Here is a 57,671-nt window from a genome sequence, read left to right on the forward strand (position 1 = left end):
CCCAGTGTGACGGTTCAGTCTCTCAACCCCGTTAAACATCATAGCCTTGGTAGGCCATTACCCTACCAACCAGCTAATGTTACGCACCCCAATCCTTTAGTGAAGCTTTAAGGCTCCTTTTATATATAGAACATGCGTTCGATATAAGTATCCGGTATTAGCGATAATTTCTCATCGTTATCCCAATCTAAAGGGCATGTTAAGTACGTGTTACTCACCCATTCGCCGCTAAGTTCAAAGAACTTCGCTCGACATGCATGTATTAGGCACACAGCCAGCGTTCATCCTGAGCCAGGATCAAACTCTCGAAAAAAATTGACTTGTCATGTCTTGTATATATCTAGTTTTCAAAGAACTTCTTTGCTATCAAAAGCAAGAATATTATAACACTATTTTTTTTATTCAAAGTTTTTTTAAAAATTTTTTTCGAATTTTTTATTTGAACTTTTGATTAAAAAAATACTATCCAAATCATAGTTTAATGGACAGTATTAAAGTTTTTGTTATTTGTATATTTTTGAAATATCAGCAAACATTGAAGTTTCTTCATTGTATTTTCTTCTATTATTAGTGTCTAATAATTTATTATATGTTTTCTCTGTTATTAATTTATCATCATATAAAACTTTTAAATAGTATGCAATAACTTCGTCTGAAAAGAAATATTCATAATCATTATATAAAGAAATGATGTCTTTAATTTCATCATAAATAGTCTTTCTTAATGATTCGGGATATTTCATCTCTTTTGAATGTTCAGCGAATTCTTCTCTATCAACAATTTGCAATTCTTTATCTGGATAACATTTTATGTCTAAATCATAATCAATAAATTTAAGCGTGTCATCTTCAAAAATTGGACGTGATGCAAGGTTTATATAATAATAAGAACCACTTTCCTTTAAAAGAACAATTGCATTGTACATTGAATCTTTCGGAATAAATCAAATTGCATTTTCTTTATATCTTCACCCATTTACATCTCTTTCATATTCAGCCACTTTAGTGTTTTTTAAAAATAAAACAATATGTCTCTTATTATGAAAAATTACTTTTACAGAATTTCATTGTCTATAAAGATGACCATTATGTTTATAAGCTTGAACATTAATCATTTGTCCAACTTTTAATTTAGAAAAATCTCATAGCATAAATCCCTTTCTGTTTGCTTGTAAATATCTTAACTATCTAAATAATTTATGAAAATCTAATTTAACTTTATTATCTGTAGTTTTTATTATATTGTAAACATTTTCGTTTTTTGTTGATCTTGCCGTTGTTACTCATCTATTTTCAGGAAGTGTTATTTCTTTTTCTAATAAAATTTCATTTTCTTCAGCAATATTATTGTTATTCAAATCTTTTCATAAATAAATAACTGAATTATTACTTGGTTTTGTAATGAAATCTTCCGAAATATATGGAATAAATAAAGCGTTTGTATATTCATTTAATGAATTTGGATAAATTCTATTATTTAATTGCTCTTCTCTTTGCTGAGCTTGTTCTGATGTTAATGAATTTGATAACAATGCACCTTTATCAAAAGTTTTGTGACCAAAAAAATTGAATGTATCTAAGTATTTAATTTTTGATGTTGCAGTAACTTGATTATTATCTGGATTAACGAAGACAAACCCTGTGTACTCATTTGAATCTAAGTAACCACTTAATTTGATTTTATGTTGATTTGCTTCATTATTTTCAATTTGTGAATGCTCTGAATCAATTCATTTTCATCCACTATTATCATAATATAGTTGTGAAATAGTTTTTCCATAACCCATTGTATCTAAAAATAATTTGTAAAAATCAACTGATTTATCTTGTTTTATTTTCTGAAGATTTAAATATTCAGTTTTGGTTCTATATCCTACTTGAGGTTGATATTCAGATAAAGCAAAAGGTGTTGTTGGCAGAAGAATTGAAGATTGATTTTTATAAGTTCTTGTTCTGTTTGAATTTTCTTGAATTGTTAAATCACCTTGTATGTATCATCCTTGTCTATATTGTGAATCAAAATTATTCAAGAAAACTTTACTCATATCATCTGCTAAAGATGTTGGTGAAATTGTGTAAGTTGTGGCTGAAGATGTTTTATCAATATGAGCATAGCTAAAATAACTCATTGTAAAGATATCTTGACCTTTATTTCTTGAATCTTCTATAGCAGGACCAATTGGATTTGGTAAATTTATATTAAAGTAAGGTTCAAAACCATATTTTAAATATTCTCTAGGAACTAATTCAGTCAATGAATAATAGTAGCGAATATTATTTGATGAAAGACCGAACTTTGTATCAGGTGAATAATACAATTTTGAATGTTCTTTTAATTTTCTATTAAGTTCAATTACATCAGGATTGCTTGGTTTTCCGTTTGAAAGATCTCAAATATCTTTTGGACTAAAAACATTATGAATAAAACTGTTTTTTTTGTTATTATCTGCTCTTAATATTTCTCAAGTTTCATCAGAGATTTTTGATTTTGAAGTTACATCATAGTTTGATAAATATTGAAATGAATCAACAAACGATTTATTTCAATATTGAATGTAAAGATGATTATGCTGATCTTTAATTGTTGCTCCAGGTGAATAATAAATAATTGATGGGTTAACTAAATGTGAATCATCATTTTCAAAACTATAATATTTTGCAAGTACATCTTTTTTAAATGCAATTTCTGCATATGAGTTTGCTCAATGGTGCATATATTCGTGGAATGTTGTTTGCATCATATAAGCAATAATTTCATAAAGGCTCATTCCTGATTCACAAAAAAAGAAACCATTAATAAAAATATTTTTAATATTTGGAATATATAAACCGTTTGCAGTATTATCTATTACACTAAAATTATTTATATTTATAGCTTCAAGATCAAAAACTTCAGTACTGAATGGAATTTTTCTTTTAAATTCATGAGCATATAAAACTAAACCTTCAGGACCTAATAAATATCTACGTTCACTTTTGTCTTCACTAACATAATATGCATAGTCTCTAAAGGTCACATTTGTGTATGGATCTATGTATTCAAAATAGCAGGATCCATTAGTTTCTTCATATTCATGCACATTATTTTTTTCAGTTTCAAATCTATTTAATAATTGACTAACTTCATCATTACTTTTTGATGAAGTTTTCATAAATTCTTTATCGTTAATTGAGACTACATTAGAAGCTGCAATTGTAGGATGTGTGTAATTTGTAAATCTTAATTTAACTTTATTAACTTGTTTTTTATCACCATTTCCGGAAGATTTAAAAATATCTAGAAAACTGCATGAATTAGTCACAAGTGTTCCTAGACCTAAAATTGAACCAGTTAAAAACAATAAAGATTTACGTAATTTAGTCATGTTTAAATCATACACTTTTTATCTTCAAATATGATAAGAAGTGTTGTAATTATTTTTTTCATAAATGTGAAAAATTTACTAGAAAATATTAAATTTTTGATAACTAGACCTCAAAAAGTTATAGAATAAAAGTGTAAGAAATCGGAGGTGCTTATGTACAAATACAAAGCAAAATTAGTAGCTAGTGGTGAAGTTATTGCACAAGCTAACACAATTGACGAATTAGAAGGTCAAATTAAAGGATTTCGCCGTGGTCAAAAACACGGATTACACACCAAGGGAAATGAAAAAATTGAAATATTCCATATAGAAAGAAACAATTTGGAAGGTAAATCACATTCTAAAGAAGTTTCAGTTAAAGTTGTTTAATTTATTAAATAGAATTTATATATTAGTTTTATAGATATGTGCCACCAATTTTTGGTGGTTTTTGTTTAAAAAACTCTAATTGCTATATAATAAAAAGAAAATTATAAGGAGTTAAAATGTCAAAACCTAGATTAGAAGATAATTTTTATGAATACGTTAATTATGAATGATTAAATACTGCTACAATTCCATCAGATAGATCATCAATGTCAGCATTTGGTGAATTAGATATCAAATTAGAAAAATTGCTTAAAGACTTAACAGTTCAGTGAGCTAATGGTCAAAAAGAATTACCTAATGATCCTATGATGAAGCAGTATGTTGAATTTTACAAAATGATTATTGATAAAGATAAGAGAAAAGAAATCGGAATAAAACCGGCTAAAGATTTTCTTAAAAATATTGAAGAATTAAAATCATTTGAACAACTTGCTTCAAATTTTGATTACTTTAATAATAGATATGTATCTTTACCTTTATCTTTTGGTGTTGGGGAAGATTTTAAAAATAATAAATTACAAGTTTTATGACTTGATGAATTTAGCTTAATTTTGCCATCAAAAGAAACATATGAAAATGAACAAGAAGCAAATAGATTAATGACTGTATGAATTAATATGGTTTTTGATTTATTACAAAAATACGGATTTGATGAAAGAAAATCAAATGATTTAATTAATAAAGCTATTGCTTTTGATTTAAAAATTAAAGATTATGTTCTTTCAGATGTTCAAAAGGCTGATTATGTTTCATTATACAACCCTAAAAAAATTTCATGATATACCGATAAAAGTTCAATTTTTAATATACCAAACATTGCAGAGCAATTAGTAGGCCAAAAAGTTGAAATGATGCCTTGTTCAAACGTTAAATTTATTGAAAACTTAAACAATATTTTCAATAGCGAAACATTCGAAGAATATAAAGCCTTATTCTTTATTAAAAACTTAATTTTTGCTGCCTCATATTTAGATGAAGAAACAAGAATTAAAGCAACAGAATTTAAAAACGCAATTTACTCAATCCAAAAACCAAGAGATTTAGAAATGTTCGCTTATGATTTAGCTACTAAATATTTCAAAGAACCATTAGGTATGTACTATGCAAAACATTTCTTTGGAGAGAAAGCTAAAAAAGATGTAGAACATATGGTTGCTAATATGATTGAAGTCTATAAGAAAAACTTGGAAGAAAACACATGATTATCAAAAGAAACAATTAAGAAAGCAATTACTAAATTGAACAAATTAGGTGTCATGGTTGGATACCCAGAAATCATCAGACCATTTTACAAAGATTTTGTTGTTAAGACATATGAGCAAGGTTCAAATATTTTAGAAAATGTTTTATTCTTTGAATCAATTAAGACTCAATATAACTTATCGCAATACAATCAATTAAAGAATGATAAGTATTGATCAATGTCTCCAGCAGAAATTAATGCTTACTTTAATCCATTTGCAAATCACATTGTTTTCCCTGCTGCAATTTTACAAGCTCCTTATTATGATATTAATCAATCTTCATCTGCAAATTATGGAGGAATTGGAGCAGTTATTGCTCACGAAATCTCACATGCATTTGACAACAACGGTTCACAATTTGATGAAAATGGAAGCTTAAACAACTGATGAACTGATGAAGATAGAGTGAAATTTGACGAAAAAATTGCCGCTGTTATTAAGTTATATGATGGTAAGGAAACTAAATATGGAAAAGTTAATGGAAAACTAACAGTTTCTGAAAATATTGCTGATATCGGTGGAGTTTCATGTGCCTTTGAAGCTGCTAAACTTGAAAATGACTTTAATCCAAAAAACTTCTTCGAAAACTGAGCTAGAGTTTGAAGAATGATTATCACAGAAGGAAGCGCAAAAAGAAGATTGGAATCTGATGTTCACTCACCTTCAGAAATACGTGGAAATGTTGTTTTATTAAACAATCCGGATTTCACAAAAACTTATAACTTAAATGAAAACGATCAAATGTTTTTACCTGAAGAAGAACAAATCAAAATTTGATAGATAACTAAATTGAAAAATATAAACCTCAATATAACGAACACATTTTTTAGTGATAGTTATATTGAGGTTTTTCATAATTATTTTAATAATTTTAGTTTGATATTTACTCTCCTAAAATTGTATATGCATTATTAGCACGATATATTTCATAGTCTCCTCCATTAAATGGCTCAAGACTCTCGGGATTATCTATAGAAAATGAATAACTTTATCAACTATTTTAATTTTTTTAACTATTCTTATAACTAATTACCTAATAGTTCAAATTTGAGAAAAATTACTAAATTAATGAGGTGATTATGAAAAAAATTTTAGTCTGCTTAATAATTTTTATGAAGTTAATGTTTTGTTGCAGTTTTTTTACTGCTTCATGCAAGAATGATAACCATCAATTAAAAAAAGAAATCAATAATAAAAACCATAATACAAATTCTTGTAAATTAACAAATAGTTTATTGAATCAGAAATATTTAAGTAATTTTTCCCCATTATTAATTAATAATAAAATTTTGCTTCGTTCAGGAAAAATGAATTGAGAAAGTATCAAACTTGATAAAAATAATCAAATTAATCTTAATATTCAGCATGAAGATATGATGGATAATGTATTTAAAGTTTCATTTCATAACTATAACCCTCATAACAGGATAAACTCACAATCTAAATATATGATTCATTCAGGTACTATCAGTTTATTTGATTATCATCTTGATGATAATGGTGAAATTGAAAAATTGTATTTCGTAACAAATGCTCATGTTCTAAATAACTTTGTAAAGAATAATTCTGATGGTTCAATATTTTCAAATATTATCAATGATAACCAATTATTAAATGATGAAAGTAACCTTATAACTTCTCAAGTTCAAATTTCAAAGTTGGGATTTGATACGAATAAAAACCAAGAAATTAAACAAATTTTCAGCTTTAATCCTAGTGATTTTAAAATTGTATATTTAGCATTAGATTTTTTAAAGTCAAGTCCTAAAAATTACATCCATAATATGGATAATGTTGAAGAAATGATTGACTTTGGTATACTGGAATTAGATTTGAAAAATATTCATAATAAAAGTAATTCAATTTTTGAATACTCTAAAAATGAAAATTTAGTCAGTTGTCAAAATATGACGTTTAATGAATGATTAGGTAAATTTATTAATATCAATAAAATTAACACCATATCATCAGATAATATTTTGGAAAATCATGAATTTTACTCAATAGGTTACCACGATAAGGAAAATGAGTTTACTTTTAATAATTCAAATAATTTAAATCACTCAGAGCAATTTCATTTTTTAGAAAACTATCCTGGTTTTGTTGATATTTTGCTTAACTTTAGATACATAAGTCATTTAAATAATTTTAAGTATGTAAATAAATCTGTTTCCAAAGCAAATAAATTTGTTAATTATGGTTTAGGATTCGTAATAAATGATTATCAACCATATTATGGTTCATCAGGATCTCCGGTTGTTAATCAAAATAATCAATTACTTGGTTTAATGTTTGCTACATATGATGTTGATTTTAAAAATAAAGCATCAATATCTTGTTTATTAAGATCTCCTGAATTAGATTATTCAGAGAACTTCGGTTTGTACAACATAGAACCATATGATTTAATTTATGGAGGATATCAAAATCAAAAATCATCATATAAAGATGCAATTAGAAATTTATATGGAGATAACTATAAAACTTGATTAATAAAATAACCAGGCATTAACCTGGCTAAATAAATTATTTGTCAATATTTGTTTTTAAAACTGATAAGAAAGCCTCTTGTGGAACTTCAATAGAACCAAGTTTTTTCATACGTTTCTTACCTTCTTTTTGCTTCTTGAGTAATTTTTGTCTTCTTGTTACATCCCCACCATAAAGTTTTGCAGTAACATCTTTTCTATAAGCTTTAATTGTTTCTCTTGCAATAATTTTTCCACCAATTGTGGCCTGCACAGGTACTTCGAAGTTTTGTCTAGGTATTGCATCCTTGAGTTTTACACATAACTCTCTTGCTGCTTCATATGCTTTTTCTCTATGTGTAATTATTGAGAATGCATCAACTTTATCTCCATTTAATAAGATATCTACTTTCACTAAATCTGAAGGTCTATATCCAATTCACTCATATTCAAATGATGCATAACCTTTTGTGGTAGATTTTAATCTATCAAAGAAATCAAAAACAGTTTCAGCTAATGGTAATTCATAAATTATTCTAGTTCTTCTAGAGTCAACTGTCTCTAAAGTTTTATAAATACCTCTTTTATTTTGACAAAGTTCCATAACATTACCAATATATTCATTTGGTACAAAAATACTTGCTTCAACATATGGTTCTTCGATTTGTTCTATAAATGTTCTATCAGGAAACAATGTAGGGTTAGAAATGTATTCAATTTCTCCTTTTGTAGTAGTTACTTTATACTCAACACTTGGACTTGTTGCAATAATTCCAACCTTATATTCTCTATCAAGTCTCTCTTGAAGAATTTCCATATGCAACATTCCTAAGAAACCAACTCTAAATCCAAATCCTAATGCTTTTGATGTTTCTTGTTCTCATGTGATTGATGAGTCTGATAATGAAATTTTTTCTAAACTTTCCTTAAGATCCATGTAATCTTTTGTGTCGATTGGGTAAAAACCGGTAAACACAACAGGTTTCATTTTTTTGTAACCTGGAAGAGCTTGTTTTGTTGGATTAGAAATTAAAGTGATTGTATCCCCGACGTTAACTTCTTTTGCATCTCTAATTGCTGCTGAAACTCATCCAACTTCTCCTGCAACTAATTCATCTTTTTTGGTTTCATTTGGATTTTTAATACCTAAGTCAATAACATGATACTCGTTTCCTGCATCGTGTCTTGACATAAATTTAAACTTATCTCCTGTTTTAAGCTTACCTTCGAATACTCTGATAAACATAACAACTCCACGATATGGATCAAAGTAACTATCGAAAATCAATGCTTTTAAAGGTTTATTATCATCTGCATTTTTAGGTGCTGGGATATATTCAACAATCGCATCAAGCAATTGATGAACACCTTGACCTGTTTTTGCAGACACCAAAATAGCATTATCAGTCGGTATACCGATAACTTCTTCTATTTCTTTTTTAACACCTTCAACATCAGCACTTGGTAGATCGATTTTATTTATAACAGGTAAGATTTCTAAATTATTTTCAATTGCTAAATAAACATTAGCTAAAGTTTGAGCTTCAATACCTTGTGTTGCATCCACAAGCAATAAAGCTCCCTCAGAAGCTGCAAGTGATCTAGAAACTTCATAATTAAAATCAACGTGTCCCGGTGTATCAATTAAATGAAAAATATAGTCTTTATACTTGATTTGAACTGCATTTAGTTTAATTGTAATACCACGTTCCTTTTCAAGATCCATTGAATCTAAAAATTGAGCAGTTAACTCTCTTGTGTCTACTGTATTTGTGTATTCTAAAATACGATCAGCTAAAGTACTCTTACCGTGATCTATGTGAGCTATTATTGAGAAATTACGAATTTTACTTTTTTCCATAGTTCTTTAAATTATAGATGAAAATTTTTTTCATTTTTTGAATTTTTATCTTATAATAATACTAGTGCTTTATCCTTGAACATGATTCGGATAAAGAATGTGATGTCCATGAAACATCCTTCTTGTGTTAAATTATTAAACACCTGTCACTAAATAATTTTATGTAAAACACATAATCATTATTATGTCTTACATAACTTCGCCACAGCATTCTTGCTGTGGTTTTTATTTCAGAATTCACTGAATAAAGAGTGTAACCAGAGAAAAAATCCTTAATTTTTCACAAAATGTGAAAAAAATAAGAAAAAATTACATATTTATTACATAATATTTGAAAAATGTGCTTAAATTTAAGTAGATAAATTAATTTTCAGGAGATGATTATTATGAAAAAATTAAAAACTTTACTTATGAGTATTGCTGGATTATCAGCTATTGTGGCGCCAGCCGTGGCAGTGTCATGTAAAGATACTAAAAAACCAGAACAACCTGGTAGCCCTAACACAGGTTCACCTGTACATGCTGACGCAGAAATTGCTGAATTAGATAAAATTGGTGAAAGATTAGTGGCTAAAGGAGCTGAATTATTCACATTCTTACCAGAAAAAAGACAAGATATTATTAAAAAATTAACAACAGGTGAAGAAAGAAAAAGACAATTATTCTTCTCTAACTATGATGGTCAATTAGCAACAGGTGTTGGTAGAGATTACAATGTTACACAACCTTCAACAGAAATTAAGGCTATTAATGCTGAAAAAGGAATTCAATACATTAAAAGTGGTTACATGATTGCTAATGATGTAAAACCTGAATACGTAAACAAACAAGGTGTTCAAGGGGCAAGCGGATGACTTAACACAGTTTACAATGAATCACAAGGCACAGTTACAATTAAATTCAAAGTTGTTAAATTTGTTAATGATGCAACACCGGTTAAGACTTCTTCAAAAGCATTCGAAGTTACATTAAATCTTCCAGCTCAATAATTTTTACATATATTTTATACAACACTAAATCAATTATATTAGTGTTGTTTTTTATGCTTTTGCAAAAAGAAAAACACTCATTTCCTGTTCTTAATAGAACTAAAAACAAGTGTTTACTTAATTGTGATAAAAAGGAAAATCTATTCACTAAGTAATTTTTCTTCATCACTAATAATTGATAATGCTTCTTGCAATATTTGTTTTTCATCTTTATCATTTGTGTCTATGACATAGTACTTAAGGTTATATTTTGAAGCTATCTCTTTAAAGATTTTTAAATAGTTAGAATGTAAATTTTTAAAATATTCGTAATTAGAATCAAAATTCTTCACTTCTGATTCTCTATTTCTTGCAAACAATCTTTTCTTAAATGTTTCAAAATCTACATCCAAGAAAATTGCAAAATGTGGCATTTCATCTTCAGTTACTAACTTTTCAAACATAGCATCATAAGCCTGTAAATATTTTTCACTTTTTGCCGATAATATCAACTTAGCAAAAATATAATGTTCTAATGCAAATCTATCAACAAAAATGTGATCTCTTTTAATATTTGAATTTGATTGATTGTATTCATCTAATAATTTTGCAAACTTATCTGAATGATTTTCGGCTATATAAGATTGAAAACTAATTGTTAAATTTGATTTATTTTCATACAATCAATTTAAGAAAGTGTTGAAAACATCATCAGATTCTTCAAACTCTCTTAATATTTTTGAAGTAGGAAACTCTTTTTGTAAGTTTTTAACTAACGAACTTTTTCCTGCAGCAATCATTCCACTTATACCTATAACCATAAATACCTCACTTTAATAAATTTGGATAAAAAATCAACTCGATTAATTTAATGAGTTGAATTTACTTAAAATTATTATTACTATTTAACTAAATCTACATCATATAATGTATTAACTAATTTACACATTTTGTTAAGGGTTTTAAACTCTTGTTTAAACTCTTCTAACTGCATAAACTTTTCATAATCTAATCTTGTAGATCATCTTTCTAAAACAATTACTACTCCCTCAGGATCGACAGAATATTCGAATGATAAGTTTTCTTCTTTCATTCTTGTTTTTTTAGTTAATATAAATAAATAATCAATAAATCCTTTTAACTTTTCTGGATTTATTACATATCTTGATGCTTTGGCAAAAATCAAAATCGCCTCCTTAATAAGATCAAGTTATTTTTTTAAACGAGCAAAGAGCATATACTCATTCCCTTGATTAATATTATCAAATTTTTGATAATCTTCTATTAAATCAATAGAAAAACTATCAAAACCTAATGCGGTTGCTACTTCTTTTGTTTTATCTTTTAATACAACTGATAAATAAGTTGAAACTGCATAAATACCATTTAGAAGTCTTGCTAAAATTTGTTCTAATCTTGGTAAATCTTCTTTTAATTTTCAAGGTTCTGTTAAATCAACATATTTATTTAGGTCGCTTGATAAATTAATAGCAACTTTTAATGCTTTGTCAATTTCTAAATTGTCAAAGTGTTTTTTGTACTCGAAGATAGAATTTCTAATTTTTAAGTCTATGTCCAAGTCATTTTCATCTTTTGATGACTTGTATTTTAAAGGACCTGAAAAACTATTTGATTTCATTTTTAAAGTTCTTGAAACTAAGTTTCCATAATTATTAATTAATTCAGAGTTAATCACATCAATAAATCTATCTTCATCTCAAACACCATCTTCTCCTAATGTGATTTGTGATGTTAAATAGTATTTAATCATTTCTTTATCGTATTTAGCTAATAAATCATATGGATCAACTACATTATTTTTTGATTTTGACATTTTTCCTGTCGGTGTAACTAATCAACCGTGCGCTTGAATTCTTGTAGGTTGTTTTAAGTTAAGTGCTTTAAGGAAAATAGGTCAATAAATCATATGGAATCTTGCTATTTCCTTACCAATTAAGTGAACAACTTCTGAGTCTTTGCTTGCTCAAAATTTCATAAACTCATCTGGTTGTTGCTTGTTTTTTACATCATACCCTAAAGCAGTTATATAGTTGCATAATGCATCTAATCAAACATAAAGTGTATGTGTTTGGTCTTCATCGATTTTGATACCTCATTCAATGTTAGTTCTTGTAACTGATAAATCTTCTAGCCCTTTAAGTAAGAAATTATTTTTCATCTCATTGATGATTTTGTTAGGTGCTAAAAATTCTTGATTACCATCAATATACTCAACTAATCATTTTGCAAACTCATTCATTTTGAAGAAATATGAATCTTCTGAAACTAAAATTAGCTTGTGACCACTTGTCGGATGATAATATCCATCTTCTTTTTTAACTGCTTGTGTTTCTGTTAAAAACTCTTCATCTGAAACTGAGTATAAACCATTGTATTGCCCTTTATAAATAAAACCTTTTTCTAAGAAATAAGAGAAAATGTGTTTTACTGAATCTTTATGGAATTGTGATGATGTCCTTGAAAAGAAATCATATTCTATTCCAAAATCAACTCACATTTGTTTATATTTACCAACTAAATTATCAACAAATTCTTGTGGATTTACATTTTGCTCAGCAGCTTTTTGTTGAATTTTTAAACCGTGTTCATCACTACCTGTAAGCATTTTAACTTCATAACCAAGTAGTTTTTTATAGTTAGCTAAAACTCAAGCAACTGTAGTTGTATATAAGTGTCCGATGTGTAAATTTCCACTTGCATAATAAATAGGTGTTGTTATATAACTTGTTTTTTTATTCATCTTCTCCTCCACTTTTATAGGTCTATAAAGTTTTTTAATTTCAGGTAAATAATCGTGATTATTTTTATCGCTATTATCATGAAGATATAAGTTAGGTAAGAAATGAACACCTCAACCTGTCTGATATCTTGCTTCAAGTAAAATAAATTTGGGTTTATCGTCTATTCTAGGATAAATAAGTTGAACTCTTTTTGGCTCAAATTTATATTTTCTTAATAATTCAAAAGCATCAACCATTCTTTCAACGGGTAATACTAGTGATAAAAATCCTTTTTGTTCTATTATTTTAGAACAACCTAAAATTAATTGTTCTAAATTTAAATGAATTTCGTGTGTTGCAATTAGTTTTTCTTGCGAAATGTTATTTTTAACTTTTGTTTTATCATAAGGATAAAAAGGTGGATTACAGAAAATAATTTGATATTTCTTTTGTGCATTCTTTGTGTGCTGTTTGTAAAAATCATTAAAGTCTTGGTTAATAATATGAATTTGATTTTCCATATTATTAAGCTTCACATTTTCTTTTGCTAACTCTGCTGCTTTTTTTTGAATTTCAATCGCATCAATTTTTAATTTGTCATATCTAGAAGCAACAAAAATTGATAAAGCACCATTATTAGCACCGATTTCAAGTGCTCTAGTGGTTTTTTTATTTAAATAAATAAAATTACCAAGCATAATGGTATCAACTGAATAATTAAACATATCTTTATCTTGTTTAACTACTAATCCAGCATCAAAACCTAATGAATTTTCCTCTAAATTTCTATTTTTATTTTTCATTTTTATCCTTTAATAAATATTTTTAATTATATTAAATAAGTTATATAAAAGATAACTTTTCATTATAAAAGCGCATAGCTCTTTATTAGCTTTGCGCTATTGTTTTATTTTTGAAAATTTTTTCTTAATTTTGAAAAATTTTGCTTATTTTTAGAAGCTCTTTCAGCTTCTTCTTTTTGCTTTTTAGCTAATCAAGCTTCGTATAAATCAGCTAATACACAAGTAACTTTACCTTCGACTAAATCAACTTCTGTAACAATTACATCTACAAAATCACCAATTGTAAATTTTCTATCTTTAGAAATCAATTTAGTTAAGTTTTCATTAGCTTCATATTCTCCATCAATCAATGTTGACTTATGAACTAGACCACTAGCTTTAAAATCAAATTCAACAAAGAAACCAAAGTTAAGCACACTTAAAATTTGAGCTCTAAATGGTGAACCGATTTTATTTTTTAAGAATTCAGCAAACTTAAGATCATTAACATTTCTTTCAATTTGAACTGCTTTTTGTTCTGATTTAGTATTTAAAACACCAAATACAGGTAAGTTTAATCTGAACTCTTCAAGTTTTTCAGTTTGTTTATTAATAATAAAATCTCTAATTATTCTATGAATGATTAAATCTGGGTATCTTCTAATCGGACTTGTAAAATGGCAATAATATTCACTTGCTAATCCAAAGTGTCCAATGTTTACATCTGAATAAATTGCTTTTTGCATTGAACGCAAGAACATTAATTTAATAAAATCATCATCTCTTTCAGCTTTAACTTTATTAACAAAATCTGCAAATATTTTAGGGGTAATTGAGTTTGCTTTAAGTTTTGATGCGTCTATTGAAACTGCTGCTAAAGAGTTTTGTAGTAATTGAATTTTATCTTCATCCGGCGCTTCATGAACACGATATAAAACCGGTAACTTAGCGTCAAAAAGATATTTAGCAACTGTTTCATTTGCTCTAACCATAAAGTCTTCAATTAAAACTTCGCTAAATCCACGTTTATTAATCACGATTTGTTCAACTCTACCATATTGATCAAGTTTAATTTTAGGTTCATCAATATCAAAATCAACATATCCTTCTTTAATCTTGTAATCGTGAATAATTAAACTTAATTCTTTAGCTACATTAAGCATTTGTTTTAATTTAACTACATTTTCTTGGTTTGGATGATCCTCATTAATTTCGCCTGTATTGTAGTATTTGTCAACTTGTTTGTATGTTAATCTAAATTTACTTTCAATAATACCTTGTGAAATATCTGCTCTAACTGTATTTCCATTTTTATCAATTTCCATTTCGCAAGCTAAAACAAATCTTTTTACATTTGGATTAAGCGAACAAATTCCATTTGATAATTCAACAGGTAACATCGGAATAACTCTGTCAACTAAATAAATACTCGTCCCTCTGCTTAAGGCTTCTTGGTTAATGAATGAACCTTCTTTGACATAGTGAGAAACATCAGCTATATAAACTCCAAGGAAATAATTTCCATTATCTAACTTTTTAACTGTGATTGCATCATCGAAATCTTTTGTATCATCACCGTCGATTGTTACAATCATTTCGTTTGTAAAATCACGTCTATTTGTTTGGTCTTCATTATCAATTGTTTCAGGAATTAATTTAATTTCATCTTCAGTATTTTCAGGGAAAGCTGATGGAACTTTAATTTGTTCTAAGTATGATTTAACAAAAACCATTGGGTCAGCTTCGTTTGTAATAACTCTTTCAACACTTATTGTTATGAATTTATCTTCGTAAGCTAAAACTTTAGCTAAAACTAAGTCATTTAATTTGTTTGGAACACTTGAAGGAATTAATTTAAATTTAACACTTTTAAATCTAGCATCAATAGGCGCAAATGATTTAACACCATTTTTTTCTTTTATAAATCCAACAAAACTTTCATTGTTTCTTTGAATAATCTGTGTAACTACACCATCTTTTAATTCTTCATCACCTTTTTGAAGTTTATAAACATTAACCTTAACTTCATCACCACTAATAGCTCCATTAAAATTAAAAGTTTTTACATAAACACTTTTTTTAGTTCCTTCTTCTTCGTTGATGTCATAATCAACAAATCCAAAGTTACCTTTTGTAGCAACTTTTAAAATTCCTGCAACTGTTTCTTCCAGTTCTGGTGAATAATATTCATCATTATTATTTCTAAAAACTAAATATTCAGATTGCAAATCTGAAATAGCTTTAGTCAAGTCTTTGTTATTTCTCAATGAAACTTTAAAATGTTTTGCAATGTCTAAAAATGACCTTGACTTATATTTTCTAATGTAATTTAATATTTCTTGTTTTTGCATACTTTTATTTTTTCAGTACTATTCTTAAAACAACTGAAGCAATAATTAAAATTGCTCCTAAAACTATCATTGAGTATTTTAAGAATTTCTTAACTCCTCTTTCTTTTGAATTTTTAAATAACTCCAAGTCTCCTGAACCAACTAATGCTCCTGAAAAACCATTTGAATCAGGTGACATTAATAATGAAACGAAGACAATTAGAATTCCAACCATTACCAATATAACTGTTAAAAATGTTGACATTATTACTCCTAATATTTACTTATTTAATATAAGTTAGATTAATATTTTAAATAATACCACAATATCTGTTTTTTGTGCTTTACTGATATAACTATATGCTAGATAAAAATGATTTTTTAATAATAAAAATAATAAAGTTTAATAAAATTAAAATAATTATGAAAAAACTAGTTAAAAAATTCTTATTAACAATGCCGGTTGGAATATCTGCTGCATTACCAATTGTTGCGCTTTCTTGCAACAATCAACAAAAAGAGGATCAAAATTTAAAATCGTTTAAAGGTGACTACTTAAAAACAGCTAATGTTTTATTTAACAATATTGTTAATACAGCTCAAAAATGATTAAATATCATTGAAAATGATTCTGCAGCTAATGAAAGATTAAATAATTTCTTTAGTCAAAATGAAAATGCTAAAAATACGGTTATTTATGTTTTAAAATCAGATCCAGAATCATTTAAAAACAACATTGTCAACTCAAACTTAAAACAAATTGAACAAATTATTAATGGTGAAATTCAAAATACTTATAAATATTTTAATGAAGTTTCAAGAATCACATGAGCTATAAATCCACAGTTTCTTAACGGTATTCTTTCTACATTTATTAGATTCATGCCTGAAAGTGAAGAAATTCAACAATCAATGAAATCTGACTTTAGTAAGTTAGTTGGATACTTATTTTATTCAAATGGTAAAGCTGAAATCATTAAAAATTACATTCTAATGAACGAGAGTGAAAATAGAGCTAATAAAATTAAATCATTGACAAAAGATGCTACACTTAAAAATTCAGTTGATCAATATTTATTATCAAATCAAAATGTTATTGCTGAGTATAAAAAATTAAACGATGCACAAAACTATGCATATGATTCAATCACTTCATTATCTGAAGAGAAAATCAGAGAAATGTCTGATGAATATTTAAAATTCCAAAAACAATTTATGAGTTTTAGAGAGCAATTTAATGTTCCATATCTTGAATTAACACAACCAGAAAGTTCGCTAAATAAACAATTTCACTCATTAATTGTTCCTAACTTTGCAAAAATGCCAAATATGAACGAAATTGGTAAACCTATTCTTGATGAAAATGGTAAGGAGACTTACAAAAACCAAGCAACAACATATGATAGTTTATTAGAGAAATACAAAAAAAACGAAGAAATTAAAGCTCTTATTGAAAAAATCAAAGCTAAAAACTTAAAAGAAAAAGTAACAATTGAAAATCCAAGTGTATTAAATGATCTTACAAATGGAAAAATGTTACCTTTATCAATTTCATTCACAACTAACTGAAATCAATCTTTCAAATTTGGTTCTGTAATTTACTCAAAAAACAAGCAAACAAATTCATTTGATAAATTAAATCTTGAAGAAAAAATTACACAAGGTTCAAAATTAGTTTCATCAATGATTAATGACTGAAATGCAGATCATATTTTAAAATTATCACTACCTATTGAAATTATTAATTATTGAGGAGTTTTCAACCCTAATGAAGCTAACACAAAGATAAATAAACAATCAAGCGATGAAAATATTAGTGAATTAACAAAACTAACTGACTATATTTCATTGGGATTTAACTCAGTTCAACCAATTGAATATAAGATTAAAGAAGAAACTAAAGACAACAACAAATACAATTTATTGCAAATTGGAGTTGTTAGAAATTCATTATTAGGTGGAAGACATTACAAAGATTTATGAGACACATTCTTCTTAACTCCATCATATGAATACTTAATTGATAAAAATGCTGTTAAACTTTCTGAGCAAGGAGTTAATCTTAATGCTTCATTTGACTTATATATAACATTGAGTGATGAAATTTACGAAAACCAAATTAAACCATTAATTATTGACCAAATGTCTGATGAAGAACTTGCGAAAGTATCTGAATTAAAAGCTAAAATCTCAGCACTTGAAGATAAAGAAATCACAATAACAGATGATGATAAGGAAATGATTTCTAAATTTGGTTATATGTATAGATTTAAAGATGTAACTGATGAAACATATCCAACTCAAGCTATTCCTGTTGATCAAATTCCATCTACACTACCTCAAAAATACTTAATTGATGCAATTGATAATTACATTAATGTATCAACAAAAGGTTCAGAATACATTTCTTCTTTAGAAAGTGAAATCTCAAATTACACATCTAGAATTGATACATACAAAAAAGAAGTAATTGCGCCTGCTGAAGAAAAACTTGCTGCGTCTCAAGATGAAGAAGAAAAGCAAAAGTTAAGAGAACAAATCGAGCTTTTCAAAGCTGAAGTAGATAAATTAGAAGGACAAAAAGAAGAAGCGACAGCAAGATTAGATGCTGCTAAAGCAGAAAAAGAAAAATGAAATATTTTTGAAAACAATAAAGTTGAATACTTCAAAAACAAATTAACTGAATTAAATGATCCGAAAATTGCTAACCCTAATAAAAATGCTGAGAGTGATCCTGAACAAATTTCAGATCCTGAAAAATCAATTAAATATAATAAAGAAGAGCTTGAAAAAGTTTATACAGCTTATGAAACAAGAAGAGCTCAAGAATTCAATAAATTAGTTATTGGATTCACATTTAAAGTAATTGATTAATTATGAAAACAAATTACATTTATAAAACTCTTTTAGAAAGAAATGCAAATTTGAATCTATTATCAAATGACGAATTTGAAAAACGTGTTCAAATAATTCTTTCTAGCCCACAATTAATTAACACATTTGACTGAATGGAACAAACTAATGGTGAACCAACATTAGTTTCAATGTTTGATAACATTTATCTTGTAGATTTATCAACTCAGTCACCTAATAGAAGATCACTGTGCTATGATAGAACTGCGCTAATTAACAGAAAGAAGTTTGTGCCTGAAAATGATGCTTTAAGTCTTGCACATAGTTATTTTAGTGAACTGCTGACTGAGCAAGACTATAGATTTTTAAATACAATCAAACCACTAGATACTAAGACATCTTCGTGAATTCACACACCTAAAGAAATTCGAGATAAAGGTGGTGCGATATTTTGCGACAATAGATATGGTGCAGTATTTGTCTACCATAATAGTGCTGATTCATATTATTCTTTTAGAGGTTTTAGAGTTAAAGTTAAAATCATTTAACCTATGCACATAGATACAAAAGTAAGATATTTAATTTGATATCTTGCTTTTTCTTTTAAATTAGTTACTAAAAAAGATAAAGAAAAAGCTACCTAAAAGGTAGCTAGTTAATGATTTATTAGAATTTATCTTGTGGTAAGTAAATTGAACCATCAATACTTTTAATATCTGAAATAGAGATAAATGCATCTTTGTCAACTTTACGAACATCTTTAATAATACGTAACACATGTCTGAATAATGCAACTGATGTAATAACATCAATATCTTTTCCTTCGTATCCACCTGTAGCTCTGAAAATTGTCATACCTGTAACAATTTTCTTGTCACTTGTGATAATTTCTTTAACTTTAGCAGCATTCTTTGTAAAGATTTGAACTCTAACAAGTTTAAATTTAGGGAATAATTTATCTAATACACCGATATAAACAACATTTACTAAGAATGTAGCGATGAAGTTAGGTGAGAAGTAAAGTTCAGCGTGTCATACTTTTGCTTTCAATGCTTCTGCTTGTCTTGTGAATTCAATTACTTGTGAATCTGATAATCCCATTTTAGTTTTATTATCAGCAACTAATGAAGGATCAACTTTTGATAAAAGAATTGAACCTGGTAATCAAGACCCAACTAAAACAGCGACAATCATAATTGCTATGTTCATATATCCACTAATTGAACCGAATGATTTTTGTTTTGCGTTTGCGTATCATTCTCCGATAACACCTGTAACACCAGCTGTTCCTCCAATAATTTGGATAATAGCAAATACGTAAGCTAATAATACTCCATAAACAATTGCATAAAGCATTAATGCTAACACGCTACCTGATGAGTATGAGTCTCATAATAATGGAACTAATCCTGAAAGTGATTGGTAAGCTTTAGGTAAAGCGGCTTTAACAGCTTTGTTTGAGAAGTCCCCGATAATATATGTTGAACCAGCACCTGGGATCATTCCGATTCCGAATGAAACCAATGATGAAACAACTAAGAATAAAATTGTTAAGTTTGTAAATAATTTTCCGACTTTCTTATAACCGAAAATGAAAATAGGAATACTTAAAATAACATAAGCAACTCAGAAGACGAACTGGTCAATTAAGTTAAGCACTGTTCCATCAACTTGTCCAGCTATAGAAACTACTAAAATCTTTGCTCCAGCTTGTCCAAAAGCAGCTAAACCAAAGTTGTAAATACCAACATTTTTAACAAAGAATACACCAATGATACCGAAGATAACTGCTGTAATGTTTGTTATTAAAATAATTTTTCAAAGTGGCATTTGTTGGTAGAAGTAATTTAATTTAAGACCAAAGTTAGACATTCTTGTTCTTTTGTATAAAGTGTTCTCTTTTTTAATGTGCACTTTTTCTAAGTTTTCAACTGTGTCTTGTCATTTAGAAGAATTTTGGTCTTTATGACTATTTGACTTTTTAAAAAGCATTTTGCTCCTTTCTTTAAAATTAAAAAATATGTTACCTATCAACAAGATAACTAAATTACTATTCTTATTCTATCACTTTTGCAAATAAAGCAAAATTTTAAAAATAGTAAATAAAAAACCACATATTTTTAATATGTGGAGATTGGTCGCTTAAACGAAATGGTAGACCGTACAGGGTTCGAACCTGCGACCCACTGGTTAAGAGCCAGTTGCTCTACCGGCTGAGCTAACGATCCACTAATATTATAAAACTTTTTCAGAGTGATTTGATAGTCTCTAATTTAAATAATCTAATAAATTAAAATTAACTTTTACAGTAGTGCTCTAGGTTTAAAAGTTGAATTCAATTTCTCTAAATTAAAAATAAATAAAAAATTCCATACATTAATTTGTGTATGGAATAAATTTATATTAAGCGTTAGCTTGTTCTTCTCTTCATCTAGCTACTTCAGCAGCACAATCATCAATAACTTGTTCAACTAAATCAAGTGAGTCAATAATAGCACCTGAGGCTCTTTCGTGTCCTCCACCACCTCATTTAACGGCAACATTTCTAACAATTGGTCCATTTGATCTAAATTCAACTCTAACTTTTCCGTTTTCTTCTTCTGTGAATTGAACTCACATTGGGAATCCATCGATGTTAGCAATTGAATTTACTCTAATTGATTGTTGTGGTGTTTTACCAAATTCATTTGTTGTTTTTAAATCATTTTGAATGTAAGCTACACCATCTCTTGTTTTTAATGTTGTCATTAATCAAGCGCTGTATTTTAAGTCATCTAATGTAACTTTAGCTAAATTTGAGTGGATAAAGTCTTGTTGTAATCCTGCTTCATATAATTTAGCAGCTAAATTTAATGTTCTAGCTGTAGTGTTATTGAATAAGAATCTTCCTGAGTCAGTGTTGATTCCTAAATATAAGAAGTTAGCAGCTTTTTGTGTGATTTTTCAGTTGTTTACAACCGCGATTTCTGTAATCATTTCATCAGCTGCAATATATGATGAATCAACTCATCTAATGCAATTTTCGCCTAAATCATCATCATTTGGGTGGTGGTCAATTCTAATAACTTGAGCAAATAAGTCTTTGTCTAAAACTTCTCTATATTCAATTCTGTCTTTGAAGTTTGCATCTACAACAACTCCTAAAGCAGTTTTTAAAAATTCATCTGATGGAATTTCATCCATTTTGATATCTAAGAATGAGAAAGAACCTTTTGAATCACCTATTGCATAAACTTTTTTATTTGGAAAGTTTGTTTCAAGTAATTCTTTTAATCCAAATTGTGAACCTAAACAGTCTCCATCTGGACGAATGTGGTGAAAAATAACAATGTTATCGTATTTTTCTAATTGTTCAGTAACTAATTTTAAATTACCAATAACCATAATTATTTAGCCTCTCAATCAACGATAGCTTGGTTTAAGTCGGCTAAAACGTCTTTAACTTGGTCTCAAGATTGAAGAGTAATTCCGGCAGCGTTATCGTGCCCTCCTCCACCATATTTGTTAGCAACTAAGTTAACTAATGGTCCATTTGAACGTAATCTTCCTCTAACTGTTCCATCTTCAAGTTGAATGAATAATGCTCAACAAGAGTTGTCTTCAATATTAGCTAATTCATTTACGTATTGAGCAGCTTCGAATGAATCCATATCATATTTCTTTAATGTTTCTGCATCAATTTCGTAGTAAAGAACTCTTCCTTCTTTTTTGAATCCATTTAAAATGTGTCCAACAAATTTAAGTTGTTTGAATGTTCTTTTTGAAAGTTCTTTTAAGATGAATGATGGATGGAATCCTGTTTCCATTAAGAATGCTACTAATTTGTGTGTTCTAGCTGATGTGTCAGGGTATAAAAATCTTCCTGAGTCTGTGTTGATTCCTAGGTAAATGTGTGATGCAGCTTTTTGTGTAACTGTTCATCCTGCATCAAATGCGATTTGAGCAATCATTTCAGCAGCTGCAACATAGTGTTCATCGATTCAGTTGTAATCATAATCAATGTCAGCTGAGTTAGGGTGGTGATCAATTCTTAATTTAGCTGTTGTCTTGTTTTCATATAATAAGTTTGCACATTCAATTCTGTTTCCACTTGAAGCATCAACTACAATTCCTAATGAGTTTGTAAAGTCGATTTTTTCAATGTCATCAAAGTGGTAACCCATAAAGTCAAATAAGTGTAAGTTATCCCCTACTGTGTAAACATTTTTGTTAGGGTAGTTTGTTCTAATTAATTCTGCAAGTCCAGCTTGTGAACCTAAACAGTCTCCATCTGGACGAACGTGGTGAAAAATAACAATATTGTCATATTTTTCAATAGCATCAATTGCTACTTTTGAATTTCCTATAACCATAATAATTTTCCTTTCTTAATAGTGATTTTTTAATTTAAATTAAATATTTCTAAATTATATAGCATTTAATTTTTATTAACATAACTTTCAAGATACTCTCATAGGTCTTAAAATCTTTATTTTCATTATTTAAATTGTTAGATTAAAAAAATAGATGCAATTTGATGTTGCATCCGAAATCTTAAGATGTTTTTTCACTTAATTCACTAATTAATTTAAGTTTAATAACTGCTGTTTGTGGATTTTTTGATGAAAGTTGTTTTGTAATCATTGATTCAATTATCACTCCTATATATGGATAGTCCACAAAAATCTTATCAACATAAACACCTAAACTATCGTAAATTGATTGGTAACCAATGTCACTAATTCTAAAGTGTTTTGAAGCATACGTGTTAATTGAAATAAACGAATCGTGAGTCGAACAAATAATATTTGAAACATTATTTGTATTTGCAAAAGCAATAATTTCTTTAACTTCTTCTTTATTTTTCTTAGCACTGATTGGATATCTCATATAAGTCATACTATATTCTGAACAAGCTTCCTTGAATCCTGAAATTCTTTGGAATTTTTGATAATCAGATAACTTTTGGTCTTCTAAGAAAATAATTTTGTTTGAGTTTCTCGATCTTGGGACTCTTCTAATAAATGATTTTGTAAGTTTATAAAATGCTTCTCTATCATCTGGAACAACTCAAGAAACACCATCAACTTTGTGTCCATAAACTAAGACAGCAACGTCCTTAATGGTTTTAAGGAAATCAAATAATTCTAGATTTTCTTCACTAAGAAATACAACGATTGATTTTGGTTTTCATAATAAAAGATATTTTAAAGTTTCAATATATTCATCAGCTGTTGGTACAGTGTAAAATGTAACAACTCTTCTATTATTTTTTGATGCACCAGCAATAATTCCTGAAATAATGTTTTGGATATAACTTTGACCATAAAGAGGGCAGATAACAAAAATCGAGCTTACTTGAACTTTATTAATTCTACTTCTTGGATTAGGAACATAATCATATTCCTTTATAATTTCTTCAATTTTTCTTCTGTTATCTTTAGAAACGTAACCATCATTATAGAAACGACTAATTGTAGCAACTGAAACACCTGTAAGTTTTGAAATCTTTTGATATGTTATCGGTTTTCTCGAAACTCTTTTGCCAAGTCTACCAGGCATTTTCACTTCGATTGAGTCATCTAATATTTCTAACGCTTGCTCGTGGTGGTTTTCTAAAATTCCAGAATCTAATTCTTCCTTAAACTGCCTTTTGCTCTTTTTATATTTATCATTAATCATATAATTTAAATTTGATTTCATATTTAAATTATATGAAATTCTAAAATTAATTATTTTATATAAAAACACAAAAAATTCAAAGACTTTTTTGTGATTTTTCAAACTTTTACGCCTAGAGCACTATGGTAAGAGTTTGAAAATAGCATTTTTTATTAAGTTTTTCATTGAAAGAATATTGTTTTATAATTTTATAACTTTAATATTCAGCTACAAAAGGAGTTATTTTACTATGAGTAAAAAAATCAGAACACGTTATGCGCCAAGTCCAACAGGATACTTACACATCGGTGGAGCTAGAACAGCTTTATTTTGTTATTTATTTTCTAAACATTTTGATGGTGATTTTGTTTTCAGACTTGAGGACACAGATGTTAAACGTAATGTTCCAGGTGGTGAAGAATCACAATTAAATAACTTGGCTTGATTAGGAATTATTCCAGATGAATCTCCATTAAATCCAAATCCAAAATGTGGTAAATACAGACAAAGTCAAAAGTTAGATAGATACAATGAAGTTTTAAATGAACTTTTACAAAAAGGTCTTGCATATAAAGCTTACGACTCATCTGAAGAATTGGAAGCTCAAAAATTAGAATCAGATGCTAAAGGTATTCCAAGTTTTAGATACGACAGAAACTGATTAAAAATTTCTGACGAAGAAAAACAAAAAAGAGATGCTAATGGTGAATATTCATACCGTTTAGTGATGCCTAAAAATCACACTTTAGCTTGAGATGATATTGTTAGAGGTGAAATTTCATTCAACTCTGATGAAATAGCTGATTGAGTTATTTTTAAATCAGATGGGTATCCAACTTACAACTTTGCAGTAGTAGTTGATGACCACGATATGCAAATTTCACACATCTTACGTGGAGAAGAGCACATCGGAAATACACCTAAACAACTTGTTTTATATGAATACTTAAATTGAGAAAAACCACAATTTGGACATATGACAATTATTACAAATATGGAAGGTAAAAAACTTTCAAAACGTGATCTTGAAACAAAACAATTTATTGAAGATTACAAAAATGAAGGATATATGCCTGAAGGTATTTTCAACTTCTTATCATTATTAGGATGAACAGCTGCTGATGCATCTGAATTAATGAGCAAAGAAGAAATCATTGCTAAATTTGATCCACAAAGATTATCTAAGTCACCTTCAAAATTTGATGTTTCAAAAATGGATTGATTCTCAAAACAATACTTAAAAAATACAGACAATCAAAAATTAATTGACTTAATGAATTTAGGAAACTCAAATTTAGATTCAGAATGATTAAATATTTTTGTTGACACATTTAAAGCTAGCTCTGTAACAGTTTCAGAATTAAAAACTCACTTAAATTCATATTTAAATCCTGAATACTCAAAAATTGAATTCAATGAAACTGAATTAAATACAGTTAAAGAATTTACAAATAACTTCAAAAAACTTGCAGCTGATGACTTTACAATCGCAAATATCCAAGAAGCAATTAATTTAACCTCTTCAAATTTAAATGTTAAAGGTAAAAACTTATTTATGCCAATTCGTCTTGCTGCAACAGGAATTGCTCACGGACCTGAATTAGCAAAAGCCATTTGATTATTTGGAAAAGAATTAATTTCAGAAAGACTTAAAGAATATGAAAATTAATTTCAAATCAATTATTAAGGTTCCTACAAATGACGAACCTCAGGTTATTGAATTTTTATCACAACTTGATTTATATAACAAAACTGAAGATGGTGTTATTGAACTTAAATTCAATGAACCTAAATACAATGAAACAAATAGAATTGACATTTCAGAAAATGAAGTTAATATTTATACAAACTTAACAACTGTATGTGTGAAGAAAAATGAAGAGGGTAATGCAAGCATTTCAGTAGTTGACCCTTCAACACAGAAAAAATTTGAAATTAATTTAAAAACTGTATGTAAAAACTTCTTCACATCAATTAATGAATTTAACTTTCAATATGACTTATTCACATACGAAAATGATGAAGTTTTAACATCAATTAATATGACATTAGAACTTTATGAATAATACAAAAAATACTTTTATGCCTTATGCATTAGCATAAAAATCACTACATATAATAAATACTATTAAAATAATATGGTATTATTTATATACAACGTTAATTATATTTAGAGGTAAGAGAAAGGAGTTGCGAAAGCAGCTCTTTCTATTTACATTTTTTATAGGAGTAAAATGTTTGATGAAAAGATTTTAAAAGAGCAATTTTCTAAAGTTTTATCAGCAAAAATGGAACACGATCCTCTTTTAGGAAAAACACTAGAAGTGGTGGTTGATTATAGAAGTTTGGATGAAGTTAACAAACTTGGAAAAGAAATTTCTGCATTTTTAGAGACACAAAAATGATTCACTGATGATATAAATTTAGCAGTATTATCAAAAGGAACAGACCTTAAAATTTCAATGGAAATGTTAGATCAATACATTGATAAATATATTGAAGTCAAAACTCAAAAAAGTTTTGAAGGACAAAATAATTTTGTAATTAAATTAACTGAAGTTCAACCGGATCACATAGTGGGTAAATGAAATAAAAAAGGCCAAATTAGAACAATTAAATTAGATCTTTCTAATATAAACGAAATTGAAGAATATATTAAGTTTTAACAAAAAATAAAGGAGTAAATAATGGCAAAAGCTAAAAATAAAACACAAGTTGATGTTGAAAGTCAACAACTATTTAAATATATTGAACTTCAAGCAGAAGGTCTAAACTCTCCATTTGAAGAAGTTTTAGAATTGTTTAGATCGGAAACTCAAAAAGCAATTACTAAACAAGTTGACCCTAATGCTGAAATTCAATTTGAAGTAGACTTTGATAATAAAGCTGTAAATATGTTCAACTTAAACGGTGAAGTTATTGAAGATGAAGAAATCTCAGAAGATGATGAACCTCAAGTTTTAAGCGAAGATGATGCATTAGCTAAAATCTACACAATTCAACTTTCAGAAGCTAGAAAAAACGATTCAAATGTTCAAGTTGATGATGTAGTTAGAATTCAATTTAAGTTTGCTGGATTATCAGACAAATTAAGAAGGGCAATCACAAGTGGTGTTAAACAATCTTTAAACTTAACAAACAAATCAAAAGTTGTTGAAAAATATTCAAAAATGATTGGACAAAAAGTTCCTGCAGTTGTTTTAAAACACTTATCTAACAACTCATACAATGTTATGTTAGAAGATAAACAAACAGCTTTCTTACCTGGAGCTAAAAAGCCTAAGAACTTAAAATTAAACTTAGGTCAAAAAATTATGGTTTATGTTGATTCAATTAATCCTGAATCAAGATTAAGCATTGTTACAGTTTCATTAAACTCAACAGAAGAATTAGTTGAAATTTTAAGAAACGAAATTCCAGAAATCAAATCAGGTGAAATTGTTATTAAAGACATTCAAAGAGTACCTGGAGAAAGATCTAAAGTTTCATTTGCACTTAAAGATCAAGATAGTGATCAAATTAATTTAGTTGGTTCAATTACAGGGCAATTTGCTTCAAGAATTCAATCAGTTGTTACTGAATTAGATGGTGAAAAAATTGACGTTATTGTTTACTCACCAGACACACTTGAATATGTTAAAAATGCTATTGCTCCTGGTAAAGCAGTTGATATTAAATGAGCTGATGAAGAAAGAAGAAAAGTTTATGCAATTGTTAAACCAAGCGATGCAACAGTAGTTATCGGAAAACAAGGAATTAACATTGAACTTGCTTCTAAATTAACAGGAACAAGAATTGAAGTATTAACAACTGAAGAAGCACTTGTAAAAGGAATTAAATTCAAAAATGATTATGTTCACGATGTGCACTACTTCAACACAACTCAACCAAAAGTTAATGCAAGTAAAAAACAATCAAAAACAAACTCAATGCTTAAAAACATTGATATGTACATTGATACAGACTCATTATTTGAAGACTTTAACAACAATATTTACACAGAATTAGAAACAGAAACAGTTGTGGAAGAACCAAAGCAAAAAGCAGAAGAAGCTAAAAAACCTGCAACTAGCGAAGTTAAAACTAAGAAAAATAAAACAGAAGAAATTAACAATATTTTTGAAGAAGAATCTTCAAACATCGAAAAACTTCTTAACTCATTAGATGAATACAGTTTCGTTGATGAAATCGACAAATACAATGACGAATTCACAGATGAAGTTGAAGATGAAACTCTTGATGAAGAAGCTGAAAACGCTAAAAAAGAAGAGAAAAACAGAAAAATGCTTAATGAATTTAAGAGAACTAAAAATCAACTTAAAGACTTTAAAGTGGATGATGACCTTACAAACTATGGATTATCAAACGTAAAACTTGATTTAGATGACTTAAATTCAGATGACTGAGATTAAAACAGTTTTTCGTAAGTGTATTGCGACAAATCAAGTTTTACCAGTTGATGAACTCACTAGATTCAGTTACGATAAAGAAAATAATTTATTAGTTTTAGACTTACATAAAAACAAAAAACATAGAGGAGCTTATTTTGTTGCAAGTTTAGAAAACTGACAAAAAATAAGAAAAACAAAAGCTTTAAATAGAACATATAAAACTAACATATCTGATGAACAATATGATTCATTAGAAAATGAACTTAAGGAGGTGTTATATGGCTAAAAAACAAAACAGAATTTCGAACGTAAATGAAATTAAAGAGCAATTGCAAACAACAAAAACTGAATTAAAAGATGGTGTATTTATTTTCACTGAAAAAATGTCAATTGCTGATTTTGCACAAAAAATCGGAGTACCTGCTACAGAAATTATCAAAAAATTCTTTATGCAAGGTAAAATGTACAACCTTAACACACTTTTAGATGAAGAGCAAATTGCTGAAATGGCAATTGAATATGGATATGACTTCAGAAAAGAAACAAACATTAATGGTTCAAACTTCCTTGATGAAGTTCAATTTAAAGATGATCCAAAAGATTTAGTTAAAAGATCTCCAATCATCACTGTTATGGGGCACGTTGACCACGGTAAAACTACGTTAATTGACAAAATTAGAAACTCAAACATCGTTTCAACAGAAAGCAGTGGAATTACACAACATACAGGTGCTTACCAAATTAGTCACAAAGGTCAAAAAATCACTTTCTTAGATACACCTGGACACCAAGCATTCACACAAATGCGTGCTAGAGGTGCTAAAGTTACTGATATTGTTGTTTTAGTTGTTGCAGCTGATGATGGGGTTATGCCTCAAACAAAAGAAGCTATTGAGCACGCTAAAGCAGCAAATGTTCCAATGATTGTTTTTGTTAACAAAATGGATAAACCTAACAAAGACCTTGACAGAATTAAGGGTGAATTAGCTGAAAACGATGTTCTTATTGAAGAATATGGTGGAGATGTTCAAATCGTTTATGGTTCAGCACTTAAAGGTGAAGGACTTACAGAATTATTTGATGCTATTATGTTATTAAGCGAAATTTTAGACTTAAAAGCAAACCCAAAAAGATATCCAATGGGAACAATTATCGAATCACGTGTTGATAAAGGAGTTGGAGTTGTTTCTACAATTATTGTTGAAACAGGAACGTTACACAAAGGAGACTTCTTAATCGCTGGTTCAAAATACGGAAGAGTTAGAATGATTACTGATTCTAATGGAAAGCAAATTGAAGCAGTCGAACCGGGAGCACCGGCAATTATTTCAGGTCTTAACTATGCACCTGATGCTGGGGATAAATTTGTTGGATTCAATGATGAAAAATTCGCTAAGAAATTAGCTCAAGAAAAGGCTACAGCCGATCGTATGGATTTACTTCACTCAAAAACTATTACAGATCAAAATATTGATGGTAAAAAAATTATCAACGTTATTATTAAATCAGACGTTTACGGTACTTCTCAAGCTATAAAAGATCAAATTGATGGTTTAGAAAATGAAGATGCTATTGTTAAAGTTATCTCAGCAGCAGTTGGAAACGTTAATGATACAGACTTACTTTTAGCTAAAGCGTCAAATGCAGTTATTTTCGTATTTAACTTGAGAGTTTCACAAAATATTAAACAAAATGCAGCTGCATCAAACGTTACTGTTATTTCTCACGATGTTATTTACAAAATTATCGAAGATGTTCAAGGTATGCTCGATGGAGAAAAAGCACCCATCTATGAAGAACAAAAAATTGGAGAAGGTCACATTATTCAAATTTTCTTCTACTCAAAAGTTGGAAACATCGCTGGTACAATGTTAGATGAAGGTGTTGTCAGATCTAACTGTAAAGTTAAAGTTTACCGTAAAGGAAAACTTATTCACGAAGGTGTTATTGACTCACTTAAACGTGAGAAAAATGACGTTAAAGAAGTTCTTAAAGGTAAAAACTTTGGAACACACATCAAAGGATTTAATGATATTGAAGCAGATGATGTCCTTGAATTCTACGAAGATGTAAGAGTTAACTAATAATTATTATGAAAAATCTTAGAAATTTAATTACTGATATTCCTAATTTCCCTAAACAAGGAATTGTATTCAAAGATATAGCACCACTATTAGCTAATCCTGATGCATTTACCTATGTCATAGACAAAATGGCACAATTATGCAAAGAAGCAGACATCATTGTAGCACCTGATGCAAGAGGTTTTATCTTCGGAACTCCTGTTGCTTATAAACTTAATAAACCATTTGTAATGGTTAGAAAGAAAGGTAAACTACCAGGTCCTACAATTTCTCAAAAGTATGACTTAGAATATGGTGATAACACTTTAGAAATTCAAGATAAAATTCTAAAGCCAGGTCAAAAGGCAATCATTATTGATGATGTTTTAGCAACTGGTGGAACGACAAAAGCTATTATTGATTTACTTCAATCTCAAGGTGTAAAAGTTATAGCTAATGTTGTTTTAATGGTCTTAGATGAACTTGATGGATACAAGAAAATCAGTAAACTAATTGATGTAAAATCAATTCTATAAATTGCAAAATAAAAATACTAGACTTACGAAATCTAGTATTTTTTTACATCACTATTTAGACTTGACTTCAAGGAATAATTCTGTTAATTGCTCTGAATCAACACTTGAAGGAGCTTGGGTCATAAGGTCTTCATTTTTTGAATTTTTAGGGAACGCAATAACATCTCTAATAGTTTTTTGGTTAGCTAAAATCATAATCAATCTATCGATTCCAAGACCAATACCACAGTGTGGTGGGACTCCATATTCAAAAGCTTTTAAGAAAAATCCGAATTTGTTTTGTTGCTCTTCTTTTGATAGATTGATCATTTCAAACATTTTAGTTTGAACTTCTTCATCATAAATTCTAGCTGAACCTGAACCTAATTCAAACCCGTTAAGAACTAAGTCATAACTTTTTGCTCTAATTTTTTCTTTAGGTAATTTATCTAAATCTTCTAATGGATTATCGAATTGAGTGAATGGATGGTGAGCTGCTGCTCATTTTCCTGTTTCTTCATCATGTTCGAACATAGGTCAGTCAATAATTCATTTGAAGTTATATTCATCTCTAGCTCATCCATATCAAGAATTAAGTTCAACTCTTAATGCTCCTAAAGCTTGTGAAGCATTTTCGAATTTATCAGCACAAATCAAGTATGTTCCTTCACCAAATTGTGAAATTAATTCTTGGACATCTGCCGGATTTAATTTTTGGGCAAAGTTTGTTTCGACTAATTGTTTATTTTCATTAACGACCAAGTAGAATAATGCTTTAACTTTGTTTTTCTTAGCTATTTCTTCAAGTTTCTTGTATTCTTTTTTGTTAATTTTCTCTACAAAATGAAGTAATCTAATTGAAGGAGCTGATGTTACGATGCTGAAATCACTATTTTTAGCAAATTCAGGAATATCAACAATTTTGTTTTCAAATCTAAAGTCAGGTTTGTCTGTTCCATAATCTCTAATGCAGTCATCAAATCTTACTCTATCAAAAGGAATTTTGATATCAACGTTCATAACTTTTTTCATAAAGTGTTTGAATAAACCTTCAATGTATGATTGGAAGCTAGGAACGTCCATAAAACTTACCTCGATATCTAATTGTGTGAATTCAGGCTGTCTATCTTTACGTGAGTCTTCATCTCTGAAGCATCTTGCTATTTGGTAGTATTTTTCAAATCCTGAAATCATTAATAATTGTTTGAATAATTGAGGACTTTGTGGAAGTGCATAAAATGCATTTTCTTTATTACGTGTAGGGACTAAAAAGTCTCTAGCGCCCTCTGGTGTTGCTTTAGATAAAATTGGTGTTTCGATTTCTGTGAATTCTTGAGATTGTAAGTATTCTCTAATTGCAAAAATTACATCATTACGTAATTTAATGTTATTTTGCATCACATTTCTACGTAAGTCTAAGAATTTATATTCAAGTCTTAATTCTTCCTTAACTTCAATGTCATCTCTAATTTGGAATGGCAATTGTTCTTTAGATGATGATAAAACTTTGTATTCATCAACTAAAATTTCAATATCTCCTGTAGGTAAGTCAGGATTTCTATCTTTTCTTTCACAAACTGTTCCGGTTACTTCTAAAACAGATTCTTTTGTGAATGAAATAGGTGTTTTAAATACTAATTGTGTAATTCCAAATTTGTCACGTAAGTCAACGAAGTTTAATTCACCAAATCTACGTTTGTTAGCTACTCACCCGTATAAAGTAACAACTTGCCCAACATTTTCTAATCTTAATTGATTATTTTTAATTGTTTTTTTCATATTATTTTCCTTCTTCTAATTCTTCAATAAGAAGTGTAACATCAACTAATTTAGACTCACTGATTGTGATGTGTTCATCGCTATTTTCTAAAATAAAGTTAAGTGCAGAAATGATACCCTCTTCATTTTTTGAGAATGTAACTTTTTCTCCTGTAACCATATCTCTAATGATTAATAAGTTAGGATTAATCATTTTGTCATCATAAACTAAGAAGTCAGCAGTTCTCTTTGCTGCTTTTTCAAATAACTTTTTATTTTTAATTAAAGAATGTTCTGTGTAAACTGATAAACCAGCTGTTGCAATATAATTTTGTCCCATTATAGTACCAAAAGCAATATTATCTTCATCATTTGTCATTGCAATATAAACATCAGCGTGTCTTAATTCTGTATCTGGTTTTAAAATTTCCATCGCATTTTCTCTTATATCATCAACAACACGATCAATTCCCATTCCAAAACCAACACTTGAAATATTATCTCCACCTAATTGAGCTATTAAGTTTGAATATCTTCCACCACCAATTAATGTAAGCCCACTTGTTGAACCTTTACCTGTTGTTACAAATTCAAATACAGTTTCATCATAGTAATCAAGCCCTCTAACTAATTCATTAGAAACTTTGTATTCAATATTTGCTGCATCAAGTGCTGTAGTAACTTTTACAAAGTATTCTTTTGATTCATCTGATAAATAATCAGCAATTTTAAGCGCATTTTTAATAAAAGGTTTTTGCGAATCTTCTTTATCATCAAGAATTCTTAAAACTTTTTTGCTTTCTAATCTTTCTTGTGAAATTTCACTTAACTCAGATTTGTAAGGTAATAAGTAGTTATATAAAGCTTCTTCATATTGTTTTCTACTTAATTCATCACCAATTGTGTTGATTTTTAATTCTCAATCAACCATTAAGTTATCTAAAATGTGTGCAGCTAATAAAATAACTTCCACATCCTTTGTATAAGCTTTTTCACCTACAAATTCAACACCAGCTTGATAGAACTGTCTGTATCTACCTTTTTGAGGTTGTTCATATCTGAACATTGGTCCATAGTAAGCAAATTTACTAAATCCATCATTTAATCATTTTTGTTCAATAAGCGCTCTAACAAAAGGTGCAGTCCCCTCAGGTCTAAGCGCTATATCTCTGTCACCTTTGTCTTTAAATTCATACATTTCTTTTTTAACAATTTCTGAATCATCCACAGAACGTCTGAAAAGTGTGGCTTGTTCCATAATAGGCGTTTCCACTAAAACATAACCTGCTTTGGCAACTGTTTCAGTGAACATATCAGTTACAAAATCTTTTAATAAAAACTCTACTGGTGAATAGTCTTTTGTTCCTTTAATTTTTGTAATCATAGTAACTCCTTAATATATTTGGAAATTATACTTTTTTCTCTTGCAGCTTGTTTATTTGTTTAACAATTTTTAAAATTCTTTTTCTGATTTTGTTTTTAACTAAATTAGCTCATATAGTTTCTAAAAATGGATGAAATTTATACATATGAGATTGAAATTCAGTTTTAATTTCAATCTCTTTTTTAGCTTTCTTGTAAGAAACACTTGTAATAGTTGAAAATCTTTTACCTTTTGTTTTAACTTGAAAAATGTAATGTTGTTTTGTGTTATCTCAATCAAGTAATAGGAGCTTATCTATTTTTGATTTTTTAAGAAAGCCGGTTGGTTTATTGACTAAATAATCAAAAACATTTTTCATATCTTGAACAGTTTTGTTAATGTATGAATAAACATAGTAAGTTTTATTCATTGATTCAATCATCTTGTTGTATTTAAGTGTAAGTAAGTTATTGTTTTCTAAATACTCTTGCAACATCACACAGAAGTTAAATAGAAAACCATAATTTTCAAAACTTAAATGTTCATTAATATCATTTGAAAATGAATTTGAATTGTATGCAAATAAAATGTTGTTTGGGTCATCCATTTTATTTTCAAATTCATAAGGAATTTTAAAAGTATTAAGTAAGTTGATAATTAACTCTGAAGCATCTAGTGGAATAAAAATATTTGGTTTATCAGTTAACTTAGTTTCTTTTCATTTTAAATATTGATTTGAAATGAAAAGATAAGCGATTTGGTCATTATTTAATTCAACAAAGCTATTTTTAACTCTAGCAAATAACTTAATATCATTATGTTGATCCATAACAATAATTAAGTTAGCGTTGTAATTAGTTGATAGAGCTCATTTAACAATAGAAAAAGTTGAATTTTTATTTTTTAAATCTTTGTTAAGTGTTGGGTTCAATTTTGAAACCTTAACATTTAAATTTGATAAAAATCTATTAATAATGTAGTTTGATAAATTGTCGCTAATAAGTGTATAAACAACCAATTTGTTGTTTGAACTAAAATCAAATTCAGATTTAACTGATTTTAAGAAGTTTTCATAAGCTGAGTCAATAACTTTGTCTGAGTTTAAAACAATTGAATAATTTGAATCAGAAACAAATATGTGATCTTTAACTTCATAAAGCTCATTAATTAACTTATCTTGTTCTTCAAGTGAAATTAATTTATTTTTGTTGTAAATTTTTAAATAAAACTTATTATTAGTTTCTTTGTAATCTAAATAAACTGAATAATCTAAATCCATATTGTTTACAGTTGTATTAATAAAAAAATCATTTAGTTTATCAATATTAAAAGTATAAACGTGGTACTTTTTATCATTTAAAAATCTAATTAATAAATCTTGAAGTTTTGAATTAATATTAACTTTGTTTTTTAATGCAACTAAAACTTTTCTTCTTCTATTAAAAATTGACTTTCTAGGAAGTGATTTATCAAAAAGTGAAATCAAATTAAGCAATGTATAAGGGTTTAAATTGTTGTAACCAAGTTGATTTTGTGTATCAAATTCAATTCCATAAACAGTTGATTTTGCTCTTGTGTAAAATTCACCATTTGGAAACTGATTATCAACCTTTCTAACAAATTCATTAATGTCTGAGTTTATTAGTTCTTTTGATTTATAGAAATTAAATCAATGTGTGATTTTATTGTTAATTTGATTCATTTTCACCTTTCTTAAAATTTATTTTAATTTTATCAAATTAAAAAATTACTTTTCAAGCATTTAGAGTAAAATTAAAAACATAATTATTGATTAAAAAGGAGTTTATTTATGTCACTAAAAGCAGGTATTGTAGGTCTTCCGAACGTAGGTAAAAGTACATTATTTAGTGCGATTACTAAAAAGCAAGTTGAATCATCTAACTACGCTTTCACAACTATTGAACCTAACATTTCATCAGTTCCTTTAATTGATCCAAGATTACAAAAAATTGCAGACATTATCAAACCAGATAAAATTGTTTGAGCTACATTTGATTTTGTTGACATAGCCGGACTTGTTGAAGGTGCATCAAAAGGTGAAGGATTAGGAAATAAATTCTTATCAAACATTAGAGAAGTTGATGCAATTATTCACGTTGTTAGATGTTTTGAGGACAAAAACATCTTGCACGTAGCTAATTCAGTAAATCCTGTAAGAGACAAAGATGTTATTAACTATGAGTTAATGTTAGCTGACTTAGAAACAATTAACAACGTAATTAACAGAGTTACTAAAAAAGCTAAATCAGGTGATAAAGATGGTTTAATTGAGTTTAATGCTGCTAATAAAGTTAAAGATGCATTGCTTCAATCAATACCAGCTCGTGATGTTGAACTTGATGAAAATGAATTAAAAGCTGTTAAAGGTTATCATTTGCTCACATTAAAATCAATAATTTATGTAGCTAACTTAGGTACAGAACAATATGCAAATTACAAAGATGATAAACTTTATAATGAGCTTAAAAATTCATTAAAACCAAATGAAAAAATCATTCCAATTTCAGTTCAATTAGAATCTGAGTTAGTTGATTTATCAGATGAAGAAAAAAATGAAATGCTCTCAATGTATGGTGTAGAACGTAGTGGTCTAGATGTTTTAACAAGAGAATCATTTGATCTTCTTAATTTAGAAACATACTTTACAGCAGGTAAAATCGAAGCAAGAGCTTGAGTTTATCATAAAGGTTGAGCAGCTCCTAAATGTGCCGGAATTATTCATACAGACTTTGAGAAAAAATTCATTAAAGCAGATGTTATTGCATACGAAGATTACATCGAACACAATGGTGAATTAGGTGCTAAAAACGCTGGTAAAATGCGTTCTGAAGGTAAAAACTACATTATGAAAGATGGTGACGTTTGTCACTTTAAATTCGGGAAATAATAATAAAAAATCATCATTTTAGGTGATGATTATATGAGGGGGTTTAGTATAGTGGTAGTGCTGCAGTCTCCAAAACTGAAAGTAAGGGTTCGATTCCTTTAACCCCTGCCAATTTCAAATAAATTTTCTGGTGTTTTCGAGGTACCAGATTTTTTTATTTTTGATATTTATTTTAATAGAAAAATTTAAGAATATTTTTAGCTATTTTCACTTTATAAAATAGACATAAATTACAGAACATTAGGAAGAATAATGAACAAATTAAATCTAATTTCTGTAGTTAGGTCAAAACGTAAAGTCAGAGAAATCAAGATTACAAATGTTAAAGTTAAAGATTTTGTAAATAGAGATTACAATGGAATTGCAAATAATATTATTGCAACAGATGTTTCATATATAAAAGCACCAAATGATATAAATGAAAATCGCGTTTATCTTTCAGTTGCGATACATCATAAAAACAAACAAAATTTTGAATTGAAACTTATCAAGAAGAAATGATACAGATTTGGTTAGTTCACACATCAAGGATATCAATTTTAAAAAACCTTGAATTCTTCTTTCAGATCACGGATTTCAATATTCATCATCTAAATATCTTGATGTAGTCGCAAAAAACAATGGAACTGTATCTATGGGTAGAGTCGGAAATTCATTAAATAATAGGGAAGTTGAATATTTCTTTTCAAACATCAAATCTGAGTGTTTAAACTTTGTAAATTACAAAACAATTTGCTTTAATAAACTCAAAAACATTATCAAAGATTACATTGAATGATATAACAATGAAAGATTTCAATCTGTGTTAAATTGAAAAACACCTCAACAATATTAAGATGATTTGAGTTTTTTATAAATTGTCTATAAGACTTGTCTTAGTTTATTATCTATAGGTGTTTTCGTTTTTTGCCCTTTTTAACTTGGAAACTCAGGTGAAGAAGTTAGAGAAGCATTAGAATTTGTTCCTATTAAAAGTTATGATGAAATTTATGATGTTTTATTTAACACTAAATAATTAATTTAATAGAAAATAAAAAATGAATTTGCCTATAAAACAGGAAAATTCCTTTTTTATTGTTTAAATCTATTAATGTTGAATAATTTGTGACTTATAAAATTAATTACCAACATTAAAAGACAAAACAGTTTAAAGAAACAATTTATAATTGAACATAATTGTCACCGACCATCTACTGATGTAATTTAAAATTTTGACACAAAAAAATTCTATTTATAAGTTTTTATTTTATATTTTTGGTTTGAGTGCTAAATATTATAATTGAATGCATAAAACCCAACTAGATATGTTCTTTTATCTTCTTTATAAATTCTTCCATGTATGAGAAATTACAGTAATTTAAAAGTGTACTACCTTCTAAATAAGTTATTGTATTTTTTGACGTTTTTAAGCTCGTTTTCTATTTCTGCAAAAACTTTTTTTGTATTGGCGTCTGTTGTATTCTCTATAAAGTCATGTGATGAATAATGATAGGAATATCTTTTTACATTTTCTAGTTTTTTTTCTAGTAAATAAGTTCCTATTAAACGGCACTCAAAATCCAAATGCGGATGAACAATATATGTTTGAATGTGTTTATATTTATCAACATTTTCAAGAATGTAGTTATCGTTAGGCAAAAATGACTTATTATAAAAATAGTGGCACTTTAATAATGCTAATTGATAAATCACTTGTTTATAATAATGCACTGTAAGCCTATATGTATTATTTTCAGAAATAGTAAATTGTCATTTACAAAAAATAATAGCCAACTTTTTTCTAAATTTATAGTCGAGCTTTTTATTGGTTAAAGCTTTATAATACTTTTCAATATTAGTTTTTCCATCGAAATTAGCTACTGCATTAGTAAACTCTTTATATTCTTTTGGACGAAATCAATTGGCTCCTTTCCCCTCATATAAGAAATCAATGTCTTCTTGACGCGCCAAAAACACAGATCTTAAAATCATTGTAGCAACATTTTGAGGATATTTGATTGCATACATTAAGGTCAAAGTTGCGCCTCACCCATCGCCTCAGATAATTAATTTATCAAGTTTTAAGTGTTTTCTAAGCCTTTCTATGTCTTCAACCGTTTGATCAGTAGTATTATTTTTTATATTTTTTAAGTTTATATGAGGGGTACTTTTTCCACAACCTCTTTGATCAAAAAATATAAATTTAAAAAAATTAAGATTTAAGAGAAGCGCAGGATCCATGTTAGATGATTTTCCTGGTCCGTCATGAATTACTAAAACAGGAAAACCTTTTGGATTACCAGATATAGTATACCAAATTTTATTTTTACGGTCGGGTTTGAAATAATGTTGGGTTCTTGCTGCTGATGCTGCTATTACACGTTTGGCTAATGATGCTAAATGTTGGTTGCTGTTTGAAAAAAACAATTTCTCCTCCTTTAAAATATATTTAATTTATCAAATTTGTAGATAGCTCTTTTTCTTTATAAGATTTAATGGTTAAAATAAGTTAACTGACTTAAAGTGAAATTGAATTAAAAGTAAATTAAAACATAACCAACTAATTTAGTTTCTATTTTTTTAGGCGCTTGCAATACTTAATTGTATCTATCATATTTTCTATAAATCAAACTGAATGATTTAATATATATTTATTACAACAAGTTTTAACATTATCAAGTTTTTCAATCAATAAATAAGCGCCAACATAACGAGCCACAAGATCGCGATGTCCGTGAGCTATATAAGTTGGAATGTGTTTATATTTATTAGAATTTTCAAGAATGTAGTTGTCGCTTGGTAAAAATGACTTATTGTAGAAATAATAGCTTTCTAAAAGGGCTAACTGATAAGCTTCTTCTTCATTTTTTATTTTAAACTTATTAACTGAAGTTAGATTATCATAATCCATTGCCAGAATGTTTATGAATTCTCATTTATAAAAATTAATAGCAAGTTTTTTTCTATATTCATAATCAAGCTTTCTATTAGTTAAAGCTTTATAATACTTTTCAATATTAGTTTTTCCATCGAAATTAGCTACTGCTTCGGTAAATTCTTCATATTCTTTAGGGTAGAATCAATTAGCTCCCTTTCCCTCAAATAGAAAATCAATATCCTCTTGGCGTGCTAAAAACACAGATCTAAGAAACATTTTAGCAACATTTTGAGGATATTTTATTGCATACATTAAAGTTAGGGTTGTTCCTCACCCATCGCCGTAGATTTTTAATTTATTAAGTTTCAGGTGCTTTCTAAGCTTTTCAATATCTTCAACTAAGATATCGGTTTTGTTATTTTTCAACTCTAATAATGGTGTACTTTTTCCACAACCTCTTTGATCAAAAAAAATATATTTATTTTTCTTAACATTTCAAATTTCTTTTTCAAACATTTCTGAAGACTCTCCTGGTCCTCCATGCACTATCAAAATAGGATTATTTTTCGGATTACCATATATTCCGTATCACATTTTAGTGTTAGAGTCAAGTTCTAAATAGCCTTCAGTAAAATTTATTTTTTCTTCAATCATTCAATTCCTCAATTCCTTTCACAGTGATAAGGGACAAAATATTCAATATAGATAAATAGATAAGAAACTATTCATCAGTATAATAGGCTAATTCTTTTTCGTGAATTTTTATTTAACAGCGTAGATATCCTTGACCAACGCAAGAAGTTCTTTATTTCTTTGATCAACTTTTCCTTTATCTCAATCTTCGGAAACTTTAAAAAGTTCAAATTTTGAATCTTTATCTTTCTTTATTCTTTGTTGATTTTCATCATTATTATCAGTATTTTCTTTTTCTATCATATCTTCTATAACTTTTGTTAGATTTTTTAAACCGGCCGAATTAGCTTCATTCCAAGAAATTGGATGTCCCTTATATCCTTTGCCCATTACTTTTTTATTGAACAAATCAGCTTTATCTTTAGAAGATGAATTGCTTGCGGCTTTATTATCAGAAGAAGTAACAATCACTCCATTACCAATCGATTCTTTAACTTCAACACTCTCCAACTCGTTATTTCTATCATCATCTTTAGCTTTTTGTGGATAAAAATGTTCTCATGTCGTATTGTTTGCGAAATAATCTAGTCAATTTGTGTATAGCGCGGTATTAGAAGAGCCTCTTGTATATTTAAAAAAATTATTTAAATTATTGCTTAAAAATAACTCTATCCTTCTAAAAATTGCCACATTATAATAGTTATCTTTTTTCTTAGGTTTCGTTAATTTATAATTTAAATCATCTTCAAACTCTTTCAATATTCTTTCAGTTGATTTATCATTATTAATTCATTTTAACATTGCTTCTCTTAATTCTGAGTATGTGTTTATTTTTTGTTGATCACCTTCTATGTTATTAATTACTTCTGTTTGTGAGCTTGATATCTTGGATGCCCAATCTCTTACAGTTTTGCTGAATGATTGTCCTTTGTAATTGCCTGTTTTTCAAATCACTCAGAATCTTTCAATTTCAAAAAGCCATTTAGTAACATTGGTAAATATTTCTGAAAATGCTAGTTTTGTAAGATCTGTATCCAAATCTAATATTTTGAATTTATTTAGAATTGTGTAAATAAGTGAAAAGAAAATTCTATTTTCTCATACATTTGTAAGAAGAATAGAAGGGAAAAGACATTTTAATATTTCTTTGTTGTTGTCAGAATAGTTTTCATCAAAAGGATAATTATTTATTAATAATTGCTCTAAATCATCATAATCCCTTGCTAAGATAAATTGAAATTTGAATAATTTCTTACGAATTTCAGCCAAAGCTTCAGATTGGTTATCATGATGTTTTTTATATAGTTCCTCTATGTATGATTTTAAAACAATGTAAGAGCTATAGTAATCCTTTTTCTTCGGCTCAATTGTGCAAGATAAACTTTCACTTAACTGAACAAACTGTGCAAATAAAACTATAAGGTCAGTATCTTCTTCAAATTGTTTACTATCAATTGTTTTCTTTTTATCCAATTTATTTCCAGCAAAATTGTTCTGTGTCTTACTATCTTTCTTGTAAAAATGATTTGAAAATTTATCTTTAAATTCTTCTAGCTCTTCTGATTTTGTGCGTCAAAGTTCGTCAAACAATGAATTAACTAAATCTATGTTAGTTAATTTCATGCTTAATAAATTCATTTTTTCAAAAAGTTTTTCTTCATATTTTTTATGAACAAAAACAACATCAAATCAAATTCTTTCAAAAAATGCTGTAATAAAAGCAATTATTTTTTCTTTTTTGTTCTTCAATTTATCTATTAAAAGTGTTCAAATATAGTCTAAATTGTGTTTTATTTTGTACGAAAATTTGTTTTGAATGCTCTCTGGGAAGTATTTTTTTATTTCATCTATATCACTTGATAGTAAAATATGCAAATGTTTATAAGAATCTGAATTTTTGTAACAGTTTTTTGACATTCAACCTTGTTTATCGTGGAACATTCGTTTAAATAAAGAAGGCATTTTAATAATTTCTTCTTGATGATTAGAAAAATTGTGATAAAGAATTAATTTATAAAGACTATAAGCAGTAAGGATTAACGTCATTATTCTTTGTTGACCATCAACAATTTTAATATCATCATCAATTTGAGCGAATGTAATTGAACCCAATAAATGATATTCATTTTGATCAAGTGACGTTGTTTCAATATCATTGATAAGCGTTTCAACCAAATTATCATTTCATGAATAATTTCTTTGGTATAAAGGAATTTCTATGCTTTTTTTCACAAATGAAAAGTCAAATATTGCGGTCAAATTTCAAATTTTTGACACAAATGGTTCTTCATCACTCACTTTATATTCCTTACTTGTTGGGTCATCGGGTATACTTTTAAATTCTGATGTTACACTAATTAGTTTTTCTAAGTTGTCCTTGTATGGATAATATAATTTATTTTTTTTAATATCTAATAATTGAATTTGTGTTGATTTTATGAATTTATCAACAATTTCTTTGAATTTTTCTTTATTGTTGATGGCACAAAAATCGCAAAATTTAATTCAATGTTTTTTTGAATCGTCAACTTTAGTATTTATATAGGTCTTTATCAAATCAAAACTACTTCTATTCTCATCTTCTTCGCTAGCGATATATGCCATTGTTGAAATTACACTATTCATTCAATTTTGTTCAGAAATTCTCATTATCTTTTTTTCACTATCGGTAAAAGCGTTATTTGACCAAAATTCAGTTAAGTTAGTTATTGACAAAATATTGTTTCCGATTTTTTTGTAAAAATAATCAATGCCTTCTAAATATTTATTTAAAATAGAAAGTATCTTTTCAGATATGTAATCTGAAGTTTTGTTATTTAAGTAGTTACTTAGCGCATCGTGTTCCAAATTGTCATTAACAAAATTTTTAATATATTTTTTAAAATCATTATGCATGACAAAATTATTATCATTTTCAATATGTATAATTTGACAAATCTCTAGCACTTGTTTTATTTCTTCATATGTTTTATTAGTTATTTTATTTGAGTTTCTATCATTTTTTGTTTCAGTTTTTGTATTTTTTTTATAAAAAACAAAGTCTTTGGTGTGGCCTCCATTAAACACAATTTGTGTTGGCGTTAAATAACACAAGCTATCTGTTTTAATTGCTTCACGAATTGTCTCTTGATTTAATCAATTTAATATAGTTCCTTCTATATAAGTTTGAATATCTTTGCTAATTGTTCAAACACTTGTTAAGAAATTTTTGTTCTTATTACTCATTGTCTCCTCCTGATTCTTAAATTAATTATTATTAAAAGAATAATTTTTTATATTTAGCAATTACTATTCCCGATATATTCACTTTTGTTGTTTGTAGTGTGCACTCAAAAAGCCTATTAAGTTTTGGTAATGTTTTTTGTATTCAATTTCATTTTTGTATTATTTAATTTGAATCTAATAATCTAAAAATTAATGATCAATTTTTACATCTATATTAAAAATTTATATTTGGTATTTATTTTTTGTATTATGCCTGTTATAAGTTATAAATAGTTGTATAAAAAAGTGTTATTTTTATATCAAAATCAAAACCAATTATATTTTTAAAGTTATTTTTCTATTTATATTTACTCATGAAAAACTTTAATGTTGTGTGTTCTTATCTACGAAAGCTTAAAAACTTGGAATTCATATTTTAAAAGTTATAGACAAAAAAGCTGAATGTAAAACACTCAACTTGTTCCAGTTTAGTCGTGAATTAATAAAATAAAAAAGTGAAATTCAATTGAAATTATTGCTAAAGACCGAGTCTTTCTTTCGTTCTATATATATATATATAGTTTAAGGAGTTGAAGATTGACACATTTAATTCTCTTGCAAATTTCATAATAGTATTATATTATTTTTTTATTTTATTTTTATAAAAATATGGAAGTAAAACAAATAAATTATTTTTATATAGAATATTCATTGTTAATCAGATTAATAGCAAAAGGTCGCTTTTTCACATTATACTTTTAGACAAGAACTGAAGCTTAAAAAAAGCAATTTATTTATTAACAAAATGTTATTTACAATTAAGATTTAAGACTATTCATTGCGCAAAACATAAAAAAGCTTAGCGATTATAATTAATGGTTTTCATCACAATTAATATTTTTGAAATAGGGAAAACTTATTTATTGATAATTCATTAATTCAGTTATTCAAACCTAGAAACTTAGAATTAAAATAAACAATTAACAGAAAATAAAAAACGAATTTACCTATAAAAAATGTGAATTCATTCTTTCATTTAATATTATTCAGTGCAATATATGTCTTGTAATAAAGCAACAAGTTCTTTAAGTCTTTGTTTAATGTTTTCTTTTCCTAATTCTGGAGCGACTCCAAAAAGAAGAACTTTATCTTCTTTATTTTCAGTTTTATTATTCAAAATAGTAACCAAATTTTTATATTTATTCTCAATTTCTTTTATTGAAATTTCATGGTCATAGAAACCTTTGTTTGACTCACTAAGATTATAATCATATTCTTCATATTTCTTATATGTTGGGCCATTGTAGCTTTTAATATTGCCTATAACATCAAGAATAAAACCATTTGCTATCGATAAACTAGGTCAAGAAAAGTAGACAGTTTTTTATTTTCTGTCTACTTTTCTTGACCTAGTTTATATTACGTCTTTTTTTATAAGAAAATCTCGCAATTAGATAAAGAAGTTTCTAAAAAGTCTGAAAATGAAGAATTACATTCAATTGTCAAAAAAGGCTTTTATGAAAATAAAGGTCGTTTTGGTCGCTGAAGATTGAGCATTTATATACTAAAAGTATATAAAATAGACATAAATTACAGAACATTAGGAAGAATAATGAACAAATTAAATCTAATTTGTGTAGTTAGGTCAAAACGTAAAGTCAGAGAAATCAAGATTACAAATGTTAAAATTAAAGATTTTGTAAATAGAGATTACAATGGAATTACAAATAATATTATTGCAACAGATGTTTCATATATAAAAGCACCAAATGATATAGATGAAAATCACGTTTATCTTTCGTTGCAATACATCATAAAACAAACAAAATTTTGAATTGAAACTTATCAAGAAGAAATGATACAGATTTAGTCATTTCACAAATCAAAGATATCAAGTTTAAAAAACCTTGAATTCTTCATTCAGATCACGGATTTCAATATTCATCATCTAAATATCTTGATGTGGTCGCAAAAAACAATGGAACTGTATCTATGGGTAGAGTCGGAAATTCATTAGATAATAGGGAAGTCGAATATTTCTTTTCAAACATCAAATCTCAGTGTTTAAAGTTTGCAAATTACAAAACAATTTACTTTGATAAACTCAAAAACATTATCAAAGATTACATTTAATGATATAACAATGAAAGATTTCAATCTGTGTTAAATTGAAAAACACCTCAACAATATTGAGATGATTTGAGTTTTTTATAAATTGTCTATAAGACTTGTCCTAGTTTAATTTTTCTTGTTCTTATAAAATTCAGCAATCTAGTTGTAGTAATCTAGAACCTAATTTAACCCAAAAACATGCAGAATATAGTGATAGAGTAATAAAAAGCTTTGATTATGTTATAATCAAATAATTGAAAATATTGAAGGAATTTAAGGATAAGTATGTCACAAATAATTGATGAAAATGTTTTATGAAAAGCAGCAGAAAAACTAAGAGACAAATGTGATCCTGCTGATTATAAAAATGTTGTATTGGGCTTAGTCTTTTTAAAATATGTTAGTGATAAGTACATTGCTAAATATAAAGAGCTAAAAAAAGTTGGTGATGGTAGAGAAAAAGATGAAGACTATTACATTCAAGACCATGTATTTTTAGTACCTGAAAATGCTTTATGAACCAATATAGCAAGTCACTCTAAACAAAGTGATTTAGGTCAAGTAATTGACGATGCCTTCATCGAACTTGAGAAACACAATAATCAACTAAAAGGAATTCTTCCTAAAACTTATTCTAAGAGTGATTTAGATAAATCTGCTTTAGGAGACTTAGTAGACTTTTTCTCTAATAATTTAAATATGGAAGATGCTGATGGTGATTTCTTCGGCCAAGTTTATGAGTATTATGTAGGCGCTTTTGCTAAGTATATACCGACAAAAGGTGGAGAATTTTTCACTCCAAAATCTGTTGTTGAATTAATGGTTGATATTTTAGAACCTTATAGTGGGAAAGTTTTTGACCCATGTTGTGGAAGTGGTGGTATGTTTGTTCAATGTTCTAAGTTTGTTAAAGAACATCAAGGCAACGTTGACAACATCTCGATTTATGGTCAAGAATCAAACCCTGGAACTTGAAAAATGGCTAAAATGAATTTAGCTATTAGAGGACTTGAAGGAAATTTAGGTGAAAAAAGTGCTGATTCTTTTACAGATGATTTACATAAGTCTTTAAGAGCAAATTACATCATCGCTAATCCACCATACAATTTAAAAGATTATTGAAAACCATCTCTTGAAGGTGATCCTAGATGGGTGTTTGGTAAACCGGACATGAAGAATGCTAACTATGCATGACTTTCATTAATGTATTCTAAATTAGCACCTAATGGTAAAGCGGCAATATTGATGCCGAATGGAGCTACAACAAGTAATACTAAAGATGATTACAAAATTAGAAAAGCTATGATTGAATCAGGTAAGGTTGAAGCAATTCTAGCATTGCCTAATAAATTATTTTCAAATGTTACCATTTCAGTTCAATGCTGAATCTTAAATAAAGGAAAAACTAACACCGATGTTTTATTTGTAAACGCAGGCAACTTAGGGAAATTAATCTCAAGAAAAATAAAAGTCCTTGAACAAGAAGATGTAGACAAAGTTGTTAAAGCTTATCGTGATTTTAGAGAAGGCACTCTTATAGATATACCAGGTTTTTGTAAGAAGGCTACATTAGAAGAAATCGAAGAAAAAGATTTCTCTTTAAATCCTGGAAGATACGTCGGAGCAGATGAGTCTAACAAATTATCTCCTGAAGAAATTCAAGAAGAGTTAAGAAAGACTACTGCTGAATTATTAGAATTAATGAAGGAGGGTAAAGAACTAGAAGATAAAATTAAAGAGATATTAATGGAAGAATTAAAATAGTGTTAATTATGTGATTTTGCATATCCATATCATGAATTCGAATTTTAAGATTTAAAAGATTACCTTGGGTAATTTTCGGTTGGACAGCGCCAGTTACTATTCCTTCGATATTTGTTGCACTCAAGCAATAGTATAGATACTTATTTAGAACAAGATTATTTGCTTTAAAAATATGAGAGTGATTACTTACTCAAAATTTCGAGTAGTGATTTGTCATATGAATTATAGGTTTTCCATCGTCAGTAATGACTGTACCATCTTCTGCCAACAATAGATATTCTCCTTCAAATAAGTAGTCATTAATATAATCTATTATGCCGTTTGCACTATAGTATGGATAGTTTCCTTGAATTCTTTTTCTTTCCATAGTTGATAAAGGTCTTCTCAAAGAGTCCTTAAAATCTACAAGATCTTTAAGTTTGTATTCAATCATTAATAATACCTCACAATGTTAACTATGTGTTGTTGTTCAATCATAGAGTGGATATGAATATTTAATTCATACAAAGTTTTAGTTGTTAAAGAAGGAACCGCAGCACCTTCAGAATATTTTGAAAAATCAATTGTAGAAAGATTGTAAAATAAATACTTTGGTAAAACGATGTTATCGTTAATCTCTGTATAAAACAAAGTATCAATTGTTCAAAACGGTTTGCTGATATAAAACGGCTTTGAAATAGTGCCTTTTCTACCGATTAATACTGATTCGTGGTCATATATAGGTTTAGAAGCATAACCAATTAAGCCACCAGTGCCTAGAATTGGAATATCACTATAATCAACTTCGACTTGATTTTGATTTTTGCCATATTTAATAGTTAATATATCTTTTAGTTTCATAAATATAATGATAAAGATAAAGAAAAAATTAAACGATATTTGTAAAAATATTACAGATGGAACACATTCTACCGTTTTAGATAATGCAAATGGTAATTGTTATTTACTAAGTTGCAAAAATGTGAAAAATGGAAGAATAAATATAACTAAGGATGATAGACGAATAGACAAAGACACTCTATTTCTCCTTAGGAATAGAACTAAAATGGAAATAGGTGATGTGGTTTTGACAACTGTTGGAACCATAGGTGAATCGAGTGTAATACAAGAATCTTTTCCAAATTATGAGTTTCAAAGAAGTGTCGCCATAATTAAACCGAATCCTTCACTTATATTAGCAAAATATCTTCATTACTACCTAATTTCACAATCAGGTAAGAATCAAATTAACCAAATGATAAAAGGAGCTGCTCAACCATGTTTATTTCTTAATGATTTAAAAAATATTTTAATTCCTTGTTTATCATTAGATTCACAACAACACATAGTTAACACTATAGGAAGCGTCGATGATTTAATTGAAAAAATTGAGGAGAAAATAAATTTTTTAAAAATAATCTCGACAAATCTTTATTCTCAAAATTCTGAATATCCATGTACACAAAATCTATCATTAGCAGATGTATGCTTAATAAAAACAGGAAAACTTAATGCTAATGAAGCTGATAAGGCCGGTTCTTTTCCGTTTTTTACATGTGGTACTAATGAGTTACTAATTAATGATTATGCTTTTGATTGTGAGGCTATAATAATTGCTGGTAATGGTGAAATCTCAGTTAAACATTACAAGGGCAAATTTAATGCATATCAAAGGACTTATGTATTAGAACCTCAAAAATATTTTTACTTGTTTCTAAAAGAATGTGAAAATAATATAAATGTTTTGAAAAATAATTCTCAAGGATCAGTAATTAAATTTATTACTAAACCAATGCTTGAAAAAATATCAATAAATTTAAACAATCATTCTGAAGAAATTAATGAGAAGATAGGTCAAATTTACAACTTAATTTTAAATTATAGAAATCAAATCTCTTTATTAATTAAAATTAAAGATATTTTATTCAGCAAATATTTCTAGATAGTTAACACTATAGGAACAGTTGATGATTTGATTGAAAAGACTTTAGAAATTTTAAATTCAATCAAGAGATTAAGAAAATTACTTTATAAGCATTTTTCTTTAAATTCAATCAGTACAGTACCGTTCAAAGAAATAGTGACTTTTGAAAATGGAGCTCAGCCTCCAAAATCAGAGCATATCTATGAAGAAAAAGAAGGTTATGTTAGATTTATTCAAAATAGAGATTATGATTCGGAAAATCATAAAACATATATACCTATTTCAAAACGAAATCATTTATGTAATAAGTATGACATTATGATAGATAAATATGGTGATGCCGGTGCTGTAAGGTTCGGTTTAGAGGGTGCATATAATGTGGCATTATTAAAAGTAATTCCGAATAATGAATTAATTAAAGAATATGTTAGAGATTTCCTTATGCAAGATGAAGTAAAAAATATTTTATACAACTCTTCTCAGGCATCAACAAGACCGTCCTTAAACGATGATACGTTTTTAGGGTTAACAATTCCTCTATTAAATGAAAATGAAATCAAAACATATAACAAGATTGTAGTTATTCTTTTAAATTTAGAAATAGGCTATAAAGAAAAAATTTTAAAATTAAAGTCTATTAAAGAAAAATTACTTTTAAAATATTTCTAAATAGTTAACACTATAGGAAGCGTCGATGAACTTATCGAAAATTATTAAAATCAGATATCAAAAATATTAAACATAATTAGTATGTCGTTATCTGATAAAAGTCTCATTCCTTTTGAATATTACTCGCCTCAAATTATTAAATCTGGTATAAAAAAATATAATAATACCAAGAATTATTTGGACACATCGTCCGTAGAAGGTATTAACAATATTTTACAATTTGATTCATTCAACTTTGAGGACATACCATCTAGAGCAAACATGCAACCAGTGGTTGATTCAATATGATTCGCCAAGATGAAAGACTCAAAAAAGGTAATTATAGTGACAGAAAAAGATGATGATTTACTTAATAATTATATCTTTTCAACAGGATATTTAGGAGTCGAAGCTACAAACAAATTACCACTATCATTTCTAACAGGTATTATTTTATCCCCAAACTTTTTCGTTCAAAGAGACCTTAACTCTGTAGGGACAACCATGGCTGGGATTAATAATGAAACATTTAAAAAAATTCTTGTCCCTAAACTGTCTGATGAAGAGATAAATAGTTTCAATAAGGAGTTTAGTCCTTTAGTTATTCATTTAACTTGTTATAGAAGAAAAATAAAGAAGCTTAAAGAATTGAAGAATCTACTATTGAATAAATATTTCTAGATTTTAGTACCTTCCATAAATAGGAGGTATTACAATTTGAAAGAATTTATTTCATTTTTGCAACATCAAAATTTAACAAAAAATACTATTGATGCTTATGTTATTGCAGTTAAACAGTTTAGTGCAGAATTTAGTGAAATAACAAAGCAAAATTTATTAGCTTTTAAATCAATATTAGTCGATAAGTATAAGGGTAAAACTATTAATTTGAGAATTCAAGGAATCAACAAATATCTGGAATTTTTAAAGAAAGAAAAATTAAAACTAAAATACATAAAAATTCAACAAAAAAGTTTTTTAGAAAATGTTATCAGCGATGCAGATTACGAGTTCTTTAAAAACAAATTGCTCAAAGACAAAAATTATGAGTGGTATTTTATTGTTAGATTTTTAGGAGCAACTGGTGCTAGGATTTCTGAGCTTATTCAATTCAAATATGAGCATTTAATAAGGGGTTATATAGACCTTTACACAAAAAGTGGCAAAATAAGAAGAATATTCATACCCGTTAGATTAAGAAAAAAAGCGATAGAATATTATGATTCTATCACTAGAACAGAGGGTTATCTATTTCTTAATAAAGATGGTAATCAAATATCAACTAGAGGTATAGCTCATCAATTAAAATCACTAGCAAGAAAATATAATATGAATCTAAATGTAGTTTACCCACATTCTTTTAGACATAGATTTGCAAAAAATTTTTTAGAAAAATGCAAAGATATTGCATTACTAGCAGATTTAATGGGACACGAATCTATAGAAACCACTAGAATTTATTTGAGAAAAACAAGCGAAGAGCAACAGGAAATAGTTGACAAAATAATTAATTGGTAAAATATTTATTAAGAAGTATAGATTTAATATCTAAACATTTAGATTTTAACATTTTCACTTTAACCAATAATTCATAAATATAATTGAAAAAATCAATTTCATCATTAGTTGGTTCACAAGCTAATAACATCGGTATTGCCTTAGAAGCATGCAAAATTGTTGTGCCTTGCGAATTATCTTTGATAATAGACTGATTTAAATCGCTTAATAGTTCAAAGAAAGCAAAACCTTTATTTTCAGATATTACTTTATATATTCCTGATGAGTAAGCACCTGTTAAACCAACATTCACCCTTCCAGGAGCGCCATCAAATGCTATTAAAGTATCATCTGAGTGACATGTTTTTAGGTTTTGCGCTTTTTTTATGTAACAATTTTTTAATGAATCTAAATCACCTACTCTTAAGTACGGAATAAGACCGTCTCTATTTTGGGATTTTTCTATATAGTTGCTAGAACCAACCTCTATTCCTTTGTCAAATATCCCATATTTCGAGAAGGGAACGTGATTTCTAATAAAATTCAAGGAGTTTATTTTTCTTAATCCAATAGATTTAATTTTAGTCTCGATTAAGTCATAATTTTCAATAAGATCATCGACGCTTCCTATAGTGTTAACTATCTAGAAATATTTTGAAAGAAGATGTTTCTTCAAATTTGTTAATTTTCTAATATTCATTCTATTTTTTAGAATTGCGTCAAATATATAATCATATTTTTTAAAATAGTTAACGTCATTCTCGCTAAACGGAACTTTAATGTTTAAAAAATCTGAAATACTTAAGTTTGGTTGTGCACTACCGTGACCTAAACTAGAAATATTTTCCTTATCCATTAGTAAATAGGTATATATTAAAGCTTTCGATTCACAAGTAATCTTTATAATTCTTTGATTTAGATAACAATCTTCAGAATCAACAATACCTGTTCTACCTACGTACCCAGTCATGGTCAGTAAGATATCCCCGATTTCTAATTTAAATTTTTCATATTCTGGCTTCATACTAAAATAAGTGATATTATCAAGATTAAATCCAGAGTCTCCTATGTTTTTAATTGTAATTAATTTTCATGATGGAAGATTTGTATAATCCTTACTTTTAAATGTCCCACCAACAAAATATTTAATTACATCACCTAATTTGTTTACACTACTTTTATCATTAAAATAAATTTGATAAATATATTTTAGTAATTTTTCAAACAATATAATTTTTTGATTAGTTTTTTCAATCAAATCATCAACTGTTCCTATAGTGTTAACTATCTGTATTAATTTTGAGAAAAATAACTGCTTTTTTATATAATAATTTCGAGGTAAAATCATATGTTTAATGAAGCTACTATTGAGAATAGCATTATAGAACTTTTAGAAAAAAATGGTTTTGAATTTTTAAATTTTGACGATTCATGACTAAGTGAAAGAAAACTTGATGATTTCATTAATAATGAAGTTCTTTTAAATTCGTTAATTGAAATAAATAAATTTGATGATTTAGAAATACTTAACGAAGCAATGAATATGCTTATGAGAGTTGATAATCCTTCTTTATTCGTAAGGAATTTTTTAGTTCACAAAATCTTAGTAGAAGGTGTGACAATTGAGTCAAATAAATATCAAGTTAACCCTCTTATTAAATTCATTGATTTTGATAATGTAGATAATAACACATTTCAAGTAGTTCATCAAATTAAGTTCAACGAAGGAAGATCGACTAGAATACCGGACATAGTTGTGTACATAAATGGACTTCCTTTAATTGTAATGGAACTTAAGACTTTAGTTGAAGATGCTACTGGAGCAACATTGGAAGACGCTTACAATCAATTAGGTGGAAGCAGCGAGTCTAATGGATACCGTTATGATATTCCAACTTTATTTAATTACTCTGCTTTTTTAGTAATTTCTGATGGAGTAAGTACTAGAATCGGAACATTGACTTCTAAATTCGATAGATACAATGAGTGAAAAAGTGTTGATGGTAAAAAAGGTTATGATGATAATTATGCATTTAAACTAAATACCTTCATAGATGGAGTGTTTGAAAAAAGCAGATTACTAGATATTATTAAACATAATATTTTCTTTATTCAAGACAAAAATGACAAACCAGTTAAGATAATCTCGCAGTATCACCAGTATTTTGGTGTAAAAAAATCAGTTCAATCAATTTTAAATAGCATTAAGTCAAACGGAAATGGTAAAGCTGGTATTGTTTGACATACTCAAGGTAGTGGTAAATCATTTTCAATGCTAATGCTTGCACATAGATTATTGATTAACAAAGAATTAAATGTTCCAACTATAGTGGTTTTAACAGATAGAATCGACTTAGATGATCAACTTTATAAAACTTTCTTTAGTGCGCGTAATTACCTAAAATGCGAACCTCAAATAGCTACATCTAGAGAAGATTTAGTTAAGAAGCTTAAACACATTAAACAAGGTGGAATAATTTTTACTACAGTTGGTAAATTCGATAAGCATCATTTACCAAAAAATGAACGTTCAAACATTATTGTCATGACTGATGAAGCTCATAGAGGGCACTATGGAATTTATGAAACTGTTCATTACGAAAGAAATAAAGAAACTGATGAATTAGAAGCAGTTTTCAAATATGGAGTAGAAAAGTATATTAGGGAAGCATTACCTAATGCTACTTTTATTGGATTTACTGGAACTCCGGTATCAACAAAAGAAAAACAAACAACAGACATTTTCGGTGATATTATCGATGTCTACGATATGACTCAATCAGTTATCGATGGTTCAACAGTAAAACTTTTTTATGAATCTAGACTTGCAAAAGTTTGGACAGATCAATCAATATTGAGTCAAATTGATAATTACTATAATGATTTAGTGAAAAATGAACAAGCAGATAATCAAGCAATAGAAAAATCAAAGCGTGAAATGAGCAAAATCAAAGTCATTTTAGAAGATGATGACATGATTGATTTATTTGCTAGAGATATTATGGCTCATTATTCTGAGAGAAAGGGTACTTTAAACGGAAAAGCCATGATTGTTTGTCAAACTCGTCATGCAGCTTTAAAACTATATAAGAAAATAGTTGATGAGATTGTACCTGAAATGAAAGAACAAGTAATTTTAGTTGTTACTGAATCTAATAAAGACACAGAAGAAATGCGTAATCTATTTAAAGATTCTGCATATAGAAAAGAGTTAGGTGAAGAATTTAAAAAAGATACATCAAAATATAAAATCGCAATTGTAGTTGATATGTGATTAACCGGTTTTGATGTACCCGACTTAGATGCAATATATTTTATTAAGAGACTCAAATCTTATAATTTAATGCAAGCTATTGCTCGTGTTAATCGTGTTTATCCAGGTAAGTATTATGGTTTAATTGTCGATTACATAGGTCTAAATAAAGCATTGAATGAAGCATTAACAGAATATACAGATAGAGATAGACAAGAAAATGTTCAAGATGTAAAGAAAGAAATTTATGACATCTTGAAAGAAAAATTAAGTGTACTTAATGAATGATTTTACAAAATTGATAAAAGCAAATTCTATAGCTCTAATGATCAAGAAAGATTTGAAGCTGTACAAATCGGAACAGAATTTGTGTTACAAGAAGCTAAAAGAGAAGATGCATTTATGAGTGATCTTTCCTTTTCTGTAAAGCAAGCCTTTGTCGTTTGTGCTGGTATTTTAACTGAAGAAGAGAAAAATGATGTTTATTATTACTTAGCTATTAGAAGTTTTATTCTAAAGCTTAGAGCAAAAACTCCAACTGTCTCTATAAAAGAAATGAACGAATATGTTTCTAATCTTCTAGCAGATGCTATTAAAGGTGATGAAGTAAAAGTATTAACTCAAACAAAAGAAGATTCAAGTAAAGTTATTGAATTGTTGAGTGAGAAAAACATAGAAGAATTAAGAGTAAAAAATCCTCCTCATGTGTTTGTTCAAATTGTCAAGAAGTTACTTGAAAGAGCAATAGCTGAATCTAGAAAAAATAATTATTTTAAATCTCAAGAATACAGTAAAAGATTAAGAAAAATCTTAGAAAAATATAATGATAGAGATGCTATTTTTTCACCAGAACAAACTATTGTTGATTTGGTTGGATTCGCTAGTGAAATGGTAAGGGATGAACAAACAGCTAGAGACCTTGGTGTATTTGGAAGAGAAAAAGCATTCTATGATGCTTTAATTAGAGATAAATCAGCTAAAGAATTACTAAACGATGAAACGCTTAAACTTATTGCTAGGGAATTAAAGTCAGTAGTTGAAGAATACGCATCAACAGACTGAGCCCATAAAGAATCCACAAGAGCAAGAATGAGAACAAAAATAAAAGAATATTTGAAGAAGTATAATTATCCTCCAGAATATCAAAAACAAGCTGTAGATGATGTAATTAAACAAGCTGAATATATAATGAGTGAAGATTAATCTTCAGATTGTTTAGGATATCAAATTCGACTTATAAGAAATATTACAATTAGACTTTATTACTTATTAAACGATTGTTTTAGTGGGTAATAAAGTCATTTTTTATTCTTCTGATAAATTTTGAATAAAAAAGAACAGCTAACACTGTTCAATTTCACTAATGATTAGTATTCTGTTGAATGTTCTAATGAATCGATGCTTAATTCAACAGAAGTTCTTTTTCCAAATGATTCAATTTGAATTGTAGCAATATTTGCGTCTAAGTTTAATGATCTAATTGGACCAATTTCACCTTTAAATGGACCATCTAAAACTACAACTAAATCATTAATTTTAAGTCCTTGTAAGTTTTTACCTAAGTTAAATAAGTGTGTAGCTTCTTCGGCAGCTTTTTCCATTTTTCTAATTTCTCTAGAAGAAACCGGCGTAGGCTTTGCTCCTTTACCAGACGATCCAATGATACCTGTAACATTTTGTGTGTTACGTACAACGTATCAAGCTTCATCTGTCATATCCATATTTGCAAAAATGTATCCAGGGTAAAGATTTGTGTATTTAACCTTGTATTCGTGACCTAAACGTCTTTTTTCTAATTCTTTAGCTGTTAAGATAGGTTTTTTAAAGATTTTAAAAGCTCCATCTTGTGTTGCATATTGATTAAATGATTCTGCAACATTTTCAGCAATAATACGGTTATTTAAAGCTTCGATAACTTGTTCTTCTTTTCCTCTAACAGTAGAGATCATGTATCATTTAAAATTATTCATAATTTACCTTTCTAAACTGAACCAATTACTTCTCATAATTTTGTAAATCCAATTGTTACTGCATAAACAAATAAAGCAAATATAGCTGTAAAAACAAGAATTTTAACAAGGTTTATTCAATTTTGTCTTGGAGTTGCTCAACGAACACGTTTAATTTCTTTAACAGTCTTTCTAAAGAAATAAATTTTATTTCTGCTTTCAAATCTGTCTT

General features: G+C 27.8%; 49 protein-coding genes, 2 tRNA genes and 1 rRNA gene (1 of these 52 running past the window's edge). 25 read left to right on the forward strand and 27 right to left on the reverse strand.

From position 1 onward, the window contains the following. The 3 genes from VBM90_RS01370 to VBM90_RS01380 form a co-directional block, all read right to left on the reverse strand. Positions 1 to 313 (reverse strand): 16S ribosomal RNA (locus VBM90_RS01370); the annotation flags it as partial. Between the two features lie 190 nt (positions 314 to 503). Then, positions 504 to 1,151, reverse strand: coding sequence for a DUF402 domain-containing protein (locus VBM90_RS01375; protein WP_257089504.1), 648 nt, complete (start codon positions 1,149 to 1,151; stop codon positions 504 to 506). A 33-nt stretch (positions 1,152 to 1,184) separates the two neighbouring features. Then, positions 1,185 to 3,365 (reverse strand): MYPU_1760 family metalloprotease, encoded by a 2,181-nt coding sequence (locus VBM90_RS01380; RefSeq protein WP_323176597.1) that lies wholly within the window; start codon positions 3,363 to 3,365, stop codon positions 1,185 to 1,187. A 153-nt stretch (positions 3,366 to 3,518) separates the two neighbouring features. Here VBM90_RS01380 and VBM90_RS01385 point away from each other — a divergent pair, with 153 nt between their 5' ends. From VBM90_RS01385 to VBM90_RS01395, 3 genes are all read left to right on the forward strand, one after another. Then, a complete protein-coding gene (locus tag VBM90_RS01385; protein ID WP_257089500.1) occupies positions 3,519 to 3,734 on the forward strand; it encodes an MAG6790 family protein in 216 nt (71 codons plus the stop codon). Between the two features lie 116 nt (positions 3,735 to 3,850). Then, on the forward strand, positions 3,851 to 5,758 hold the full coding sequence (locus tag VBM90_RS01390; protein WP_323176598.1) for a M13 family metallopeptidase: 1,908 nt from the start codon (positions 3,851 to 3,853) through the stop codon (positions 5,756 to 5,758). A 527-nt stretch (positions 5,759 to 6,285) separates the two neighbouring features. Further along, positions 6,286 to 7,479, forward strand: coding sequence for an MIP family Ig-specific serine endopeptidase (locus tag VBM90_RS01395; protein WP_323176599.1), 1,194 nt, complete (start codon positions 6,286 to 6,288; stop codon positions 7,477 to 7,479). A 25-nt stretch (positions 7,480 to 7,504) separates the two neighbouring features. On the opposite strand, the gene lepA is transcribed toward VBM90_RS01395, so the two are convergent. Then, on the reverse strand, positions 7,505 to 9,307 hold the full coding sequence (lepA, locus tag VBM90_RS01400) for a translation elongation factor 4 (protein WP_257089491.1): 1,803 nt from the start codon (positions 9,305 to 9,307) through the stop codon (positions 7,505 to 7,507). Between the two features lie 386 nt (positions 9,308 to 9,693). On the opposite strand from lepA, the gene VBM90_RS01405 reads away from it, so the two are divergent. Then, entirely contained in the window at positions 9,694 to 10,296 is a 603-nt protein-coding gene (locus tag VBM90_RS01405; protein ID WP_257089489.1) for a variable surface lipoprotein, read from the forward strand. 140 nt (positions 10,297 to 10,436) lie between these two features. On the opposite strand, the gene VBM90_RS01410 is transcribed toward VBM90_RS01405, so the two are convergent. From VBM90_RS01410 to secG, 5 genes are all read right to left on the reverse strand, one after another. Beyond that, on the reverse strand, positions 10,437 to 11,096 hold the full coding sequence (locus tag VBM90_RS01410) for a deoxynucleoside kinase (protein WP_257089487.1): 660 nt from the start codon (positions 11,094 to 11,096) through the stop codon (positions 10,437 to 10,439). 80 nt (positions 11,097 to 11,176) lie between these two features. Next, on the reverse strand, positions 11,177 to 11,461 hold the full coding sequence (locus VBM90_RS01415) for a putative quinol monooxygenase (RefSeq protein ID WP_257089485.1): 285 nt from the start codon (positions 11,459 to 11,461) through the stop codon (positions 11,177 to 11,179). 24 nt (positions 11,462 to 11,485) lie between these two features. Then, positions 11,486 to 13,819, reverse strand: coding sequence for a methionine--tRNA ligase (gene metG / locus VBM90_RS01420; protein WP_323176600.1), 2,334 nt, complete (start codon positions 13,817 to 13,819; stop codon positions 11,486 to 11,488). Positions 13,820 to 13,923: 104 nt separating this feature from the next. Next, on the reverse strand, positions 13,924 to 16,149 hold the full coding sequence (gene rnr, locus VBM90_RS01425; RefSeq protein WP_323176601.1) for a ribonuclease R: 2,226 nt from the start codon (positions 16,147 to 16,149) through the stop codon (positions 13,924 to 13,926). 4 nt (positions 16,150 to 16,153) lie between these two features. Then, the gene (gene secG / locus VBM90_RS01430; protein WP_257089479.1) at positions 16,154 to 16,393 is read right to left on the reverse strand and encodes a preprotein translocase subunit SecG; all 240 of its coding nucleotides are present in this window, start codon (positions 16,391 to 16,393) and stop codon (positions 16,154 to 16,156) included. 158 nt (positions 16,394 to 16,551) lie between these two features. On the opposite strand from secG, the gene VBM90_RS01435 reads away from it, so the two are divergent. Together VBM90_RS01435 and VBM90_RS01440 are read left to right on the forward strand one after the other, a co-directional pair. After that, positions 16,552 to 19,002, forward strand: coding sequence for a hypothetical protein (locus VBM90_RS01435; RefSeq protein ID WP_323176602.1), 2,451 nt, complete (start codon positions 16,552 to 16,554; stop codon positions 19,000 to 19,002). A gap of 2 nt (positions 19,003 to 19,004) precedes the next feature. Then, a complete protein-coding gene (locus tag VBM90_RS01440) occupies positions 19,005 to 19,529 on the forward strand; it encodes a DUF4256 domain-containing protein (protein ID WP_323176603.1) in 525 nt (174 codons plus the stop codon). 118 nt (positions 19,530 to 19,647) lie between these two features. On the opposite strand, the gene VBM90_RS01445 is transcribed toward VBM90_RS01440, so the two are convergent. From VBM90_RS01445 to VBM90_RS01465, 5 genes are all read right to left on the reverse strand, one after another. Next, positions 19,648 to 20,973: a DUF2179 domain-containing protein gene (locus VBM90_RS01445; protein ID WP_323176604.1), complete on the reverse strand. Its 1,326-nt coding sequence runs from the start codon at positions 20,971 to 20,973 to the stop codon at positions 19,648 to 19,650. Between the two features lie 160 nt (positions 20,974 to 21,133). Next, positions 21,134 to 21,209: transfer RNA gene (locus VBM90_RS01450), tRNA-Lys, on the reverse strand. A gap of 175 nt (positions 21,210 to 21,384) precedes the next feature. Then, on the reverse strand, positions 21,385 to 22,365 hold the full coding sequence (locus VBM90_RS01455) for a bifunctional oligoribonuclease/PAP phosphatase NrnA (protein ID WP_323176605.1): 981 nt from the start codon (positions 22,363 to 22,365) through the stop codon (positions 21,385 to 21,387). Between the two features lie 2 nt (positions 22,366 to 22,367). Further along, positions 22,368 to 23,333 carry a bifunctional oligoribonuclease/PAP phosphatase NrnA gene (locus tag VBM90_RS01460; protein WP_323176606.1) on the reverse strand — a complete coding sequence of 322 codons (966 nt, stop codon included), beginning with the start codon at positions 23,331 to 23,333 and terminating at the stop codon, positions 22,368 to 22,370. Positions 23,334 to 23,514: 181 nt separating this feature from the next. After that, a complete protein-coding gene (locus VBM90_RS01465; RefSeq protein WP_323176607.1) occupies positions 23,515 to 24,663 on the reverse strand; it encodes a LacI family DNA-binding transcriptional regulator in 1,149 nt (382 codons plus the stop codon). Between the two features lie 208 nt (positions 24,664 to 24,871). Here VBM90_RS01465 and gltX point away from each other — a divergent pair, with 208 nt between their 5' ends. From gltX to VBM90_RS01500, 7 genes are all read left to right on the forward strand, one after another. Continuing rightward, complete coding sequence (gene gltX / locus VBM90_RS01470; protein ID WP_323176608.1) at positions 24,872 to 26,290, forward strand: glutamate--tRNA ligase; 1,419 nt, start codon at positions 24,872 to 24,874, stop codon at positions 26,288 to 26,290. Next, entirely contained in the window at positions 26,280 to 26,687 is a 408-nt protein-coding gene (locus tag VBM90_RS01475; RefSeq protein WP_323176609.1) for a hypothetical protein, read from the forward strand. The genes gltX and VBM90_RS01475 overlap by 11 nt, the downstream gene beginning before the upstream one ends. 168 nt (positions 26,688 to 26,855) lie before the next feature. Then, positions 26,856 to 27,287 carry a hypothetical protein gene (locus VBM90_RS01480; protein WP_323176610.1) on the forward strand — a complete coding sequence of 144 codons (432 nt, stop codon included), beginning with the start codon at positions 26,856 to 26,858 and terminating at the stop codon, positions 27,285 to 27,287. Positions 27,288 to 27,308: 21 nt separating this feature from the next. After that, on the forward strand, positions 27,309 to 29,033 hold the full coding sequence (locus VBM90_RS01485; protein WP_323176611.1) for a NusA N-terminal domain-containing protein: 1,725 nt from the start codon (positions 27,309 to 27,311) through the stop codon (positions 29,031 to 29,033). Beyond that, positions 29,020 to 29,298, forward strand: a complete 279-nt coding sequence (locus tag VBM90_RS01490; RefSeq protein WP_257089457.1) for a YlxR family protein — start codon at positions 29,020 to 29,022, stop codon at positions 29,296 to 29,298. Before VBM90_RS01485 ends, VBM90_RS01490 begins: the two co-directional genes overlap by 14 nt. Beyond that, the gene (gene infB, locus VBM90_RS01495) at positions 29,291 to 31,096 is read left to right on the forward strand and encodes a translation initiation factor IF-2 (protein WP_323176612.1); all 1,806 of its coding nucleotides are present in this window, start codon (positions 29,291 to 29,293) and stop codon (positions 31,094 to 31,096) included. Before VBM90_RS01490 ends, infB begins: the two co-directional genes overlap by 8 nt. Positions 31,097 to 31,104: 8 nt before the next feature. After that, complete coding sequence (locus VBM90_RS01500; protein ID WP_323176613.1) at positions 31,105 to 31,611, forward strand: adenine phosphoribosyltransferase; 507 nt, start codon at positions 31,105 to 31,107, stop codon at positions 31,609 to 31,611. A gap of 51 nt (positions 31,612 to 31,662) precedes the next feature. Here VBM90_RS01500 and aspS read toward each other — a convergent pair whose 3' ends face one another. From aspS to VBM90_RS01515, 3 genes are read right to left on the reverse strand one after another with little or no spacing between them, the layout of a single operon-like run. Continuing rightward, complete coding sequence (aspS, locus tag VBM90_RS01505; protein WP_323176614.1) at positions 31,663 to 33,369, reverse strand: aspartate--tRNA ligase; 1,707 nt, start codon at positions 33,367 to 33,369, stop codon at positions 31,663 to 31,665. Between the two features lies 1 nt (position 33,370). After that, the gene (gene hisS / locus VBM90_RS01510; protein WP_323176615.1) at positions 33,371 to 34,732 is read right to left on the reverse strand and encodes a histidine--tRNA ligase; all 1,362 of its coding nucleotides are present in this window, start codon (positions 34,730 to 34,732) and stop codon (positions 33,371 to 33,373) included. Between the two features lie 25 nt (positions 34,733 to 34,757). After that, complete coding sequence (locus VBM90_RS01515; RefSeq protein WP_323176616.1) at positions 34,758 to 36,413, reverse strand: MAG5620 family putative phospho-sugar mutase; 1,656 nt, start codon at positions 36,411 to 36,413, stop codon at positions 34,758 to 34,760. Between the two features lie 108 nt (positions 36,414 to 36,521). Here VBM90_RS01515 and ychF point away from each other — a divergent pair, with 108 nt between their 5' ends. The 4 genes from ychF (at position 36,522) to VBM90_RS01535 (ending at position 38,454) form a co-directional block, all read left to right on the forward strand. Then, a complete protein-coding gene (gene ychF / locus VBM90_RS01520; RefSeq protein ID WP_323176617.1) occupies positions 36,522 to 37,619 on the forward strand; it encodes a redox-regulated ATPase YchF in 1,098 nt (365 codons plus the stop codon). A 37-nt stretch (positions 37,620 to 37,656) separates the two neighbouring features. After that, a tRNA-Trp gene (locus VBM90_RS01525) sits at positions 37,657 to 37,730 on the forward strand. 141 nt (positions 37,731 to 37,871) lie between these two features. After that, positions 37,872 to 38,135 (forward strand): hypothetical protein, encoded by a 264-nt coding sequence (locus tag VBM90_RS01530; protein WP_323176618.1) that lies wholly within the window; start codon positions 37,872 to 37,874, stop codon positions 38,133 to 38,135. Beyond that, positions 38,092 to 38,454 (forward strand): IS3 family transposase, encoded by a 363-nt coding sequence (locus tag VBM90_RS01535; protein ID WP_323176619.1) that lies wholly within the window; start codon positions 38,092 to 38,094, stop codon positions 38,452 to 38,454. Before VBM90_RS01530 ends, VBM90_RS01535 begins: the two co-directional genes overlap by 44 nt. 533 nt (positions 38,455 to 38,987) lie before the next feature. Here VBM90_RS01535 and VBM90_RS01540 read toward each other — a convergent pair. The 4 genes from VBM90_RS01540 to VBM90_RS01555 all read right to left on the reverse strand — a co-directional run bounded on the left by VBM90_RS01540 (position 38,988) and on the right by VBM90_RS01555 (position 45,490). Beyond that, positions 38,988 to 40,025 carry an alpha/beta fold hydrolase gene (locus VBM90_RS01540; protein WP_323176620.1) on the reverse strand — a complete coding sequence of 346 codons (1,038 nt, stop codon included), beginning with the start codon at positions 40,023 to 40,025 and terminating at the stop codon, positions 38,988 to 38,990. A 145-nt stretch (positions 40,026 to 40,170) separates the two neighbouring features. Continuing rightward, entirely contained in the window at positions 40,171 to 41,130 is a 960-nt protein-coding gene (locus VBM90_RS01545) for an alpha/beta fold hydrolase (RefSeq protein ID WP_323176621.1), read from the reverse strand. A 108-nt stretch (positions 41,131 to 41,238) separates the two neighbouring features. Further along, positions 41,239 to 44,334: a DUF262 domain-containing protein gene (locus VBM90_RS01550; RefSeq protein WP_323176622.1), complete on the reverse strand. Its 3,096-nt coding sequence runs from the start codon at positions 44,332 to 44,334 to the stop codon at positions 41,239 to 41,241. Between the two features lie 1,021 nt (positions 44,335 to 45,355). Beyond that, a complete protein-coding gene (locus VBM90_RS01555) occupies positions 45,356 to 45,490 on the reverse strand; it encodes a hypothetical protein (RefSeq protein ID WP_323176623.1) in 135 nt (44 codons plus the stop codon). Positions 45,491 to 45,925: 435 nt separating this feature from the next. On the opposite strand from VBM90_RS01555, the gene VBM90_RS01560 reads away from it, so the two are divergent. From VBM90_RS01560 to VBM90_RS01570, 3 genes are all read left to right on the forward strand, one after another. Continuing rightward, complete coding sequence (locus VBM90_RS01560; RefSeq protein ID WP_323176624.1) at positions 45,926 to 46,183, forward strand: hypothetical protein; 258 nt, start codon at positions 45,926 to 45,928, stop codon at positions 46,181 to 46,183. After that, positions 46,144 to 46,446: a hypothetical protein gene (locus VBM90_RS01565; protein ID WP_323176625.1), complete on the forward strand. Its 303-nt coding sequence runs from the start codon at positions 46,144 to 46,146 to the stop codon at positions 46,444 to 46,446. Before VBM90_RS01560 ends, VBM90_RS01565 begins: the two co-directional genes overlap by 40 nt. Before the next feature lie 264 nt (positions 46,447 to 46,710). After that, positions 46,711 to 48,189, forward strand: coding sequence for a class I SAM-dependent DNA methyltransferase (locus tag VBM90_RS01570; RefSeq protein ID WP_323176626.1), 1,479 nt, complete (start codon positions 46,711 to 46,713; stop codon positions 48,187 to 48,189). Here the strand turns inward: VBM90_RS01570 and VBM90_RS01575 are convergent. After that, positions 48,158 to 48,622 (reverse strand): restriction endonuclease subunit S, encoded by a 465-nt coding sequence (locus tag VBM90_RS01575; protein WP_323176627.1) that lies wholly within the window; start codon positions 48,620 to 48,622, stop codon positions 48,158 to 48,160. The two genes, VBM90_RS01570 and VBM90_RS01575, sit on opposite strands and share 32 nt — an antisense overlap. Continuing rightward, entirely contained in the window at positions 48,622 to 49,029 is a 408-nt protein-coding gene (locus tag VBM90_RS01580) for a restriction endonuclease subunit S (protein ID WP_323176628.1), read from the reverse strand. Before VBM90_RS01580 ends, VBM90_RS01575 begins: the two co-directional genes overlap by 1 nt. 7 nt (positions 49,030 to 49,036) lie before the next feature. On the opposite strand from VBM90_RS01580, the gene VBM90_RS01585 reads away from it, so the two are divergent. The 4 genes from VBM90_RS01585 (at position 49,037) to VBM90_RS01600 (ending at position 52,258) form a co-directional block, all read left to right on the forward strand. Then, positions 49,037 to 50,110, forward strand: a complete 1,074-nt coding sequence (locus VBM90_RS01585) for a restriction endonuclease subunit S (protein WP_323176629.1) — start codon at positions 49,037 to 49,039, stop codon at positions 50,108 to 50,110. A gap of 30 nt (positions 50,111 to 50,140) precedes the next feature. Beyond that, positions 50,141 to 50,761: a restriction endonuclease subunit S gene (locus VBM90_RS01590; RefSeq protein WP_323176630.1), complete on the forward strand. Its 621-nt coding sequence runs from the start codon at positions 50,141 to 50,143 to the stop codon at positions 50,759 to 50,761. Positions 50,762 to 50,938: 177 nt separating this feature from the next. Then, positions 50,939 to 51,421 (forward strand): hypothetical protein, encoded by a 483-nt coding sequence (locus VBM90_RS01595; protein WP_323176631.1) that lies wholly within the window; start codon positions 50,939 to 50,941, stop codon positions 51,419 to 51,421. A 36-nt stretch (positions 51,422 to 51,457) separates the two neighbouring features. Further along, positions 51,458 to 52,258 carry a tyrosine-type recombinase/integrase gene (locus VBM90_RS01600; RefSeq protein WP_323176632.1) on the forward strand — a complete coding sequence of 267 codons (801 nt, stop codon included), beginning with the start codon at positions 51,458 to 51,460 and terminating at the stop codon, positions 52,256 to 52,258. Here the strand turns inward: VBM90_RS01600 and VBM90_RS01605 are convergent. Together VBM90_RS01605 and VBM90_RS01610 are read right to left on the reverse strand one after the other, a co-directional pair. Beyond that, a complete protein-coding gene (locus tag VBM90_RS01605) occupies positions 52,248 to 52,784 on the reverse strand; it encodes a hypothetical protein (RefSeq protein WP_323176633.1) in 537 nt (178 codons plus the stop codon). The two genes, VBM90_RS01600 and VBM90_RS01605, sit on opposite strands and share 11 nt — an antisense overlap. A gap of 96 nt (positions 52,785 to 52,880) precedes the next feature. After that, on the reverse strand, positions 52,881 to 53,495 hold the full coding sequence (locus VBM90_RS01610) for a restriction endonuclease subunit S (protein ID WP_323176634.1): 615 nt from the start codon (positions 53,493 to 53,495) through the stop codon (positions 52,881 to 52,883). 90 nt (positions 53,496 to 53,585) lie between these two features. Here VBM90_RS01610 and VBM90_RS01615 point away from each other — a divergent pair, with 90 nt between their 5' ends. Further along, the gene (locus VBM90_RS01615; RefSeq protein ID WP_323176635.1) at positions 53,586 to 56,693 is read left to right on the forward strand and encodes a type I restriction endonuclease subunit R; all 3,108 of its coding nucleotides are present in this window, start codon (positions 53,586 to 53,588) and stop codon (positions 56,691 to 56,693) included. 164 nt (positions 56,694 to 56,857) lie between these two features. Here the strand turns inward: VBM90_RS01615 and nusG are convergent, their stop codons facing one another. Both nusG and secE read right to left on the reverse strand, forming a co-directional pair. Further along, the gene (gene nusG / locus VBM90_RS01620) at positions 56,858 to 57,460 is read right to left on the reverse strand and encodes a transcription termination/antitermination protein NusG (RefSeq protein ID WP_323176636.1); all 603 of its coding nucleotides are present in this window, start codon (positions 57,458 to 57,460) and stop codon (positions 56,858 to 56,860) included. Positions 57,461 to 57,471: 11 nt separating this feature from the next. Further along, positions 57,472 to 57,671, reverse strand: partial view of a preprotein translocase subunit SecE gene (gene secE / locus VBM90_RS01625; RefSeq protein ID WP_323176637.1) — the 3' portion only. The gene runs 58 nt beyond the window's last position; 200 of the gene's 258 nt are visible here — the last part of the coding sequence; the start codon falls outside the window, past its right edge; the stop codon is at positions 57,472 to 57,474.

Source organism: Mycoplasma sp. 2704 (assembly GCF_034863285.1).
GTDB lineage: Bacteria > Bacillota_I > Bacilli_A > Mycoplasmatales > Metamycoplasmataceae > Mycoplasmopsis.